The 57,671-nt window shown below is 43.7% G+C and carries 56 protein-coding genes, 1 riboswitch and 1 other annotated feature (2 of these 58 only partly in view); of the genes, 17 read left to right on the top strand and 39 right to left on the bottom strand.

Annotated elements, in window-relative coordinates:
- Together DK428_RS05655 and DK428_RS05650 are read left to right on the top strand one after the other, a co-directional pair.
- A protein-coding gene (locus tag DK428_RS05655; protein WP_109064850.1) for a metallophosphoesterase family protein crosses the window boundary here: on the top strand, nt 1-74 show its 3' portion. Its footprint begins 610 nt before the window's first position; the window shows 74 of its 684 coding nt (coding positions 611-684); its start codon lies beyond the left edge, outside the window; the stop codon is at nt 72-74.
- A 103-nt stretch (nt 75-177) separates the two neighbouring features.
- Entirely contained in the window at nt 178-1,407 is a 1,230-nt protein-coding gene (locus tag DK428_RS05650; protein ID WP_109064849.1) for an aromatic amino acid transporter, read from the top strand.
- Nucleotides 1,408-1,499: 92 nt separating this feature from the next.
- Here the strand turns inward: DK428_RS05650 and DK428_RS05645 are convergent, their stop codons facing one another.
- Nucleotides 1,500-2,123, bottom strand: a complete 624-nt coding sequence (locus DK428_RS05645; RefSeq protein ID WP_109064848.1) for a ComEA family DNA-binding protein — start codon at nt 2,121-2,123, stop codon at nt 1,500-1,502.
- A 232-nt stretch (nt 2,124-2,355) separates the two neighbouring features.
- Between DK428_RS05645 and clpB the strand changes: the two genes are divergently transcribed.
- Nucleotides 2,356-4,926 carry an ATP-dependent chaperone ClpB gene (clpB, locus tag DK428_RS05640; protein ID WP_109064847.1) on the top strand — a complete coding sequence of 857 codons (2,571 nt, stop codon included), beginning with the start codon at nt 2,356-2,358 and terminating at the stop codon, nt 4,924-4,926.
- 97 nt (nt 4,927-5,023) lie between these two features.
- Here the strand turns inward: clpB and DK428_RS05635 are convergent, their stop codons facing one another.
- Complete coding sequence (locus DK428_RS05635; RefSeq protein WP_109064846.1) at nt 5,024-5,521, bottom strand: surface-adhesin E family protein; 498 nt, start codon at nt 5,519-5,521, stop codon at nt 5,024-5,026.
- Nucleotides 5,522-5,703: 182 nt separating this feature from the next.
- Here DK428_RS05635 and purM point away from each other — a divergent pair, with 182 nt between their 5' ends.
- Nucleotides 5,704-6,744 (top strand): phosphoribosylformylglycinamidine cyclo-ligase, encoded by a 1,041-nt coding sequence (gene purM, locus DK428_RS05630; protein ID WP_050694154.1) that lies wholly within the window; start codon nt 5,704-5,706, stop codon nt 6,742-6,744.
- Nucleotides 6,744-7,382 carry a phosphoribosylglycinamide formyltransferase gene (gene purN / locus DK428_RS05625; RefSeq protein WP_109064845.1) on the top strand — a complete coding sequence of 213 codons (639 nt, stop codon included), beginning with the start codon at nt 6,744-6,746 and terminating at the stop codon, nt 7,380-7,382. Before purM ends, purN begins: the two co-directional genes overlap by 1 nt.
- A gap of 40 nt (nt 7,383-7,422) precedes the next feature.
- On the opposite strand, the gene DK428_RS05620 is transcribed toward purN, so the two are convergent.
- A complete protein-coding gene (locus tag DK428_RS05620; RefSeq protein ID WP_109064844.1) occupies nt 7,423-8,238 on the bottom strand; it encodes a Cof-type HAD-IIB family hydrolase in 816 nt (271 codons plus the stop codon).
- Nucleotides 8,239-8,397: 159 nt separating this feature from the next.
- On the opposite strand from DK428_RS05620, the gene DK428_RS05615 reads away from it, so the two are divergent.
- Together DK428_RS05615 and nfuA are read left to right on the top strand one after the other, a co-directional pair.
- Entirely contained in the window at nt 8,398-9,084 is a 687-nt protein-coding gene (locus DK428_RS05615; RefSeq protein ID WP_109064843.1) for a phosphoribosyltransferase family protein, read from the top strand.
- Between the two features lie 110 nt (nt 9,085-9,194).
- Nucleotides 9,195-9,779 (top strand): Fe-S biogenesis protein NfuA, encoded by a 585-nt coding sequence (nfuA, locus tag DK428_RS05610; protein WP_109064858.1) that lies wholly within the window; start codon nt 9,195-9,197, stop codon nt 9,777-9,779.
- Between the two features lie 50 nt (nt 9,780-9,829).
- On the opposite strand, the gene hisIE is transcribed toward nfuA, so the two are convergent.
- From hisIE to brnQ, 12 genes are all read right to left on the bottom strand, one after another.
- Nucleotides 9,830-10,438, bottom strand: coding sequence for a bifunctional phosphoribosyl-AMP cyclohydrolase/phosphoribosyl-ATP diphosphatase HisIE (hisIE, locus tag DK428_RS05605; protein ID WP_109064842.1), 609 nt, complete (start codon nt 10,436-10,438; stop codon nt 9,830-9,832).
- 13 nt (nt 10,439-10,451) lie between these two features.
- A complete protein-coding gene (locus tag DK428_RS05600) occupies nt 10,452-10,796 on the bottom strand; it encodes a hypothetical protein (RefSeq protein WP_109064841.1) in 345 nt (114 codons plus the stop codon).
- Nucleotides 10,797-10,909: 113 nt separating this feature from the next.
- Nucleotides 10,910-11,683 carry an imidazole glycerol phosphate synthase subunit HisF gene (gene hisF, locus DK428_RS05595; protein ID WP_109064840.1) on the bottom strand — a complete coding sequence of 258 codons (774 nt, stop codon included), beginning with the start codon at nt 11,681-11,683 and terminating at the stop codon, nt 10,910-10,912.
- A complete protein-coding gene (hisA, locus tag DK428_RS05590) occupies nt 11,665-12,411 on the bottom strand; it encodes a 1-(5-phosphoribosyl)-5-[(5-phosphoribosylamino)methylideneamino]imidazole-4-carboxamide isomerase (protein WP_109064839.1) in 747 nt (248 codons plus the stop codon). Before hisA ends, hisF begins: the two co-directional genes overlap by 19 nt.
- Before the next feature lie 78 nt (nt 12,412-12,489).
- On the bottom strand, nt 12,490-12,945 hold the full coding sequence (gene tnpA, locus DK428_RS05585) for an IS200/IS605 family transposase (RefSeq protein ID WP_109064838.1): 456 nt from the start codon (nt 12,943-12,945) through the stop codon (nt 12,490-12,492).
- A gap of 180 nt (nt 12,946-13,125) precedes the next feature.
- Entirely contained in the window at nt 13,126-13,722 is a 597-nt protein-coding gene (gene hisH, locus DK428_RS05580; protein WP_109064837.1) for an imidazole glycerol phosphate synthase subunit HisH, read from the bottom strand.
- A gap of 3 nt (nt 13,723-13,725) precedes the next feature.
- Nucleotides 13,726-14,538: a hypothetical protein gene (locus DK428_RS05575; RefSeq protein WP_109064836.1), complete on the bottom strand. Its 813-nt coding sequence runs from the start codon at nt 14,536-14,538 to the stop codon at nt 13,726-13,728.
- A 48-nt stretch (nt 14,539-14,586) separates the two neighbouring features.
- Nucleotides 14,587-15,675: a bifunctional histidinol-phosphatase/imidazoleglycerol-phosphate dehydratase HisB gene (gene hisB / locus DK428_RS05570; protein WP_065242980.1), complete on the bottom strand. Its 1,089-nt coding sequence runs from the start codon at nt 15,673-15,675 to the stop codon at nt 14,587-14,589.
- A 143-nt stretch (nt 15,676-15,818) separates the two neighbouring features.
- Nucleotides 15,819-16,874, bottom strand: coding sequence for a histidinol-phosphate transaminase (gene hisC, locus DK428_RS05565; protein ID WP_109064835.1), 1,056 nt, complete (start codon nt 16,872-16,874; stop codon nt 15,819-15,821).
- Nucleotides 16,875-16,886: 12 nt separating this feature from the next.
- Nucleotides 16,887-18,173 (bottom strand): histidinol dehydrogenase, encoded by a 1,287-nt coding sequence (hisD, locus tag DK428_RS05560; protein ID WP_109064834.1) that lies wholly within the window; start codon nt 18,171-18,173, stop codon nt 16,887-16,889.
- 75 nt (nt 18,174-18,248) lie between these two features.
- Entirely contained in the window at nt 18,249-19,148 is a 900-nt protein-coding gene (gene hisG / locus DK428_RS05555) for an ATP phosphoribosyltransferase (protein WP_109064833.1), read from the bottom strand.
- Between the two features lie 31 nt (nt 19,149-19,179).
- Nucleotides 19,180-19,319, bottom strand: a sequence feature (His leader region).
- Between the two features lie 126 nt (nt 19,320-19,445).
- Nucleotides 19,446-20,747 (bottom strand): branched-chain amino acid transport system II carrier protein, encoded by a 1,302-nt coding sequence (brnQ, locus tag DK428_RS05550; protein ID WP_109064857.1) that lies wholly within the window; start codon nt 20,745-20,747, stop codon nt 19,446-19,448.
- 236 nt (nt 20,748-20,983) lie between these two features.
- Here brnQ and pyrG point away from each other — a divergent pair, with 236 nt between their 5' ends.
- From pyrG to eno, 3 genes are all read left to right on the top strand, one after another.
- Nucleotides 20,984-22,618: a glutamine hydrolyzing CTP synthase gene (pyrG, locus tag DK428_RS05545; RefSeq protein WP_005702085.1), complete on the top strand. Its 1,635-nt coding sequence runs from the start codon at nt 20,984-20,986 to the stop codon at nt 22,616-22,618.
- A gap of 142 nt (nt 22,619-22,760) precedes the next feature.
- Nucleotides 22,761-22,859: riboswitch (TPP riboswitch) on the top strand.
- Nucleotides 22,860-22,928: 69 nt separating this feature from the next.
- Nucleotides 22,929-23,594 (top strand): thiamine phosphate synthase, encoded by a 666-nt coding sequence (thiE, locus tag DK428_RS05540; protein ID WP_109064832.1) that lies wholly within the window; start codon nt 22,929-22,931, stop codon nt 23,592-23,594.
- A 182-nt stretch (nt 23,595-23,776) separates the two neighbouring features.
- Entirely contained in the window at nt 23,777-25,087 is a 1,311-nt protein-coding gene (gene eno / locus DK428_RS05535) for a phosphopyruvate hydratase (RefSeq protein ID WP_109064831.1), read from the top strand.
- Nucleotides 25,088-25,187: 100 nt separating this feature from the next.
- Here eno and ruvX read toward each other — a convergent pair whose 3' ends face one another.
- From ruvX to uspA, 9 genes are all read right to left on the bottom strand, one after another.
- Nucleotides 25,188-25,607, bottom strand: coding sequence for a Holliday junction resolvase RuvX (ruvX, locus tag DK428_RS05530; RefSeq protein WP_050692688.1), 420 nt, complete (start codon nt 25,605-25,607; stop codon nt 25,188-25,190).
- Nucleotides 25,607-26,164, bottom strand: a complete 558-nt coding sequence (locus DK428_RS05525; RefSeq protein WP_165819770.1) for a YqgE/AlgH family protein — start codon at nt 26,162-26,164, stop codon at nt 25,607-25,609. Before DK428_RS05525 ends, ruvX begins: the two co-directional genes overlap by 1 nt.
- 7 nt (nt 26,165-26,171) lie before the next feature.
- Nucleotides 26,172-26,906, bottom strand: a complete 735-nt coding sequence (gene rsmE / locus DK428_RS05520) for a 16S rRNA (uracil(1498)-N(3))-methyltransferase (RefSeq protein WP_050692689.1) — start codon at nt 26,904-26,906, stop codon at nt 26,172-26,174.
- 71 nt (nt 26,907-26,977) lie between these two features.
- Nucleotides 26,978-27,295 carry a met regulon transcriptional regulator MetJ gene (gene metJ, locus DK428_RS05515; RefSeq protein ID WP_065295448.1) on the bottom strand — a complete coding sequence of 106 codons (318 nt, stop codon included), beginning with the start codon at nt 27,293-27,295 and terminating at the stop codon, nt 26,978-26,980.
- 151 nt (nt 27,296-27,446) lie between these two features.
- Nucleotides 27,447-28,334: a UTP--glucose-1-phosphate uridylyltransferase GalU gene (galU, locus tag DK428_RS05510; protein WP_109064829.1), complete on the bottom strand. Its 888-nt coding sequence runs from the start codon at nt 28,332-28,334 to the stop codon at nt 27,447-27,449.
- Nucleotides 28,335-28,406: 72 nt separating this feature from the next.
- Nucleotides 28,407-29,771: a phosphohexomutase domain-containing protein gene (locus DK428_RS05505; RefSeq protein ID WP_109064828.1), complete on the bottom strand. Its 1,365-nt coding sequence runs from the start codon at nt 29,769-29,771 to the stop codon at nt 28,407-28,409.
- A 35-nt stretch (nt 29,772-29,806) separates the two neighbouring features.
- A complete protein-coding gene (gene csrA / locus DK428_RS05500) occupies nt 29,807-29,989 on the bottom strand; it encodes a carbon storage regulator CsrA (RefSeq protein ID WP_005702075.1) in 183 nt (60 codons plus the stop codon).
- A 141-nt stretch (nt 29,990-30,130) separates the two neighbouring features.
- Complete coding sequence (alaS, locus tag DK428_RS05495; RefSeq protein ID WP_109064827.1) at nt 30,131-32,755, bottom strand: alanine--tRNA ligase; 2,625 nt, start codon at nt 32,753-32,755, stop codon at nt 30,131-30,133.
- A 211-nt stretch (nt 32,756-32,966) separates the two neighbouring features.
- Nucleotides 32,967-33,392: a universal stress protein UspA gene (gene uspA / locus DK428_RS05490; protein ID WP_109064826.1), complete on the bottom strand. Its 426-nt coding sequence runs from the start codon at nt 33,390-33,392 to the stop codon at nt 32,967-32,969.
- Nucleotides 33,393-33,585: 193 nt separating this feature from the next.
- Here uspA and mazG point away from each other — a divergent pair, with 193 nt between their 5' ends.
- Nucleotides 33,586-34,380, top strand: coding sequence for a nucleoside triphosphate pyrophosphohydrolase (gene mazG, locus DK428_RS05485; protein WP_109064825.1), 795 nt, complete (start codon nt 33,586-33,588; stop codon nt 34,378-34,380).
- Nucleotides 34,381-34,473: 93 nt separating this feature from the next.
- Here mazG and DK428_RS05480 read toward each other — a convergent pair whose 3' ends face one another.
- From DK428_RS05480 to DK428_RS05470, 3 genes are all read right to left on the bottom strand, one after another.
- Nucleotides 34,474-35,463: an amidohydrolase family protein gene (locus DK428_RS05480; protein WP_109064824.1), complete on the bottom strand. Its 990-nt coding sequence runs from the start codon at nt 35,461-35,463 to the stop codon at nt 34,474-34,476.
- A 255-nt stretch (nt 35,464-35,718) separates the two neighbouring features.
- Nucleotides 35,719-37,458 (bottom strand): DUF3413 domain-containing protein, encoded by a 1,740-nt coding sequence (locus tag DK428_RS05475; RefSeq protein WP_109064856.1) that lies wholly within the window; start codon nt 37,456-37,458, stop codon nt 35,719-35,721.
- 6 nt (nt 37,459-37,464) lie between these two features.
- Complete coding sequence (locus tag DK428_RS05470; RefSeq protein ID WP_005704386.1) at nt 37,465-37,686, bottom strand: YejL family protein; 222 nt, start codon at nt 37,684-37,686, stop codon at nt 37,465-37,467.
- Between the two features lie 125 nt (nt 37,687-37,811).
- Between DK428_RS05470 and yejK the strand changes: the two genes are divergently transcribed.
- From yejK to cpxA, 4 genes are all read left to right on the top strand, one after another.
- Nucleotides 37,812-38,834, top strand: coding sequence for a nucleoid-associated protein YejK (gene yejK, locus DK428_RS05465; RefSeq protein ID WP_109064823.1), 1,023 nt, complete (start codon nt 37,812-37,814; stop codon nt 38,832-38,834).
- A gap of 66 nt (nt 38,835-38,900) precedes the next feature.
- Complete coding sequence (gene bamE, locus DK428_RS05460) at nt 38,901-39,314, top strand: outer membrane protein assembly factor BamE (RefSeq protein WP_109064822.1); 414 nt, start codon at nt 38,901-38,903, stop codon at nt 39,312-39,314.
- 49 nt (nt 39,315-39,363) lie between these two features.
- On the top strand, nt 39,364-40,059 hold the full coding sequence (locus tag DK428_RS05455) for a response regulator (RefSeq protein ID WP_109064821.1): 696 nt from the start codon (nt 39,364-39,366) through the stop codon (nt 40,057-40,059).
- A 53-nt stretch (nt 40,060-40,112) separates the two neighbouring features.
- Entirely contained in the window at nt 40,113-41,501 is a 1,389-nt protein-coding gene (gene cpxA / locus DK428_RS05450; protein ID WP_109064820.1) for an envelope stress sensor histidine kinase CpxA, read from the top strand.
- Between the two features lie 76 nt (nt 41,502-41,577).
- On the opposite strand, the gene gltS is transcribed toward cpxA, so the two are convergent.
- The 5 genes from gltS to DK428_RS05425 form a co-directional block, all read right to left on the bottom strand.
- Entirely contained in the window at nt 41,578-42,786 is a 1,209-nt protein-coding gene (gene gltS / locus DK428_RS05445) for a sodium/glutamate symporter (protein WP_109064819.1), read from the bottom strand.
- Between the two features lie 171 nt (nt 42,787-42,957).
- Entirely contained in the window at nt 42,958-43,392 is a 435-nt protein-coding gene (gene dtd, locus DK428_RS05440; RefSeq protein ID WP_109064818.1) for a D-aminoacyl-tRNA deacylase, read from the bottom strand.
- Nucleotides 43,389-44,225 carry a virulence factor BrkB family protein gene (locus DK428_RS05435; RefSeq protein WP_109064817.1) on the bottom strand — a complete coding sequence of 279 codons (837 nt, stop codon included), beginning with the start codon at nt 44,223-44,225 and terminating at the stop codon, nt 43,389-43,391. The genes dtd and DK428_RS05435 overlap by 4 nt, the downstream gene beginning before the upstream one ends.
- On the bottom strand, nt 44,222-44,695 hold the full coding sequence (locus DK428_RS05430) for a YchJ family protein (protein ID WP_109064816.1): 474 nt from the start codon (nt 44,693-44,695) through the stop codon (nt 44,222-44,224). Before DK428_RS05430 ends, DK428_RS05435 begins: the two co-directional genes overlap by 4 nt.
- A gap of 2 nt (nt 44,696-44,697) precedes the next feature.
- The gene (locus DK428_RS05425; protein WP_109064815.1) at nt 44,698-45,366 is read right to left on the bottom strand and encodes an MOSC domain-containing protein; all 669 of its coding nucleotides are present in this window, start codon (nt 45,364-45,366) and stop codon (nt 44,698-44,700) included.
- Between the two features lie 125 nt (nt 45,367-45,491).
- Here DK428_RS05425 and DK428_RS05420 point away from each other — a divergent pair, with 125 nt between their 5' ends.
- Complete coding sequence (locus tag DK428_RS05420; protein WP_109064814.1) at nt 45,492-46,991, top strand: helicase HerA-like C-terminal domain-containing protein; 1,500 nt, start codon at nt 45,492-45,494, stop codon at nt 46,989-46,991.
- Between the two features lie 242 nt (nt 46,992-47,233).
- Complete coding sequence (locus DK428_RS05415; protein WP_109064813.1) at nt 47,234-48,049, top strand: class I SAM-dependent methyltransferase; 816 nt, start codon at nt 47,234-47,236, stop codon at nt 48,047-48,049.
- A gap of 75 nt (nt 48,050-48,124) precedes the next feature.
- Here DK428_RS05415 and glmS read toward each other — a convergent pair whose 3' ends face one another.
- The 7 genes from glmS to rpoC form a co-directional block, all read right to left on the bottom strand.
- A complete protein-coding gene (gene glmS, locus DK428_RS05410) occupies nt 48,125-49,957 on the bottom strand; it encodes a glutamine--fructose-6-phosphate transaminase (isomerizing) (protein WP_109064812.1) in 1,833 nt (610 codons plus the stop codon).
- Between the two features lie 49 nt (nt 49,958-50,006).
- Nucleotides 50,007-50,804 carry a DeoR/GlpR family DNA-binding transcription regulator gene (locus tag DK428_RS05405; protein ID WP_109064811.1) on the bottom strand — a complete coding sequence of 266 codons (798 nt, stop codon included), beginning with the start codon at nt 50,802-50,804 and terminating at the stop codon, nt 50,007-50,009.
- 116 nt (nt 50,805-50,920) lie between these two features.
- Nucleotides 50,921-51,193, bottom strand: a complete 273-nt coding sequence (locus DK428_RS05400; RefSeq protein WP_109064810.1) for an HU family DNA-binding protein — start codon at nt 51,191-51,193, stop codon at nt 50,921-50,923.
- Between the two features lie 166 nt (nt 51,194-51,359).
- Entirely contained in the window at nt 51,360-51,950 is a 591-nt protein-coding gene (locus tag DK428_RS05395) for a YjaG family protein (RefSeq protein WP_109064809.1), read from the bottom strand.
- Nucleotides 51,951-51,967: 17 nt separating this feature from the next.
- Complete coding sequence (gene hemE / locus DK428_RS05390; protein WP_109064808.1) at nt 51,968-53,032, bottom strand: uroporphyrinogen decarboxylase; 1,065 nt, start codon at nt 53,030-53,032, stop codon at nt 51,968-51,970.
- 7 nt (nt 53,033-53,039) lie between these two features.
- Complete coding sequence (nudC, locus tag DK428_RS05385) at nt 53,040-53,822, bottom strand: NAD(+) diphosphatase (RefSeq protein WP_109064807.1); 783 nt, start codon at nt 53,820-53,822, stop codon at nt 53,040-53,042.
- Nucleotides 53,823-54,138: 316 nt separating this feature from the next.
- Nucleotides 54,139-57,671, bottom strand: the 3' portion of a protein-coding gene (gene rpoC, locus DK428_RS05380; protein ID WP_109064806.1) for a DNA-directed RNA polymerase subunit beta'. The gene runs 736 nt beyond the window's last position; 3,533 of the gene's 4,269 nt are visible here — the last part of the coding sequence; the start codon falls outside the window, past its right edge — the gene reads right to left on this strand; it ends in the stop codon at nt 54,139-54,141.

Genomic DNA, 57,671 nt, shown 5'->3' with positions numbered 1-57,671 from the left:
ACGTCGGTTTTCGCAGTCTATGCGACGAAGCCGGTCGTTATCTTTATGTCGGCGTGGATGACAGAGCGTTATAAACGCTCAAAAACACCTAAAAATTCAACCGCACTTTCGTATAAAATCCTTAATCTCAGGTGATTTTATGCGATAATGCGCCTTCACTTTTTTTGGAATTAGCTTATGTTATTAAAAAATAAAACACTAGGTAGCGCCTTAATCATTGCCGGAACCGCCATTGGTGCCGGGATGTTAGCGATGCCGCTTACTTCGGCCGGGATCGGTTTCGGTTTCACCGCCGCATTATTAATCGGACTTTGGTTACTTCTTGCCTACAGCGGACTGCTTTTTGTTGAAGTGTACCAAACCGCCAAACGCAAAGATGACGGCGTAGCCACCTTAACAGAAAAATACTTCGGCATTCCGGGACGCATCATTTCAACGGTGTCTTTATTTATCTTACTTTATGCCTTATCTGCGGCCTACATGACCGGCGGTGGTGAAGTCTTAGCCAGTGCTTTACCGGAAAACTTCTTCGGCGAAGGCGATGCCAATTTAAAAGCCTCTATTTTGATTTTTACCATTCTTTTAGGCGCCTTTGTGGTTATCGGAACCAAAGGCGTGGACGGTATTACCCGCTTACTGTTTTCAGGCAAAATTTTGGTGTTCATTTTAGTGCTCGCCATGATGTTGCCGAAAATTGCACCGGCAAATCTCATGGAAATGCCTTTAGACTACGCCTTAATTTTGTCTGCCGGTCCGGTGTTTTTCACCTCTTACGGTTTCCACGTGGTCATGGGCAGCATTAATAATTACTTGGATGGCGATGTTAAACGCTTCAGAATGGCGATTATTATCGGTACCGCCATTCCGCTTTGCGCTTACCTATTATGGCAATTAGCCACTCACGGCATCTTCAGTCAAAATGAATTTATTGCCATTTTAAAAGAAAACCCAAGCATCACCGGTTTAATTAACGCCACTAAAACGTTAACCGGCAGTGATATGTTAAGCAGCATTCTTCCGGTGTTTTATTCGCTAGCCTTAATCACATCCTTTTTAGGCGTAGCGCTTGGCTTGTTTGAAGGCTTAAATGACTTATTCAAACGGACAAAAATCCCGGCGAATCGTCTTAGCCTCACCGCTACCACCTTTATTCCGCCGCTAATCTTCGCATTGTTTTACCCGAATGGGTTTATCGCTGCCCTAGGCTACGCCGGTTTATTGTGTGCCTTCTACTGTCTCATTTTACCTATCGGCTTGGCATGGCGAACCAGACAACAATACAAAGATCTGCCCTATCGCGTAGCCGGCGGTAATCTCATGTTGGTGCTTGCCTTGATCGTTGGCCTCTTAATTATCGCCATTCTTTTCCTGATGGAATCCGGCGTTCTACCAAAAGTGGTGGGGTAAATTTAACGAAAATTCCCACCGCACTTTTTGTTCTTACAGAGCATATAAAAACAAAGGGCTGTTCACACAGCCCTTTGTTTTTCTTGGTAATCTTAATTAAATCGAACATGCGGTTTAATTTTTTCTAAAGTGGAATCGCCTACACCCGGTACCTTGGATAACTCTTCCAAGTTTTTGATTTTGCCGTTTTTCTCACGATATTCAATAATCGCTTTGGCTTTTACCTCACCAATGCCGGACAGGCTTTGCAACGTTTCCGCATCGGCACTGTTAATATCTACTTTTTTGCTACGGGTTGCACTTGATTTGGCACCCTCTTTTACGGTCGATTTGTCTTCGACTTGCGCGGGCTGTTCATTTTTAAATTGACGTTTTACCGCTTTCTTGCCTTCAGAAAATTTCTCTTTGGTGGCATCTTTAGCTTCGGTGAATTTTTCTTTCGTGGCATCTTTGGCCTCCGTAAAGGTCTCTTTTGTTGCCTCTTTTGCCGATTTCATTTTATCGGCCACTTTGTCTTTAACTTCCACTGCCCCATCTTTCACTTTAATGGCGCCCTTTTTCACTTGACCGCCAACTTCCTTAGCTTCGGTCTTTACCGTTTGCCACGCAGTTTTGGCATTATTTTTCACATCCGATAACACACTTTCTTCAGCCAATACGGTAGTGGATACAGTCATAGCAGTGACCAATGCAAGCAGAGATTTTAATAGTTTCATTTGTTTTTCCTTTGATAAATTTAAAAACGACCGCACTTTAACGGCAAATTTTGTGATTAGAAAAAATTATGCGTCAAAAGTTCAGTAAAAGCAAAACCTATCAAAAAGAAAACATTAATAGAAAAAATTAAAAATTTATCTTTTCTTCCCTTGAAATCACTCAAAACGATCTTATTTAAATCTGGTGAACAAATGTTCAACAGAACATCAATGGAGCAAAAAAGGAAATACTATGAATATTGAAAAATTTACGACCAAATTCCAACAGGCCATTGCTGAAGCGCAATCTTTGGCAATTGGCAAAGATAATCAATTTATTGAACCGGTGCATTTATTGAGCGCGTTGTTAAATCAACAAGACGGCTCAGTGGCGCCGATTTTAACCGCAAGCGGCGTGAACGTTGCCGTGTTGCGTAACGAACTCAACAACGAACTTGCCAAACTTCCGCAAGTGTCCGGCAATGGCGGTGATGTACAACTTTCCCGTCAGTTGCTTAACATCTTGAATTTATGCGACAAATTGGCGCAACAACGGCAGGATAAATTTATTTCCTCCGAACTCTTTTTACTTGCCGCCTTAGAAGAAAAAGGCGCCGTCAGCGAAATACTGAAAAAGTGCGGTGCGAAAAAAGAACAAATTTTACAAGCCATCGATCATATTCGTGGAGGACAAAACGTGAATGATCAAAACGCGGAAGAAAGCCGCCAAGCCTTAGAAAAATATACTATCGACTTAACCGCCCGCGCGGAAAGTGGCAAATTGGATCCGGTGATTGGGCGTGATGAAGAAATCCGCCGCACCATTCAAGTGTTGCAACGCCGCACCAAAAACAACCCGGTGCTTATCGGTGAACCGGGCGTGGGTAAAACCGCTATTGTGGAAGGATTGGCACAGCGTATTGTGAACGGCGAAGTGCCGGAAGGCTTGAAAAATAAACGCGTACTTTCACTTGATATGGGCGCGTTAATCGCCGGGGCAAAATATCGCGGTGAATTTGAAGAACGCCTGAAAGCCGTATTGAAAGAATTAGCGCAAGAAGAAGGCCGTGTCATTTTATTTATTGATGAAATTCACACCATGGTGGGTGCGGGTAAAACCGACGGTGCAATGGATGCCGGCAACTTGTTAAAACCAAGTTTGGCACGTGGTGAATTGCATTGTGTGGGTGCAACCACGTTAGACGAATACCGCCAATACATTGAAAAAGACGCGGCTCTTGAACGTCGTTTCCAAAAAGTGTTTGTGGGCGAACCAAGCGTGGAAGATACCATTGCTATTTTGCGTGGCTTACAAGAACGTTATGAATTGCACCACCACGTTGAAATTACCGACCCTGCGATTGTCGCAGCGGCAACCCTGTCGAATCGTTATATTTCCGATCGCCAGTTGCCGGATAAAGCCATCGACTTGATCGATGAAGCAGCATCCAGCATTCGGATGGAAATCGATTCCAAACCGTTGCCATTGGATCGCTTGGAGCGCCGTATTATCCAGTTGAAGCTGGAACAGCAGGCATTGAAGAAAGAAGATGACGATGCCAGCCGCAAACGCTTGGAGATGTTAGAAAAAGAATTGGCGGAAAAAGAACGTGAATATGCCGAACTGGAAGAAGTGTGGAAATCCGAAAAAGCCGCCCTTTCCGGTACGCAGCACATTAAAGAAGAACTGGAAAATGCGCGCACCCAAATGGAACAAGCCCGTCGTGCAGGCGATTTAAATAAAATGTCCGAATTGCAATACGGTGTAATTCCATCGCTGGAAAAACAATTGGCGCAAGCAGAAACGAGCGAAGGCAAGGAAATGACCTTACTACGCTACCGCGTGACCGACGAGGAAATTGCCGAAGTGCTTTCCCGAGCCACCGGCATTCCGGTCTCCAAAATGATGGAAGGCGAAAAAGAAAAACTCTTGCGTATGGAAGAAGAATTGCATAAACGCGTTATCGGGCAAAACGAAGCCGTGGATGCCGTGGCAAACGCCATTCGTCGTAGCCGTGCCGGTCTTTCCGATCCGAATCGTCCGATTGGCTCCTTCTTGTTCTTAGGGCCAACCGGTGTGGGTAAAACCGAATTGTGTAAAACCTTGGCAAAATTCCTATTCGACAGCGAAGATGCCATGGTGCGTATCGACATGTCCGAATTCATGGAAAAACACAGCGTGTCCCGTTTGGTCGGCGCACCTCCGGGTTATGTGGGCTATGAAGAAGGCGGCTATTTAACCGAAGCCGTGCGTCGTCGCCCGTATTCCGTGATTTTGCTCGACGAAGTGGAAAAAGCGCACCACGATGTATTCAACATCTTGTTGCAAGTGTTGGATGACGGCCGCTTAACCGACGGACAAGGCAGAACCGTGGATTTCCGCAATACGGTGGTGATCATGACGTCTAACTTGGGCTCTGATTTGATTCAAGGCAACCAAGAAGAAAGCTACGATGACATGAAAGCGTTAGTGATGTCTGTGGTGAGTCAACATTTCCGTCCGGAATTTATTAACCGAATTGACGAAACCGTGGTGTTCCATCCGTTGAATAAAGACAACATTCGCGCCATTGCGGAAATTCAGTTAAAACGCTTAATCAACCGCATGGAAAGCCGTGGCTATGTGTTGACCTTTACGGATGCGACTCTCGATTTCATCAGCGAAATCGGCTATGACCCGATTTACGGCGCGCGCCCATTAAAACGTGCAATTCAGCAAGAAATTGAAAACCCGTTAGCGCAACAAATCCTTTCCGGCAGTTTGTTACCGGAAAAACCGATTAGCGTGGATTACGTTGACGGCAAAATTGTGGCTAAACAATAAAACATAAAAACAAAAGCCATTTAGTGAATGCTAAATGGCTTTTTTGTTATCTCAATGACAGAAAGTGCGGTCAAAATTCACCGCACTTTTTCTTTTCCTACTTCCGATGATAAACGTTAGCGCATATCACTTGACCAAGGATATACAACGAAGATTGCGGTTGTAGCGTAATGGTGTGCTGAGCTTGGCGTTTGGAGGTGGTGCGAATGCCATCGCCCCAGAAATCCGCATAGAAATCGCTCCGTGCGTGAGTAAACGCAAAATTCTCGCAATTTAAAGTTTTATATTGGCGGATAGATTTCGCGTAAAGTTCCGGGTGTTCTTTAAACACATACAGCCCTTTATCTAAATTAATCACCACATCAAAATGCACAAGGCGTTTATCTTTGTCATCAACCCAAATGGAATCCACGTCAACATAATAAAAAATACCGGGCATAAGTTGTAAGAAACCCGCTTTGGTTTTCTTCGGCGGCGTGATGGAGACTTCTTCCGGCGCTTTTGCATGAGTTTGCGCAGACGCAGGTTTAGTTGAAGGGGAGGAGGTGCAGGCAGCCAGTAAAAGTGCGGTTAAAATAGCGATCGTTTTTTTCATAGCAGACTCCTTTTTATTCCGAACTGTTCCTATGTGTTTCATTTTGTCACAATTTCCATCTAATAGCTAATTGAAAGCACGCCTTTGGAGAAAAATCCTCTTAGCACCTCGCAAACGATTGCGTAAGCGTGTACAATGGCGCCCTAATTCATTTTATTTTCATAAATCAACGGGAAACCATCGTGAGTACACCATCCTTAAGTTACAAAGACGCCGGTGTGGATATCAATGCCGGTAACGAGTTAGTCGAACGTATCAAACCTGAAGTCAAACGGACTACCCGCCCTGAAGTCATCGGCGGCTTAGGCGGATTTGGTGCCTTATGTGCGATTCCGGCTAAATATAAAGAGCCGATTTTGGTGTCCGGCACCGACGGCGTCGGCACAAAATTGCGTTTAGCCATTGATTTAAATCGTCACGACAGCATTGGTGTTGATCTTGTCGCCATGTGCGTAAACGACTTGGTGGTGCAAGGTGCCGAACCGTTGTTCTTCCTGGATTATTACGCCACAGGTAAATTAGACGTGGATGTCGCCGCCAGCGTAATTAAAGGCATTGCCAACGGCTGTGAACAATCAGGCTGTGCCTTGGTTGGCGGTGAAACGGCTGAAATGCCGGGTATGTATCACCAAGGCGATTACGACCTTGCCGGTTTCTGTGTAGGCGTGGTGGAAAAATCCGAAATCATTGATGGCAGCCAAGTCAAAGTCGGCGATGCGTTAATCGCCCTAGGGTCCAGCGGGCCGCATTCCAACGGTTATTCGTTAATTCGTAAAGTCATTGATGTTGCCGGCGTAAACCCTGCCGAGGCACAACTAGACGGTCGTTCTTTAGCGGATCACTTGCTGGCGCCAACGAAGATTTATGTGAAATCGATTTTACAACTGATCAAACACGTTGATGTTCACGCTATCGCCCACTTAACCGGCGGCGGTTTCTGGGAAAATATCCCGCGCGTATTGCCAAACAGCGTAAAAGCAGTCATTGATGAAAACAGTTGGCAATGGCCGGCAGCCTTCGATTGGTTACAACAACATGGCAACATCACCGACCACGAAATGTACCGCACGTTTAACTGCGGCGTAGGCATGATTGTGGCATTACCGAAAGCAGATGTGGAAACCGCCCTTGGCTTACTACAACAAGCGGGTGAGAAAGCCTGGGTTATTGGTGAAATCCAACATCTTACCCAAGACGATAAAGAACAAGTTGTTATTCGTTAATGAAGAAGATCGTTGTTCTTATTTCCGGCCATGGCATGAATTTACAGGCTCTTATTGATGCCTGTAAATCGAGTTATATCAACGCCGAAATCGTAGGCGTATTCAGCAATCAATCTGATGCCTTTGGGCTACAGCGGGCAAAAAGTGCGGGTATTTTTCACCGCACTTTTTTGCGTAGCGACTACGCCAACAACCTTGACATGGATCGCCATATTGGTGATGAAATCGACAATCTCGGCGCAGATTTAATTGTGCTTGCGGGCTACATGAAAATCCTTAGCGCAGAATTTACCCAACGCTTTGCGGGAAAAATTCTCAACATTCACCCTTCCTTATTGCCGAAATACTCAGGGTTGCATACTTATCAACGCGCCATGGAAGCTAGCGAGACGGAACACGGTATGACCATTCATTTTGTGAATGAAAAAGTGGATGGCGGCGCCATTGTGCTACAAGCCAAAGTACCGATTTTCCCCGAAGATAACATCACAGACATTGAAGATCGGGTGAAAGAGCAAGAAATTCGGTTTTACCCGTTGGTCATTAAGTGGTTTGTTGAAGGAAGGCTGAGGTTAATTGACAATCACGCCTATTTAGACGGAAACCGTTTACCGCCGCAAGGCTATGCCATTGATTAGCAACATAAAAAATAACGCGCTTTTCAGCGCGTTATTCATGTTATTCGTGAATTAATCCGGCTTTGAGTAAAAACCGATAAATGCCGTCTTGGTCAAGCGGTTCCGCCACATGATCGGCAATCGCTTTGAGTTTTTCATGGCCGTTGCCCATGGCGACACCCACCCCGACAGTGCTTAACATTTCCAAATCGTTTAATTGATCACCGAACGCCATCACATTGTCCATTTGCAGTCCTAAATGTTTCACCACGGCTTGAATACCTCGGGCTTTTGAGCCTTCCGCATCAAATAAATCCACGGAGTCTTCATGCCAACGCACCACGCGCAAACCATCCAATATGCCTGAATTTTGCACAAATTCATCACGCTCTGCGCGATAAAACGGCAACACTTGCCCAATATCGTTTCCTTCAAAAAAGGCTTTATCGACGATGTAATCTTTCAATATCGGATCCATGGCGAACTGCACCACTGAATTCCGCTCCGAAACCGCTACCGTATGATCCGACACAAACGCATAAGGCATATTATGTTGCTCAAAAAAATGCACTAAATGGCGAATTTTTTCCGTTGGAATCACGTGTTTCTCAATGACTTGACCACGATAACTTGCCATCTGCCCGTTCATGGTCACAAACAAATCAATGCCTTCCTGCTCAATCACCTGATTCAATTTATGCGGGAAAGCACAGCGGGTGCGCCCCGTGGCAATGGCAGGAATAATACCGTTCTCTTTCAACTTACGCATAAACACAGGCACCGTCGCCGGCAGGAAATCACGTTGTTTCATAAACAACGTGTCATCAATATCAAAAAAGACCACTTTGATTTGGTCGCGATAATTCGGGATTGTCATACTTTTTCTCTTCTCTTTAAATTCAACGTCCGGCAGAAATGTTGCCTAATTTTAACATTTTTGCGAGGCGGATCCCAAAATCGGGCTAAAAAAACAACGAAAAAAAGCACCGCACTTTATGATGAACCTGTTTTCTCTTCATAAAGTGCGGTCGTTTTCGTGAACGTTTTTCAATCCAACTGCGTGCATTGCCACGCCCCCCTTAAACTTGCCAAACATGGCTTATGTAGCCGTTGCAACCGAAGCATTCGGCGCTTTCCTTATTGCGGTTGTTGCGGTGCGGAACTGACGGAAAATGCCTTACACTGCGGCAACTGTTTACAGCAGGAACCGGCGTGGGATCGCATGGTGATTATCGGGCGTTACAACGAACCGCTTTCCACGCTGATTCATCGCTTTAAATTTCAAAAACAATTTTGGCTTGACCGCACGCTGGCTCGTTTATTGTATTTAGCCGTTCGTAACGCCCGCCGCACCCACTGGTTGATGATTCCGGACGTGATTATTCCGGTGCCGTTACATCATTTTCGTCAATGGCAACGGGGTTATAATCAGGCGGATTTATTGGCTCGCCAACTAGCAAAATGGTTGCGCATTCCCTATGCCAACGATGTGTTGCTCCGCACTAAACGTACGCCGACCCAACGTGGTTTAAGCGCAAAAGATCGGCGTCAAAACCTGAAAAATGCCTTTCAACTTACCCCAACAGGAAAACAGCGGCGCTATCGTCGTGTAGCGTTGGTGGATGATGTCATTACCACCGGTTCCACCCTCAACGAAATCGCCAAGCAATTACGCAAAATGCACGTGGAACACATTCAAGTATGGGGCTTGGCACGAACCTAAAAATACAGGCAAGAAAAACCGAATTTATTGCAGCAAAAGGTAGAAAAAAAAACGCACAAGGCGTATCATGCCCGACAAAATCAATCAAGTTTGTGGGGAGCTTTTTTTTCATGCAACAAATATCTATTTCAGAGGCTGCACAAGCCCATTTTCGTCGTCTCCTTGAGCAACAAGAAGAAGGAACCAATATTCGTATTTTCGTCGTCAACCCGGGCACCCCAAGTGCCGAATGTGGCGTATCTTACTGCCCGCCGAATTCTGTAGAAGCCAGCGACACGGAAATCAAATTTACTGGATTTTCCGCCTTTGTGGATGAAATCAGTTTACCGTTCTTGGAAGAGGCAGAAATCGACTATGTTACGGAAGAATTAGGCGCACAACTCACCTTAAAAGCGCCAAACGCTAAAATGCGCAAAGTAGCAGATGACGCGCCGTTAATCGAACGCGTGGAATACGTCATTCAAACCCAAATCAACCCGCAATTAGCAAGTCACGGCGGCAAAATCACGTTATTGGAAATCACCGATGACGGCTATGCGATTCTACAATTCGGCGGCGGTTGCAACGGTTGCTCCATGGTGGACGTCACCTTAAAAGACGGCGTAGAAAAACAATTAATCAGCCTCTTCCCGGATGAATTAAAAGGCGCAAAAGATGTGACGGAACACCAACGCGGCGAACATTCTTATTATTAAACCCAAATAAAAAAACCACCGAAAAGGTGGTTTTTTATTACCTACGAGCACTATTTTGCGTGACGCTCTTTCAATTTACCAATCACATCCGCCCAGCTTAAGTCCGCATCTTGCAATAACACCGTCAAGTGATATGCCAAATCCGCTGCTTCACAAATGGTTTCATTACGATCTTTCACGGTTGCCGCCAACGCCGTCTCCACGCCTTCCTCACCCACTTTCTGCGCAATGCGTTTCGTGCCACGCGCATATAATTGCGCCGTGTAAGAGGTTTCCGGATCTGCCCCTTTACGTGCCTTCAGCAGTTTTTCCAATTTACTGAAAAAGATCCAATTCGGTTCATTTTGCAACTGACTAAAACAGCTTTCCGTTCCCGTGTGGCAAGTCGGCCCAACAGGATCCGCCAAAATCAACAACGCGTCCTGATCGCAATCCAAACTCATATCCACCATATGTAAGAAATTACCCGAGGTTTCTCCTTTCCTCCACAGGCGATTCTTCGTACGGGAAAAGAACGTCACTTTCTTCTCCGCCAAGGTTTTCTCCAACGCCTCCGGATTCATATACCCAAGCATCAGCACTTCGCACGTCGTCGCGTGTTGTACGATAACGGGGAGGAGGTTGTTGATTTTTTGCCAATTGATTTCTTGTTTTTTCATTTATATTCCTACTCTAAATACCTAGCTCTTTTGCAATAGGAGCATAGTCCATAGAAAGATCTTGAATAACATTCTTCATACTTTTTAAATATGAATGGACTACAGAACGATATTGCTTATTCTCATGTAAATATTTAATAATACTCTTACAATTTAGTGACTCTGAAATACGTTTCAATCCCTCTTCCAATTCACTGTAATGAAATTCTTTTTGTTCAAGTCCATCAAGGAACTCAATAAGGTCCTTAATTTGGTTCTCATTTAAATCAAATTCTAGTGCTATTTTATCGAATACAGTACTATTCTCTAATGCAATTCGTTTTAGAATTTTAAAATGATATTTTTCTTTTTCATTCATGGAAATTGTCTCCTTAGTTTCTAACAAAAAACCAACTAGCAAGAAGTATATTAAAGACAAGAAAATAAAAATCAATATGAAAACACGTCCAAAAACGACCGCACTTTTTTGTGTTACTGCCGTACTTCCACGCCTTCCCGTGCCAAATAATCCTTCAATTCGCCGATATTAATAATCTGCTTATGGAACACGCTCGCGGCTAAAGCGCCGTCCACGTTGGCATCAATAAAAGCATCACGGAAATGCACCATTTCGCCCGCGCCGCCGGAGGCGATTAGCGGGACGTGGCAAGCTTGGCGCACCAGTTTAAGTTGCGCTAAATCATAGCCGTTGCGTACGCCGTCTTGGTTCATCATATTCAACACGATTTCGCCTGCGCCGCGTTGTTGTACTTCTGCCACCCAATCTAACAGCTGCCAATTGGTTTGTCGGGTGCGTTTTTCATCGCCGGTGTATTGGTTCACCCAATATTTACCCGTTTCCTGCTCGAACCAGCTGTCAATGCCCACCACGATAGCCTGTACGCCAAAACGTTCCGCCAAGCGTGAAATCAAATCAGGGTCAGCAAGAGCGGGAGAATTGATGGAGATTTTATCCGCGCCGAAAGCAAAAATCTGCTCCGCATCCGCGATGGTTTTAATGCCACCCGCTACACAGAATGGAATGTCGATGACTTGCGCCACGCGTTCCACCCAGCTTTTATCCACGGTGCGGCCGTCCGAAGAGGCGGTAATGTCATAGAACACCAGCTCATCCGCGCCTTCCTGCGCATAACGCTGCGCCAACGGCACGATGTCGCCGATGATTTCATGATTACGAAACTGCACGCCTTTCACTACCTGCCCGTCGCGTACGTCTAAACAAGGAATTATCCGTTTTGCCAACATTCGATTGCCTCCGCTACATTAAATTTGCCTTCTAACAACGCGCGACCCACAATCACGCCCGCCACGCCTGTGCCTTTGAGAGCTTCGATATCCGCCAACGAACCGATGCCGCCGGAAGACTGGAACTGTACATCCGGAAACTTGGCACACACTTCACGATAAAGCTGCACGTTAGAACCTGCTAGCGTGCCGTCACGGGAAATGTCGGTGCAAAGCACATGCTGCAAACCAAAAGTGCGGTAGTTTTCCACGATGTTTTCAAGGGTCAGCGCACTGGTTTCCTGCCAACCTTTAATCGCCACCAATTTCTGCCCGTTTTCAATGCGCACGTCTAACGCCAACACGAATTTCTCCGCACCATATTTGTTAAACCAGCCTTGCACCATATCGGGTTGTGTCACTGCCGTAGAACCAATCACCACGCGGTTCGCGCCCACCGCAAGCAAATCGGCAACATCCTGTTCGGTACGAATTCCACCGCCCACCTGAATATTGCTTTGCGTGGCGGCGATAATTTTGCCGATAAGTGCTGTCTGTCTTTTCGACGGATCTTTTGCGCCGGTTAAATCCACCAAATGCAACTGCTGCGCACCTTGCTGAATATAGCTTGCGAACTGCTCAATAGGATTGTCGCTGTAAGTGGTTTGCTGCGCATAATCGCCCTGATGCAGGCGGACAACGCGCCCATCGATAAGATCGAGGGCGGGGATGATGATGGCATTTTTCATGATGACTATCCTCTCCGGGTATGCCTAGGGTAGCAAAGCCACCCTAGGTTAAGCATAAACCTACCCCCACAGGGGTAGTTATAAATGTTTTTCAAAATAAGTTTCATCAAACTTTATTTCTTCTTCAAGAAAGAGTGTTTTAATTTCATCTATAAAATTTTGCGATTGATGATGTTGCTTCTGATTTTTAATGTAATTAATGATTTTTGCTTTATCTCGCTCACTATAACTTAGTGCACAATAACCAACTGACCATTCCGTAAAATCCGGAAATAAATCGGAATGACTTTCTAAAAATTGGTGCGTAGTGATTTTTAATTTACGAACAAATTCAGAAATCGGCAATGTTTGATGAATATCCACAAATAAATGAATATGATCAGGCATTCCGTTTACACGATATAAAATGCAATGATGAGCTTGCGTAAATTTCCAAATACAACGATATAGTTCCTTCTCGTATTGCTCATTAATACTCGGCACACCATACTTTGTCCGAAAAATAATATGATATAACAAACGCGTATAGCTCATTTTCTTTCCTAATTTCTACCCCAACGGGGTAGGTTTATGCTTAACCTAGGGTAACTTGTTACCCTAGGTGGAAAGAAATCGCAACAACACTATTTTATTTTTCGAGCTAGATCGCATTTTTAATCCGTGGGTAATAAATTACCCACGGTTAAGCATTATCGTTCCCCTTTGGGGAACGGGTTATTTCACCTTCTCCACAAAATTTCTCAACAATAATGCACCGTTTTTGCCCGAGCGTTCAGGGTGGAACTGTACGCCGTAGAAATTTTTATTGGCAATGGCAGCAGAGAAGTCCACGCCGTAACAGCTTGTCGCAATGGTGTTTTCGTTGGGTTGTACCGCGTAGCTGTGTACGAAATAAAAATGGCTGTCCTGTTCAATGCCGGCAAATAGCGGATGGTCTGGCGTGTAACGCACCTTATTCCAGCCCATGTGCGGCAACGGCAAGCCGCTGTCAGGGATGAGATCTGTCTGCCCGTTCATTAAGCCTAGCGTCGCCACGTTGCCTTCGGTGGAAAATTCGGTCATCAGCTGCATACCCAAGCAAATACCGAGCATCGGTTGGGTGGCGTTGCGGATGCAGTCAATCAGCTTGCGCTCCTGCAAATTCCGCATCGCAGCCATCGCCGTGCCCACACCGGGCAACAGCAATTTATCGGCAGACTCGATTTTATGAATATCCCGCGTAATTTCAGCGCGATAACCCAAGCGTTCAAAGGCAAATTTGACGGAGGAGAGGTTGGCGCAGGCGGTGTCGATGATGGTTAACTTAAGCATTTTCTAATCCTGTTGAGTTATGTTTTCAAAGTATTCATTTAATAGCTCTTTATTTGATATAAAACTGTCTAAAACTCTACAAATAAAAAATTCTCCATTGCACATGAAATTTATTGGAATTTTAGAATTATCTATTTTAAAAGTTTTTTCTTTTTTTCCTTTTATTCTTGGATTTTTAGTAGTTTCTTTCTTCTCAAATTCCTCAATAGAATAATATATCTTTTCATGATCAAGATGACTTATATAAAACTGACCATTTTCTTCAAAATAAATCATATGAACTAAATCTGTAATTACAGAATTATTATCAATATCTTTTATGCTTACCTCTTCAAACACTATGCTAGATTTTCTTTTATCATGAGTAATCCAGAATTGATCTGAATAGCAACGTTCTGAATATAATCTAGTTACTGTTGGTACTTCAGTTAAATTAAAAGATAATCTCTCTCCAACTTCAGTCCCTTCCATACTAATTGCTCGATCAGAAATTGATTCTATTTTAAAAGCAATATTAGAAATATAATTATCTTTTAATAGTTCTTTGATATGAAAGAGCAACCCTATCGGAGTGGCAATCCTAAAATGCTTGCCATTAAATTTTTCAAATATAATATAATAATTTTCATATCCCAAAGAAAGACAAGAGCTATCATCCATACTCAGAAGATTATTACTTATAAATTCATTATCTAAATCTAGACTTCTTTCTTTATGTAATTTTATGATTTCATTTCTTACATTTTCTTTACCTTCAATAATATTCATTTCTTTTAAAAATTCTTCAATAAATTTACTATCTTCCTCATCAAACATACCCTATCCTTAAAACATTTCAGATTAAAAAGTAACTATTTAAGTGCATTATAAAACACCCTTACTACTCGGCAACTCCTCCCCCTCAATTCTCACCGCCTGTCTCAAGGTCCGCCCAAACACCTTAAATAAACTCTCAATTTTGTGGTGGTCGTTGTCGCCGATGGCTTTTAAGTGCAGCGTGGCGAGTAGCGAGAAGGCAAGAGATTGGAAGAAATGTTCGGTGAGTTCGGTGCTGAAATCACCTACGTTGTCCCGTTTGAATTTTGCATTGAATTTGATCCACGGGCGACCGGATAAATCCAGCGCGCATTCCGCTTTGCATTCGTCCATCGGCAGCACGAAGCCGAAGCGGGCGATGCCACGTTTGTCGCCGATGGCTTGTTTTAAGGCGGCACCAAGGGCGAGGGCGGTGTCTTCCACGGTGTGGTGTTCGTCAATGTGTAAGTCGCCTTTACAGCTGACATTCATGCGGAAACCGCCGTGGGTGGCGATTTGATCGAGCATGTGGTCGAAGAAGCCCACGCCTGTGCTGATTTGGTTCACGCCCGTTTCATCCAGCCACACTTGCACTTTGATGTCCGTTTCTTTGGTTTTGCGGGCGACTTCTGCATAGCGTGGCGGGCGGTTGCCGATGTTGCTAACGGGTTCGCCGAGCAATTTTTCTGCGATCAGATCCCAGTTTAATTTTTCAGGGTGATATTGCAGTGCGCGAATGCCGAGATTTTCCGCCAACTGTACGTCAGTAGCTCGGTCACCGATCACAAAAGAGCGGTCAGGATCGAACAAGTTTTTTTGGATGTATTTTTTCAGCAACTTGGTTTTCGGCTTGCGGCAAGCGCAGTTATCTTCCGGTTTGTGTGGGCAAATCAGCACATCGTCAAATTCAATGCCCTGCGATTTAAACAGCGCCATCATGGCGTTGTGCGGCTTGTCGAAATCTTCTTGAGGGAAAGAATCCGTGCCTAGCCCGTCTTGGTTGGATACCATCACAAAACGGTACTTGCCTTTGAGCTTAAGCAAGGCGGGAATCACGTTCGGTTCAAATTTCAGTTTTTCCAAACTGTCGATCTGAAAATCGGTTTTCGGTTCGTCAATCAATGTGCCGTCGCGGTCGATGAAAAGGGTGGGTTGCATATATTCTTCCTCTGTCTGCCTAGGGCAGCCGAGCTACCCTAAGGTTACGTATCATTCTGCCCCTTTGGGGCAAGCTGGTTTGTACTCCAAAGGAGTACGGCTATAACTAACCTAGGGTAACTTGTTACCCTAGGCGTAGAGCGTTAGATTTGCCCAATCGACCCTACTACGCTCTCGCATTCTTCCTTCGTCCCCACGGTAATCCGAATGCAATTTTGTAAATTTAATGCTTTGTTTTGATCGCGCAGGATAATCCCTTGCTCCCACAACGCCTTGAAAACGCGCTCGCCATCTTGGCATTTTATGAGCAAATAATTGGCTTCGCTGTGGTACACGTTTTCCACTTGTGGCAAGTCTGCTAAGGCTTCAGCCAGCCATTGACGATTGGCTAAAATCTCCTGTGCGCGGGCTTGCACAAGGGCGATATTCTCCGCCTGCAAGGCTTGTTCCGCGATGTCGGCGCTTGGCACGGGGATGGGATAAGGGGCGATCACTTTGCTGAGAATTTGAATTAACGCCGTATTGGCTAACACAAAACCGCAGCGCAATCCTGCCAAGGCAAAGGCTTTGGAGAGGGTACGAATAATGGCTAAGTGCGGGTAATTTTTCAGCTCTTTTGTGAGTGTCGCTTCAGGGCAAAATTCGATGTAAGCTTCATCCACCACCACAATGGCTTTGCCGGCAGTGAGTTGCAAAAGCTCAAGCAAATCCGACCGTTTGAGCAAATTGCCTGTCGGGTTGTTTGGGCTACACACAAAGACGACTTTCACGCCCTCCAGTTGCGGTTTAATTTCGGCAAGATTTAGTTGAAAATCTGCCGTTAATGGCACGGTTTTGCACGCCACGCCTGCCGTTTCGGCACTCACAGCATACATGCCATACGTAGGTGGGCAGAACAAAATAGCGTCTTGATTTGGTTCGCAAAAAGCTCGAATAACCAACTCAATGCCTTCATCACCGCCACGGGTCACCAACACATTTTCAGGCGGCACACCCGCATAATTGGCATAACCTTGAACCACCGCTTGCGGTTGCGGTTCGGGGTAGCGGTTTAAATCTTTGCCCGAAAGTTGGAACGTTGGCGAAGTGGGATATTCGTTCGCATTTAGCCAAATCGTGCCGTTGCCACCCAGTTTGCGGGCGGATTGATAGGGCGTAAGCGCCTGCACGTTTTGTCGGGATAGGGTTGTGATTGTCATGTGGTTTTCCTCTTATTGCAACTTCGCTAATCTCAAACTCACTGCCATTTTGTGCGCATCCAGCTGTTCCGCCTGCGCCATCAATTCCACGGTTTCGGCTAAATCTTTGAAGCCTTGCGGGGTGAGTTCCTGCACGGTCATGCGTTTGCTGAAATCCGCCAAACCAAGGCTGGAATAGGTGCGCGTGTAGCCGTAGGTTGGCAGAACGTGATTGGTGCCGCTGGCGTAATCGCCCATGCTTTCCGGCGAATAAGCACCGAGGAAAATAGAACCGGCGTTATCCAGTTGAGGCAATAATTCACGGGCGTTTTGCGTTTGCACGATTAAGTGTTCCGGCGCATATTCATTGCTGATGGCGACACATTGCGCCAAATCCTTGGCGATGAGAATACGACTGTGGGACAACGCTTTGCGGGCGATTTCTGCACGAGGCAGTTGGGCAAGCTGTTGTTCCACACAAAGTGCGGTCTGTTTTGCCAGCGTTTCGCTCGGCGTCACCAAAATCACTTGCGAATCTGCACCGTGTTCTGCTTGGGAAAGCAAATCGGAGGCAACAAATTCAGAATCTGCCTGTTCATCAGCAATCACCAATACTTCCGATGGCCCCGCCGGCATGTCGATGTTGGCACCGTTAATCATTTGGCTGACTTGACGTTTGGCTTCCGTCACAAAGGCATTGCCTGGCCCGAAAATTTTATCCACTTTCGCCACGCTTTGCGTACCTAACGCCATCGCCACCACTGCTTGAGCACCGCCCACCGCATAAATGGTTTGCACGCCACACAGATTGGCGGCGTAAAGGATTTCATCCGCAATCGGTGGTGGCGAGCAAAGTACGATTTTCTTACAACCTGCGATTTTCGCCGGAATGGCAAGCATGAGCACCGTAGAAAATAACGGCGCGGAACCGCCCGGAATGTATAAGCCGACACTATTAATCGGGCGCGTCACCACCTGACAACGCACGCCGGGCTGGGTTTCGATATCCACCGCCTGTGGTTTCTGTGCTTCGTGAAAGGCAGTGATATTGCGCTTAGCATTCTGAATCGCCTTCTTCAACGGCTCAGGAATACGCGCTGTCGCCTCCGCAATTTGTTGTGGAGTGACAATCAAGCTGTCGAGTTTGGTTTTATCGAATTTCTCCGTGAGTTCAAACAACGCCTTATCACCTTCTTGTTGCACAAATTTAACGATATTTTCCACCGCACTTTTAATCTCATTTGAAGCGGAAATCGCAGGGCGGGTAAGGGCTTGTTGTTGCTCTGTTGCAGAAAGATTATTCCAATTTAGTGTTTCCATAATACAAAACCTTCCTTTTATTTAACGTTGTTTTTCTTTGGTTGCTTTCTTTGGCAACGCAAAGAAAATAACAAATCACTCCATCATCTTTTCAATCGGTAACACCAAAATCGAACTGGCGCCGATGTCTTTCAACTGCTCCATGGTTTCCCAAAACAGATTTTCCTGGCTGACCACATGCATGGCTACTTTAGAATCGTCATGCGCCAGCGGCAGAATTGTTGGGTTTTCCACACCGGGTAAAAGTGCGGTGATTTCTTCAAGTTTATTTTTCGGCGCGTGTAACATGATGTATTTGGATTCCGCGGCTTGTTGCACGCCTTGAATGCGGGTGAGCAGTCTATCTACCAGGATTTGTTTCTCACTGCTGAAAGGTTCGGCACATTGAATTAAACAGGCTTTGGAGCGGTAAATCACTTCCACTTCTTTCAATCCATTCGCTTCCAAGGTGGCGCCGGAGGACACTAAATCGCAAATGGCATCGGCAAGTCCGGCGCTAGGGGCAACTTCCACAGAGCCGTTCAACAACGTGCTTTTGAACGGCACGTTTTGCGCTTTCATGTAACGTTTGAGTAGATTCGGGTAGGAGGTGGCGATGCGGGCATTAGCGAAATCCTGCACGCCGTTGTATTGCTGATCGCGATCAATTGCCAAAGATAAACGGCAACCACCGAAATCTAACTGGCGCAGCTTTTTATAAGCGACCGTTTCTCCGGCAGCCAAGCGCCCTAATTCTTCTTCCTCCAGCACGTTTTCACCGATAATGCCGAGATCCGCCACGCCGTCAAAGATCAAGCCGGGAATGTCATCATCACGCACACGCAGAATCTCAATAGGCATATTTTCTGAATAAGCGATAAGGCGTTGCTCGTTCCAATTAATTTTTACGCCGCATTGACTCAGCAATTCCGCACAGTCTTTGCTTAAGCGCCCTTTCTTTTGCATAGCGATGCGTAAACGTTTTTTGTCAGTCATGTTGTTGCCCTCATTTTGTTAAAACCTAAAAACGCAAAACCCCTCGAAAGTTGCCTTCCGAGGGGTTGTTTAAACGGTGATTAATTATGTCTGCATTTCACTCGTACTCGGAAGTTATCTCCCGAACACGCCGAATGCCCGAAAGATTATTCAGGTAAACGGTGATGATGGTGTAATGCGTTAGTTAAGTACATAATGAATCCTTTTTAATCAAAAGATGGATAGAATATAACCAAGAAAATTTTGCGATGCAAGGGCTTTTTTGCAGAAATTTTCTTCAGTATAAAAATTCATCCATTATTTCTTCGCGCTTTTACCTACCAACATCGTTAAGAACATCACGCCTAATGCAGGGATTAACCACGCTAAGCCATTATCATATAAAGGGAAATTACCAAGGAATTGTTTCATGCCATCAGACAATAATCCTACGTTATTTAAGCTGTCGCACAGACTAAAACACACGGTGACAGCAATCGTGGCGTTATAAGTTAATTTTACGCATGGCAGTTTGGCGCGGACGAATTGCAATACCACCAACATAATCGCCACCGGATAGATCAATAACAATGCCGGAATGGTCACTTGCAATAATTTGGTTAAGCCATTTTCGGAAATAATGGTGGTCATGATGGTAAACAGCACCACCCAAAAGGCATAAGGCAAGCGGTGGGAAAATTTAGCGAAGTAGTATGCGCAAGCACTGGTCACGCCCACTAAGGTGGTTAAGCTTGCCAAGAAGATGATGCCGGACATGATCCAAGAACCTTCTTTACCGAATAACACGTTCACATAACGGGAGAAAATTTGACCGCCGTTGCTAGCGCCTTGTGCCACTTGGTTGCTAGTTGCCCCAAGATAGAAGAGGGAGAAGTAAAGTGCGGCTAATAAAACCACTGAAATGCAACCGGCAGAAACGGTGTAACGCATGATTTTCTGCGGTTCGGTGACGTTTTTCGCACTTAACGCTCGGGCAACAATGCCACCGAAAGCAATCGCCGCTAAAACGTCCATCGTTTGATAACCGCTGATTAAGCCGGTGGTCAACGCAGAACTATCCGCATAGCTTTTCGTTGGCGCGGCAATTTCTGACAAAGGGGAAATAAATACTGTGACGGTTACTACGACCAATAACACCAACAACGCTGGGGTCATAAATTTACCAACGCTGGAAATAATGGTATTTGGTTTAAGCATAAATAGCATAGCGATAATGTTAAAGACCACAGCAAAAATCAGGTGAGTTGCTGGTGTATCTGCTACAAGATCTAACGGCACTAATGCCATTTCGTATGCCACGTTGGTGATTCGTGGCATAGCGAAAGTGGAACCAATCACCAAATACAATGTAACCAAAAAAGTCACTTCTGCCCATTTTGGTAAATCGCGGGTAAGTTCTTCGCCGCGTCCTAAAATCGACACCACAACCAAAGTGATAAACGGCATCAATACGCCCGTTAAGATAAAACCTAATGAGGCGGTCGCCCAGTGCTGCCCTGCAGTATAGCCTTCCATTGGCGGAAAAATAATGTTTCCCGCCCCTAAAAATAGGGCGAAAATCATCATACCTAAAACAATAATATCTTTGCGTGAAAACATAATGAATTTCTCTTGTAATAAAAAGCCGCGGCATTCTACTACAAAAACCCTGCAATTCGTAATGAAACAGTACAAAACATACAAAAATGTTGCTTTATTTGACCGCACTTTCCCGTAATTCACCCGTGCGGCGATTGAGTTCATTCCGCCTTTGTTGTAAACTACGCTCCCGTCTTGATAAATTATCTTTATCCTAAATTTTCCATCCATCACAATAGCAACAATATAGGTTTCTTATGGCTACCAATTATATTTTCGTCACAGGCGGTGTGGTTTCTTCGCTTGGTAAAGGCATTGCTGCGGCATCACTTGCGGCAATCCTGGAAGCGCGCGGCTTGAACGTCACAATCATGAAACTCGACCCTTATATCAACGTCGATCCGGGCACGATGAGCCCGACCCAGCACGGCGAAGTATTCGTCACCCAAGACGGCGCAGAAACGGACTTGGACTTAGGTCACTACGAACGTTTCATTCGTACCAAAATGACCAAACGCAATAATTTCACTACAGGCAAAATCTATTCTGAAGTACTACGCAAAGAGCGTCGCGGCGACTACTTGGGCGCCACTATTCAAGTGATTCCGCACATTACCAACGAAATTAAAGCGCGCGTGATTGATGGTGCTGCGGGACATGATATCGCCATCGTGGAAGTGGGCGGTACCGTGGGTGATATCGAATCGCTCCCGTTCTTGGAAGCTTTGCGTCAGCTTGCCGTGCAAGTGGGACGTGAACGTACTATTTTCATGCATTTAACGCTCGTTCCATACATCCCGACCGCAGGCGAAGTCAAAACTAAACCGACGCAACATTCCGTAAAAGAATTACTCTCCATCGGGATTCAGCCGGATGTGCTCATTTGCCGTTCCGATCGTATGGTGCCACCAAACGAACGTGCCAAAATCGCTTTATTCTGTAATGTACCGGAACGCGCGGTCATTTCTCTGAAAGACGTGTCTTCCATTTACCAAATCCCGGCGCTATTGAAATCTCAAGGCTTGGATGATTTTATTTGTGATCGTTTCCACTTAACCTGCCCGGAAGCGGATTTATCCGAATGGGAACAAGTGTTATACCAACAAGCCAACCCGACAGGCGAAGTCACCATCGGCATGGTGGGCAAATACACCGAATTGCCGGATGCGTATAAATCCGTAAACGAAGCCTTAAAACACGCAGGCTTCAAAAATCGTTTAACCGTGAATATTAAATACATCGACTCACAAGATGTAGAAACCAAAGGCGTAGAGATCTTAAAAGGCTTAGACGGTATTTTAGTGCCGGGCGGCTTTGGCTATCGTGGCGTAGAAGGCAAAATCCTCACCGCCAAATATGCGCGTGAAAACAATATTCCGTATTTAGGCATTTGCTTAGGTATGCAAGTGGCGTTAATCGAATTTGCCCGCAATGTTGCCGGCATGAGCCACGCAAACTCTTCCGAATTCGACCGCACTTGTGAACAACCGGTGGTGGGCTTAATTACCGAATGGCAAGATGCCGACGGCAACACCGAAGTTCGCAGTGACAAATCCGACTTGGGCGGCACCATGCGTCTTGGCGCACAAAAATGTCATTTGGCAGAAGGTAGCCTGGCACGCCAATTATACGGCGCCGAAACTATCGAAGAACGTCACCGTCACCGTTATGAAGTAAACAACGTATTGCTTCCGCAAATTGAAAAAGCAGGCCTGAAAGTGACCGGTTTATCCGCCGATAAAAAATTGGTGGAAATCATCGAAGTACCAAACCATCCTTGGTTTATCGCTTGCCAATTCCATCCGGAATTTACGTCTACGCCACGTGACGGTCACCCGCTATTTGAAGGGTTTGTGAAAGCGGCAAAAGACAATCAGAAAAAATCCGACTAACGAATTTCTGAAAAATTGAAATGAAAGTGCGGTCAAAAAAACACTTGGATTTTTGACCGCACTTTTTGTTTTTTCACTGTGACCTGTCTCACAAAAAATCTGTTTTCTCCTTGTCCTTTCTTCCCCCGTTGATTATAGTAAAGTCCGCTTGTCGGAGTGCCGGAAGGCTGAGATCGCAACATTGCGGGATCCGTGAACCTGTTGGGGTAATCCCTGCGTAGGAAACAAGTTTTCCTTTTCTTATTGCGCTGTGAGCAAGCAATTTTTCATTCATTTTACATTCCATTAATTTCATTCATTGGAGCTTGCTATGCCAACATCAGTGTCTCACTTAGCCGAAATTGTTCCACCCAACGCCCCTTTTGCGCCCACCGAATTTAAATTGGGATTGTATGTTATTGTGGACAGTTACGAATGGATTGAACGGCTCATTCATGCCGGCGTGAAAACCTTACAAATTCGCATTAAAGATCGCTCGCCGGAACAAGCAGAAGAGGAAATCGCCCGCTGCATCGCCTTGGCCAAACAACATCAAGTGCGGTTATTTGTGGATGATTTTTGGCAGTTGGCAATTAAATATCAGGCTTACGGCGTACATTTGGGGCAGGAGGATTTGCTCACGGCGGATTTAAATGCAATTCAACAAGCCGGACTGCGTCTCGGTGTTTCCACCCACAATCAAGAAGAAGTCGATCTGGTGTTACCGTTACGTCCTTCTTATGTTGCTCTCGGGCATATTTTCCCCACGCAATCTAAAATCATGCCTTCCGCGCCACAGGGCATTGCTAATTTAGCCGCGCAAGTAAAAGATTTAGGCGATATACCGACTGTCGCCATTGGTGGCATTACAGCCTCGCATTTTGCCGATGTTCTGGCGACGGGCGTAGGCAGTATTGCGGTGATTAGTGCGGTCACTCAAGCCGAGGATTGGCAAAGTGCGGTCAAAAATTTACTTAACTACTTTAATGCCGCCTAAAGGCATCGATTCTATCGGGAACCATTTAAATCCATTAAAAAATCTCACCGCACTTCACCCGGTAAAATAGTGAGAAAAATCAAAGGAGATGCAATTTTACAAGACAAAATCGCAAAATAGCTTTATCATATCGAGCATTTTACAGTCTAACCCGTTTTGATTAACTTAATGAGGAAAATAAAATGGCAAAAATCGTTAAAGTCATTGGTCGCGAAATTATCGACTCTCGTGGTAACCCAACAGTTGAAGCCGAAGTTCATTTAGAAGGCGGTTTCGTTGGCCTTGCAGCCGCACCTTCAGGCGCATCTACCGGTTCTCGCGAAGCATTAGAATTACGTGACGGCGACAAATCTCGTTTCTTAGGTAAAGGCGTATTAAAAGCTGTTGCCGCAGTAAATGGCCCAATTGCTGAAGCAATTCTTGGCAAAGATGCCTCTAACCAAGCTGAAATCGACCAAATCATGATCGATTTAGACGGCACAGACAACAAATCTAACTTCGGTGCAAACGCAATCTTAGCGGTATCTTTAGCAAACGCAAAAGCTGCAGCAGCATCTAAAAGTTTACCACTTTACGCTTACATCGCTGAACTTAACGGCACGCCAGGCGTTTACTCTATGCCATTACCAATGATGAACATCATCAACGGTGGTGAGCACGCCGATAACAACGTTGATATCCAAGAGTTCATGATCCAACCGGTTGGTGCGAAAACATTACGTGAAGCACTTCGTATCGGTGCGGAAGTGTTCCACAACCTTGCGAAAGTATTAAAATCTAAAGGTATGAGCACAGCTGTAGGTGACGAAGGTGGTTTCGCACCAAACTTAGCCTCTAACGCTGACGCTTTAGCATGTATCAAAGAAGCAGTAGAAAAAGCAGGTTATGTGTTAGGTAAAGACGTGACTTTAGCCATGGACTGCGCATCTTCCGAGTTCTACAACAAAGAAACCGGCAAATACGAAATGAAAGGCGAAGGCCGTTCATTCACTTCTCAAGAATTCACACACTATCTTGAAGAATTAACCAAACAATACCCAATCGTGTCTATCGAAGACGGTCAAGATGAATCAGACTGGGAAGGTTTTGCATATCAAACTAAAGTGTTAGGCGACCGCGTTCAATTAGTGGGCGACGACTTATTCGTAACTAACACTAAAATTTTAAAAGAAGGTATCGAAAAAGGTATCGCAAACTCTATCTTAATCAAATTCAACCAAATCGGTTCTTTAACCGAAACCTTGGCTGCGATTAAAATGGCGAAAGATGCAGGCTATACCGCAGTAATCTCTCACCGTTCCGGTGAAACCGAAGATGCAACCATCGCAGATTTAGCGGTTGGTACAGCAGCAGGTCAAATCAAAACCGGTTCTATGAGCCGTTCTGACCGTATTGCGAAATACAACCAATTAATCCGTATCGAAGAAGCATTAGAACGCGCCGGCACCCCAGCTGCATTTCCTGGTTTAAAAGCGGTTAAAGGTCAAGCTTAATTAATAACCATCCGCGTGATTAAAACAAGCTAAAAAAATACCGCACTTTTTGTTGAAAGATAAAAAGTGCGGTGATTTTTTATGTGTTTTTTAAAGCAATTTACTCGCCGTATTGCTCAAACCAACTTTCCAATATTAAACAAGCAGAAATGCCGTCCACTTTGCTTTTATTTAAGGCACGATAACCGCCACGACTGAAAATTTCACTGCGTGCTTCTGTGGTCGTGAGGCGCTCATCTTGTAACTCCACCGGCAAGTTAAAGCGCCCATGTAGGCGATTGGCGAATTTTTTGGCGCGTAAGGTCAGCTCTTGTTCGGTGCCATCCATATTCAGTGGCAAACCAACGACAATTCGAGCCGGTTGCCATTCTTTAATGGTTTTGCCAATGGCGTCCCAATTGGGAATGCCATCTTGCGCTTTAAATGCCGGCAAAGACTGCGCCGTGCCGGTGATGCTTTGACCAACCGCACAGCCAATGCTTTTTGTACCGAAATCAAACGCCAAAACGGTAATGCCCATTAACAATGCCCAACTTGACCAACAAAGTTATGCCCATCAATGCCAAGCAACTGATTGGCTGCGAACCAACGCTGATCGTATGGCAAATCAAACAGAATTTGCTCCGTCGCCGGCACAACTAGCCAAGAATCGTGAACAATCTCTTGCTCTAACTGATTCGGCTCCCAACTAGCACAACCTAAGGTAACCAAATATTTCTCCGGTTCCCCCATGGTACCGAAGGTATCTACCACGTCAGCAGAAGTTGTCAAAACGAGATTGTCATTCACTTTATAACTATGATCAAAGGTATTTGGGGTGTTGGTGTGCAAAATAAAACCGCGATCGATATTCACCGGCCCACCGGCAAGCACCAGTTTGTCGTTATAAGTGCGGTCGGTTACCATCATAAAATTCATTTTGGCGCCTAGCTCCGCAATGCTCAAATCCGTTGGTTGGTTGATGACCAATCCCATAGACCCTTTTTCGTTATGCTCACAAATATAAATGACCGTCCGATAAAAATAACCGTCATCTAAATTTGGCATGGCAATTAATAGATGATCTTGTAAATCCATCATAATTTTACCCCAAATCACCAAAACAGACTTGTAATGCGGTTATTGCCGCCATTGCTGCCGTTTCAGTTCGTAATACACGTTTTCCTAATAAGACTTCCACAAACCCTTGTTGCTCGGTTTGTGCGATTTCTTGTGGCGATAAACCACCTTCAGAACCAATTAATAAGCGCACGCCGGCGGCCGGAATAGCCGGTAACGTACGAATGGAATGAGTTGCCCTCGGATGTAAATTCAATTTTAGTGTGTCATCCTGCTCAGCACACCATTGTTGTAACTTCATTAACGGGCGAATTTCCGGAATTTTATTTCGCCCACATTGCTCACAAGCGGCAATGGCGATTTTTTGCCATTGTTGGATTTTTTTCTCCATGCGATCGCTATCTAACTTCACACCACAGCGTTCCGACCACAGCGGTGTAATTACATTCACGCCTAATTCGACGGATTTTTGAATGGTAAATTCCATGCGCTCGCCGCGAGAAATAACTTGGCCAAGATGAATTGACAACGGGCTTTCTCTATCGTCAAACTGTTGGCTTAAAATCTCGACATCAACGGATTTTTTACCTACCTGAGTAATAACAGCTTGGTATATATGGTTACTACCGTCAAAAAGTTCAAGGTGTTCGCCAGGCTGCATACGTAAAACACGTCCCACATGGTTGGCACCGTCTTCGGACAAGGTGCAAAAAGTGAGGTGATTCAACGCAGTGGGATGATAAATTCTAGGTACTCGCATAATAGAACATTAACTAAAAATCATAGTCCTATCATAACAGAAAAGAAGAGGGCAAAGAGAGAAATGAGCAATTAATATTCCCATTTAGCCGGATCGATACCTAATTCACGCATGATCAGTTTCGCTTCTTCAGGGATTTCATCACTGCGCTCTTTTAGCAAATCCTCATCTGTCGGCAAAGGTTGACCGGTAAATGCATGCAAAAAGGCCTCACATAGCAATTCACTGTTAGTCGCGTGGCGTAAATTACGAATTTGACGACGGGTGCGTTCATTGGTCAAAATCTCAAGCACTTTAATCGGAATAGATACCGTAATTTTTTTCACTTGTTCGCTTTTTTTGCCATGTTCCGCATAAGGACTTATGTATTGTCCGTTCCAATTCGCCATAACTGATCCCTGAAATAACCTTATTAATTGTCTCAATATTCTAATAAAAAATAATAAAAATAACAATCTAGCCGTGAAGACTGCTAGATTTCTATTCTTAAAATTAGGGAAAAAGAAAGGCATCTCATCGATGCCTTTTTATTTAATAGAATTAAAACGTTTTTACTAAATCTTTTAAGTAAGATTTGAATTCACCGGAAAGTTTATTATGGTGCAAACCGTATTCAACAAAAGCTTTCATATAACCGATTTTATCGCCGCAATCGTAAGAAACACCCGTCATGTGGAATGCCTCCACGGTTTCCTTGTCAATAAGCATATCAATAGCATCAGTCAACTGAATTTCATCGCCCACACCAACCGGGGTTTTTTCCAATAAATCCCAAATCGCCGCAGAGAACACATAACGACCAACCACTGCCAAATTAGACGGCGCTTCGTCTATACTTGGTTTTTCGACAATGCTATCAATTTTAGCACTTTCACCCGGAGGAATTTCAACACCACCACAATCGGCAATACCATAACTGCTAACTTCTTCAGGTTTAACCGGACTCACCATGATTTGACTAGCCTGAGTCTGCTTAAAGCGTTTTAACATGGCTGATAAATTTTCTTTTTTCTGATTGGCAGAAAATTCGGCCAGTAACACATCCGGCAATACTACGGCAAAAGGTTCATTGCCTACCAACGGGCGACCACACAATACTGCGTGTCCCAAACCTTTCGCATTGCCTTGGCGAACATGCATAATCGTTACGTTTTTCGGCACAATAGAACGAACTTCTTCTAAGAGCTGACGCTTAACGCGTTTTTCTAACATGGTTTCCAACTCAAAAGAAGTATCAAAATGGTTTTCAATGGCATTTTTAGAAGAATGGGTCACCAACACAATTTCTTTAATGCCCGCTGCAACACATTCATTTACCACATATTGAATGAGCGGTTTATCCACTAACGTTAACATCTCTTTTGGAATTGCTTTAGTTGCAGGCAACATACGCGTACCTAAGCCCGCAACAGGAATAATCGCTTTCATTTATTTTTTCCTTATATAAAAAGACCGCACTTTTCAGACAAAGAAAAGTGCGGTTAGTTTCCGATGTGTTTTTTATTGACGAAGCAAAGCCAAAATTTCTTCGGTTTTCTCGGTCATGAGTTTTTTATCGCCGCGCGTTTCTAAATTTAAACGCACTACCGGCTCGGTATTAGAAGAACGCAAGTTAAAACGCCAATTCGGATATTCAATACTGATACCATCAATCTCATCCACGCTCACGGCATCTTTTTCATACGCGGCTCTTACTCGGGCAATGGCAGCCTTAGCATCGGATAACTTACTATTAATTTCTCCCGGTGATGGGAAAGTATTAACGCTATTGTTAACCAATTCACCTAAGGACTTACCGGTGGTAGAAACCAGTTCTACAATCAATAGCCACGGAATCATGCCGCTATCACAATAGAAGAAATCACGGAAATAATGGTGCGCACTCATTTCGCCACCATAGATGGCGTCCACTGCACGCATTTTTTCTTTAATAAAGGAATGACCGGATTTCGACATCACGGCCTCACCGCCATTTTCTTCCACTAATTTAATAGTGTTCCAGATCAAGCGCGGATCATAAATGATTTTGGCACCTTTATTCTTTTGCAAGAAGGCTTGGCTTAGTAATCCAACGATATAATACCCTTCAATGAAATTCGCGTGTTCATCAAACAAGAAACAGCGATCGAAATCACCATCAAAGGCAATCCCCATATCCGCTTTATTCGCGAGCACCGCATCAATAGTATCTTGACGATTCTCATGCAATAACGGATTAGGAATACCATGAGGGAAGGTACCATCCGGATTGTTATGTACTTTAATAAATTCAATCGGCACATGTTTTGCTTTGAACTGCGCTTCAATGGCATCAATGACATGCCCTGCCGCGCCATTGCCGGAATTAATCACCAATTTTAACGGTTTTAGTTGTTCAAGATTAATATAGGACAATAAATGCTCTACATAATCTCCCAAGACTGAAAGCTGTTTATATTCGCCACGCTGAGTGACCGGCGGAAAATTATTTTCTTCCGCCAACCGTTGAATATCCGCTAATCCGGTATCCGCGCTAATCGGGCGGGAATCTTCCCGAACCAACTTCAGTCCGTTATAGTCCATCGGATTATGGCTTGCAGTGACTTCAATACCACCATCAGCCTTCAAAAATGAAGTAGCAAAATAGACTTCCTCTGTCCCCGTTTCTCCTAAATCAATTACATTAACACCGGAATCCAATAGTCCATTTGTTACCGCGCTTTTTAGTTCTTTACTCGTTAAGCGAACATCGCCACCAACGACAATTGTTTTGGGCTTCAAAAATTGCCCAAATGCACGACCTATACGATAGACAATATCCACGTTTAACTCTTCGCCTAAACGGCCACGGATATCGTAAGCTTTAAAGCAAGTCAATTTACTCATAACTTCTCCATCTAATGATCATAAAATAAAATTTGCTACGCCTTCTGTTCATCCTTTGCTTGATGAATACGTTGGTAAATTTCTTCTCTATGAACAGAAACATCCTTGGGTGCTTGGACACCGATTTTAACTTGGTTGCCTCGTATATTCAGAATCGTGATAGAAACATCATCGCCAATGAGCAAGCTTTCGCCAACTTTACGGGTTAAGATCAGCATATAAACTCCTCACCTTGTAGTTTATTTATAAAACTTCCCTATTTTGCTTCCAACATCCCTATCAAACATTAAACAATACCTTCTACTTTTGCGCTTACGGAACCACAAGCGCAAAAACATTACATTTAACCAAAGACAGGATTATAAGTTTGCTTTCAACCAATCAGAGCAAACTGACAATGCCTTGCCTATATTTTCCGGTTGAGTACCGCCCGCCATCGCCATATCCGGACGGCCACCGCCTTTACCGCCAACTTGTTGTGCCATCAAATTCACCAGTTCACCGGCTTTGACTTTCGCGGTTAGATCATCGGTTACGCCAACAATTAAGTTAACTTTTTCATCTAACACGGAAGCAAACACCACAACGGCCGAACCTAATTGATTTTTCAAGCTATCTACCATTGAACGCAAAGACTTCGCTTCAATACCGTCAAGTTGTTGCATAATCACAGAAACACCATGAATTTTCACCGCACTTTGCGCCAAGTCGTTACCGGCTTGCAATGCGGCTTTTTCTTTTAATGTTTGTAACTCTTTTTCAACTTTCTTAAATTTATCTTGCAACAGAGAAATCTTATCCGTAATGGAATTCACATCGGATTTCAGTAAATCGGCGCTTTGATTTAATAAAGTTTGTTGGTGTTGTAGCCATTCAATCGCAGTTTCGCCGGTAATTGCTTCAATTCGACGAATACCTGCTGCCACAGCGGTTTCCGTAACAATTTTAAATAACCCGATATCCCCAGTGCGTTTCGCATGGATACCGCCGCATAACTCAACGGAAAAATCACCCATTGTTAAAACACGCACCTGCTCGGAATATTTCTCTCCGAATAATGCCATCGCGCCTTTTGCTTTTGCTGCATCTAGCGCCATAACCTCGGTTTGAATCGGATTATTTGCTCGCACTTGTTGGTTTACGATACGCTCAACTTCAGCCAACTGTTCTTCGCGAATTGCCTCATGGTGGGCAAAGTCAAAACGTAACAACGCATCGGAAACAAGGGAGCCTTTTTGTGCGACATGTTCACCTAATACCTGACGTAAAGCGGCGTGCAACAAATGGGTTGCAGAGTGATTTAAAGAAATTTGTTGACGGCGAACATCGTCAACCACTGCATTCACCGACTGCCCAACAGATAAACTCCCTTGTGTGAGTTCACCAATGTGGCCGAAAACCTGACCATATTTTTGGGTGTCTTTTACGTCAAAAATAAAACCATTACCTTCTAAGCGTCCAATATCGCCGATTTGACCACCGGATTCCGCATAGAATGGCGTATTTTCTAAAATAACCACTGCACTTTGACCGGCCGTAATAGACTCTACTGCTTTGTCATCATGGAAAAGTGCGGTCACTTTTGCCAACGATTCGGATTCGGTATAACCTTCAAATCGTGTCGTACCGTCAACACGAATCACATTATTGTAGTCCACACCGAACTGACTGGCAGATTGGGCACGCACGCGTTGTGCAGCCATTTCGCGTTCAAACCCGACCTCATCAATCGCAATGTCACGTTCACGACAGACATCGGCGGTTAAATCTAGCGGGAAACCATAAGTGTCGTACAACTTGAACGCAACCTCACCGGATAATACATTGTCTTTTACGTTAGCCAAAGCTTCGTCTAATAAGGTTAGACCGCGCTCTAACGTGCGAGCAAACTGCTCTTCTTCCAAGCGCAAGAATTTTTCCACTGTCGCTTGATGTTTTTTCACCTCTTCGCCGGCCTGTGCCATCACCTCAATTAACGTTGGTACTAATTTATAGAAGAAGGCTTCCGTTGCGCCGAGCAAGTGTCCGTGACGTACTGCACGACGAATAATACGACGAAGCACATAGCCACGACCTTCATTGGACGGCACCACACCATCGGCGATTAAATAAGCACAAGAGCGAATGTGGTCGGCAATAACACGCAAAGATTTATTGTTTAAATCTTTCTCACCGGTTAATTCTGCGGCTTTAACAATTAACGCTTTGAAAATATCAATGTCATAGTTGGAATTAACGTGTTGTAGCACTGCGCTAATTCGCTCCAATCCCATGCCTGTATCAACGGACGGTTTTGGTAATTTTTCCATTGTGCCGTCAGCATGGCGATTAAATTGCATGAATACAATATTCCAGATCTCAATATAACGATCGCCATCTTCTTCAGGTGATCCCGGCGGGCCACCCCAAATGTGATCGCCATGATCGTAGAAAATTTCGGTACAAGGTCCACATGGACCAGTGTCACCCATTTGCCAAAAGTTATCGGAAGCATAAGGCGCGCCTTTGTTATCACCGATACGAATAATACGTTCTGCCGGAATACCGATTTCCTCGTGCCAAATCTTGTAGGCTTCATCATCAGTTTCATATACGGTTACCCATAATTTTTCTTTTGGTAACCCTAACCATTGCGGAGATGTCAAAAACTCCCAACCATAATGAATGGCATCATGTTTAAAATAATCGCCGAAACTGAAGTTCCCCAACATTTCAAAGAAGGTGTGGTGTCTGGCCGTGTAACCCACATTTTCCAAATCGTTATGCTTTCCGCCTGCACGCACACAACGTTGTGCGGTGGTAGCACGGCTATAAGGGCGTTTTTCCAACCCTAAAAATACATCTTTAAACTGGTTCATTCCGGCATTGGTGAATAATAATGTCGGATCATTCTCCGGAACCAAAGAACTACTTGCTACAACTTGATGTCCCTTACTATGGAAAAAATCAAGATAAGATTGTCGAATTTGTGCTGTTGTTTTCATTTACAAGCCTTGCTTTCTTTTAACTATCTAAAATGACAAAATAAATTGAGTAATTCCGTATTGTTGCACATTTTTCTCATTTATAGAAAACCTTTTTATCTATAATGTTTTATTTCCCGAGCAATAGAAAAAAATAAAAAACCGCACTTACATTCAGAACTCGTGAAAGTGCGGTTGGTTTTTTGTCTTATTTTACGGCCGACTACCGTTTTTATTCATCACGAAGAGGAATAACCAACATATCAATCGTAATTGAATTCATCACTTGACGGGTAGAAGACATCAATTTACTCCAAAAATCTTGGTGATGACCGGTAACTAACAAATCCACATCGTATTGTTCGATAGCATCTATTAACACTTGCCCCAAATCCCCACTACCACTGAGTTTTTCGCTAATCGGGTAGCCGGCTTGTTCGGATAACTGCAACAAGGCCTGTTGCGTTTCGCTGGAAATACGATCTTGCATAGACACCATATTTACATCAATCAGTCCTGTATAAAGATCCGAAAAGTTAACGTCAACATGAATGATGGATAACTTCGCATCATGACGTTTGGCAACGCCGACCGCTTTTTTCAACAGGAATGGACTTTCTTCTGAAAGATCTACTGCAACTAATACGTGTTTGTACATAATCGACTCCTTACCATGAGCAGGGTTAATTTTCCTCGTGAGTATAGTAGCACTAGTGTGTAAGAAAAAATATGGACTGGATCACATTTTGAGAAAAACATTGATTTCTAATTAGAAAAAGATCCCAGCCGTTTTTTGTGCTATGATTTTATCTCCTTTCTCTCACTGTTTTTCTAAAAAAATCGAGCGCAATATGACTTATTCCATCCATGATTTTGTACAATTAATCGCACAATTACGAGATCCCGTGAACGGCTGCCCGTGGGATATCAAGCAAACTTATGTATCGATGATCCCTTGTTTAAAAGAAGAAACCTATGAAGTCATCGATGCCATTGAGCAAAACGATGTGAACAACCTGAAAGAAGAACTGGGTGACCTATTATTACAAGTGGTATTTCTCAGCCAGCTGGCGGCAGAAGAAAATAAATTTACGTTCGATGAGGTTGTACAGGACGTTGCAGAAAAAATCGTGCGCCGCCATCCTCATGTTTTCGGTGATAAGCAAGCGAATAATGAACAGGAAGCCTTGCAAAATTGGAATGCGATGAAGGCATTGGAGCATCAACATCAAGGTCATATCTCTATTTTACATAATATTCCGCGTGCTTTCCCGGCCTTAATGCGCGCGGAAAAACTACAAAAACGTTGTTCCAAAATCGGGTTTGATTGGCAGGATATTTCGCCGGTCTTTGCCAAAGTGGAAGAAGAACTGCGTGAAGTTAAACAGGAAATGGAACGTTGCCCACAAGATCAAACGAAAATTGAAGAAGAAGTAGGAGATGCATTGTTTGCGATGGTCAATTTAAGTCGCCATTTAAAATGTCAGGCCGAAGAGAGTTTACGCAAAGCCAATCAAAAATTTGAACAACGTTTCCGTAAAGTTGAAGACAAACTTAACGAACAAAACCGTACGCTTGCGGAAGCATCGTTAATGGAAATGGATGTATTGTGGGATGAAGTAAAACAGGAAGAAAAACGTCGTTAAAATCCACCGCACTTTTAGATAAAAAACATTTAAAAAAACAACCGCACTTTAAAAACAAAATACCGAGCATTATGGCTCGGTATTTTATTTCGATTAATCAATGCCTAATACTTTACGGCCGTTGATACTGGCGATATTCACCATGGCGTCTAAGTCCGGGAAACGACAACCGGCGGCCAATAAGCTCAACTCCTGCCACATATCCCCTTCGCACAACGGCACCATGTAGTCACAAATATTATCCGTACCAATCGCCACCGTAATCCCTTCCGGAATCATTTCATCAGCCGGTGTTAACGCATTATGGAACGGCATGAGTTCTTCCTTACGATTACTGTCAATCCATGCCATCGGGCAAGCAATCATCATCATTTGTGCTTGGCGCATTTTTTCATAGAGACGATAACGATATTCTTTGGAATGCGATCCAATGGAGATGCCGTGAATAGCGACCACGCGTCCTTGCATACCGTGTTCAATGGTTTTGTCACACAACTGCTCCGTTTCGATTTCTGTCGGTGAATTAAATTGATCCACGTGAACATGACACATAATGCCGCGTGATTTGGCGGTATCCAATAAAATATCCATGGCTTCCAAACCACGTCCATAATCCAACTCATCACGGTATGGTAAGCCACCAATCATATCCACCATCTCGGAACCAATGTCAAACCATTTACGCGCTGTTGGCTCAATCACGCCTTTTAAGGTTTGGTTAGCAAATTTCAATACGATGTCATGCTTATAGACTTCACGAGCCTTATGGGCGGCGATAATCGCTCGGTCTTCACACACCGGGTCAATGTCCACAAACGTACCGAAAGCCGTCACCCCTTGGGAAATCATCAATTCAATAGATTGGCAAAAACGGGCATAGTAGTCATCCACCGAAGAAGTACGCTTCACCTCATCCACCAAATCCCATTTTTGTTGCAAATTACAGTTTTGATAAATGCCGATTTTTTCCGGCGTCATGGTAAAGGCTCGATCCGCATGCGCATGCGCATTCACCCAGCCTCCTTTTTTAATAATTTCATCTCGAATAAAGGTTTTAAAACTACGAACGTGAGTTTTCGTCATAGTGACTCCATAAGTAAATTTAAAGGATAGGCAGGGAGCAAATAGAAAAAAATCCTCATAACAGAGGATTTCGTATTAATTGAAAATAGACGGGCGATCAATGGCTGTGCATTGAAATAACAGATAATGTTATAAAAAATTCGCAGATTTTTAATTAATAACATCGTATTTGTCCTAATGAAATTGTGCGCTAGTATAAAACTCACCGATGCAAAAATATAATTGATTTTGACTATTGGTCAGGCACATTTCTAATCATTTTTCTAAAAATGATCGCTCTTGATTGAACACTTCCAAGAATAAGCCTAACGGCGGTCTCTCCGATGAAATCTTCTGATAAGTGCGGTCATATTTTTGATAGTTTCCGCGCGTATCAATATGATATTGCGTGCCGTCCGGCTGAATAATCACATTCCAACGATAATTGGAGACTAAGACCCAATCCGTTGCCTGTTTCAAATCGAATAAATCACGCCCTTGCGCATAATCACCAATCGGATTTTTTACGTTGAAAACGTATTTCATCAATGCCGGCAATAAATCCACATGCGCAGTTAATTTAGTAATTTTTGTGGCCGGTAAACCTTGCCAACGAACAATCATCGGTACCTGCACTTCATCACGGGAGAAATCATTGATTTCTTCTTTTTCCGTCAATGTTTTGAAACTATACCCATGCTCTGCGGTAATCACCACAATCGTGTTCGGCAAATCTAATTCCGGCAAGAGTTGTCCGAAGAGTTCGTCTAGTTTAGCAAGCTGTTGCTGATATTTATCTTGCGTCAAATTTGGTTCAATATTTAAACTCAAATAACCCCAAAACGGTTTTTCCTGTTTTTTAGCGGAATCCAACCAGCGTTTAAAGGACTGCACCGCAGCTTGGTTGCTATTATCACCGCTTAATTTCGCTTTCGGATAAATAGCGCGACGGAAAATAGCGCTATCAAATTTCTTAGCGGAAAACAAGCCTTGCACATATTGTTGTTGTGCAAAACGTTCAACCAAAACGGAAGGGGTTTTATTGCTGAGCAGGCTATCTGTGTAGCTGGCATTCAATCCGTAAAATAACCCAACTAAGCCGGCATTATTATTATTTCCACTGCTGTAATGGTTGGTAAATTGAGTGGAACGTTGTGCAAATTCCGCTAAATTCAGCATTTTTTCCATATCAATGGCATCGTAACGTAAGCCGGAAACTGTAATAAGTAGCACATTGGTCTTTTCTTTTGGCGTCTCAAAGAGCAATGGGTTTTTCGGGTATTCAATGGCTAACGCATCCAAACGCCCTTCCTGCGCTAAGCGCTGAGCATACTCTTCCTTATCTAAGAAACCATGTTTTTCCAAGAAAGAACGAGCTGTCATCGGATGAGACAGAGGAAAATTAGAACGTTGCATTGTAATCGGACGATATAAATAAGCATCCGCCCATGCGTAAATCAAATGCGTTGCAATGAAGGTGCAAACAAAAAAGACACCAACCCCTCTTAACCATTTTTGCCGCTCCAAGCTACGTAACTTTTGCCAAGACCAACGGGAAAACAACATTTGCACTAATAAAATCAACGGCATCGGTGTAAAGAATGCTTGCCAGTTGCGTGACAATTCACCGTTTTCCGGGTTCACCAACAAATTCCAAACGAGAGAAGATAAATGCAGGTTAAAGCGCACAAAAACTTCCGTATCGACTAATAATAACGTGTTACCAATCGTAGCAAGAATGACAGTGAGCCCGCGAAAAGTGCGGTGGTTTTTAACGATAAAACTGAGGGGGAATATCACCAACAAATAAAAGGCGAATACAATAAAACTAAAGTGCCCTAATAAGCTGATAAAAAAGTAAATTTTGCCAAATAGCGTATCCGGCCAGTCAATAATAAACGCATAGCGGGCACCGATAAAAATCGCCCAAAGAATATTAAAAAAAGCAAACCAGTGCCCCCACGAAATCTTCTGTGAGGTTTCTTCACGATATTGTCTGCTGTTTAATTTCCACATTGCCAATTATTTCGCTGTATTAATGGAATTGAGTAACGCCTCTGAAAAGGCTTGAGCAAGCACCTTTTGCTGTTGTTTACCTAGATTACCGGTGAGCAAGTTGGTGGTCATATTACCTAAAACGATTAAGGATAAATCCAATGGTGCTTGGTGTTTTTCAAGCACTGCGATCATGTCGTTTAGAATTGCATCTATTTGTTTATCTTGATATTTTGATTGAATTGCCATGTTTGATTAGCCAACTAATGTAAAACGTCGCCTATATTAACCGATAATTGGGCTAATCCTAACATATTTTGTTAGTTCTGTTAAAAAGTGCGGTTATAATAGCGGAAATTTTTTAAGGTGGTTTTATGAGCATTACAGTCAAACAAATTATTCTCCATCAAATTATTAAAGCCGAGCCGGAAGGCGAAAATCCCCCACAATTAAGCTGCATACTACGCGAACAATTATTAACCATCACTCCTGAAGTGGAACAAATGATGTTGCAATTACATCAAGGCTATCAAAATAAAGCCAAAGCTTATGGCGTGTTTCAAGAATCTTCTGTATTTGCCCAAAATCTCAACCGTTTATTGGAAAATGAAGTGGATTTTTTGCCATTCAGCCACGAAGCAACTCACTTATTAATTGCCGAATTGAGTAAATATAACTTCGCCGACAACGGTACGTTAGTGTTATGCCAATATAATTTCTTGGCTACCGATTATTTGTTTATTGCGCTGTTAGACAGTCGTATCAGTATGTTAGTCAACGATCAGTTGGAAATTCAACGCACGGAATATTTGGATATTACCCAATTTGATGTGGCCGCCCGCATTAATCTGACCGATTTACAACTCAATGCCAATTCCAACCGTTATCTCACGTTTATTAAAGGTCGCGTGGGACGCAAGATCGCCGATTTTTTTATGGATTTCTTAGGCGCAGAAGAAGGGCTCAATCCACAAGTACAAAACCAATGCTTATTACAAGCAGTGAGTGATTACTGCGTACAAGGGGAACTTAATCCGGAACAAACTCAAGCAGTGAAAAAACAAGTGTTCGAATACTGTAAAGGCCAAATGAGCAGCGGTGAGGAAATTGAACTGGCTGAACTTTCCGAAGAGTTACCAACTCTAAACCAACAACCTTTTGTCGCGTTTACACAAGAGCAAAACTATGGGTTGGAAGATAGTATTCCACCAATTCGCACCGCACTTAAATCGTTAACCAAATTTTCCGGCTCAGGTAAAGGGGTAACAATCAGTTTTGACGCTGAATTACTAAATCAACGCATTCTTTGGGATGAAGCCGCCGATACCTTAACCATCAAAGGCTTGCCACCAAATCTACGTGACCAATTACAACGCCAACTAAAAGAAAAGAATTAATTTGGCAATTAATTAAACTTTCGGTATTATCATTTCCAATTATTTACAGAGGATAAAAGGCAAAAAATGCAATTCAAATCTGTTGTAACTACATTAATTTTTGCATTGAGCGTGAGCGCTTGTTCCAGCATCAACAAAGTGGTATATCGTATTGATGTACCACAAGGAAATTACTTACAAGCCTCCACCGTGGCACAACTAAAAACCGGTATGACCGCCCAACAAGTCCAATACCTACTAGGAACACCTGTTCTGGTTGATCCATACAGTAACAACACTTGGTACTATGTTTTCTTACAACAAAAAGCCTATGAAGCGCCTGAGCAACATACTTTAGTTGTAAACTTTGATCAAAAAGGCACAGTGAGTAACTTTGATTTAGATAAACCGTTACCAAATGAAGAACAGGTTGAAGTAAACAATACAATTATTAATGCACCGGACGCACCAACAAAAAGCTGGTGGCAATTCTGGAAATAGCTATTCCGTTTTCAATCTCATTGATTGTAACCCACATAAGGTTTAATTTATGGCTAAAATTTTACTTGTTGATGATGACGCAGAACTCACCGAGCTACTCGCCCAATTATTAGATTTAGAAGGCTTTGAAATTAATGTAGCAAACAATGGTAAGGAAGCATTAGCACTACTTGACCATAGTTACGACCTAATATTGTTAGATATCATGATGCCGGTATTGAATGGTATCGAAACCTTAAAACAAATCAGAAAGAATTTTTCTACACCGGTTATGATGCTTACCGCCCGCGGTGATGATATTGACCGTATTTTAGGATTGGAATTGGGGGCCGATGATTACTTGCCAAAACCATTTAATGATCGTGAATTAGTCGCCCGCATAAAAGCAATTCTGAGGCGTACCGCACAAACAAATAGCGTTAAAGATCCTGTCGATTTGGACAAAATTGAGTTTGCCGGCATTTTGCTTTATCCGGGACGCCAACAAGCCTTATTCGGCTCAAAAGATCTTGAATTAACCGGTACAGAATTTACCTTATTGCTCAAGCTCATTACAAACCCGGGCCTAATTCTTACCCGTGAAGAATTAAGCCAAGAGGTACTGGGCAAACCACTAACACCATTTGATCGTGCGATTGATATGCATATGTCAAACCTACGGAAAAAATTACCCAATCGGCCTGATGACTTACCATGGTTTAAAACACTCCGTGGTCGAGGCTATCTATTAATTGCTGAAAAATAATAAACTAACAACTTAAAGGCTATTCCATATAGCCTTTTTTATCCCTAAGAATCATGTTCAGAAAAGAATTTATTTTTAACTCATTAACCATCCGAATATTCACCTTCTTCTGGTTAACATTCTCTATTTTATTGATATTTATTTTCCTATTGCCCTATTTTGACGCACATATTTACTCCAACCTAAAAGAGTATGAAGTTGCAAAATATCAAAAAGAAATCGCTACCTCTATCCGCAATAACCAAATCTCACGCATTTTAGCCGGCGTGCCCGTACTCCCAAATGACCGATTTAGCGCACATCCGGTTTTAATCGCGCCAAATGGGCAAGTTCTAGGGGCTTTGCCGGAAGAAGAAAAATCGTTGCGTCAGTTTATTTTTAACAATGCGGTTTTAGACCAACCATTAAAGAAAATCTATTCTAACATTCAAATTGTTGGGCCGTTTTCACTTTATTTAAATCCGGAACATAATCAATCCTATAGTTTATATTTCGTTAATCAAATTAATGCTCAAAAAGAAATCTTAAATTATATTTTTGATCGTCCATTATTTCTGATTGTATTGGTAGTTTTAATTTCTACGCCATTGCTCTGGTGGCTATCGCGCAGTATCGGGCAACCAATTCGCAATTTACAGCTGGCGGCAAATGCCGTTGCCATTGGGAACTTGAAGATTAATAAAGATCTGGAAACAAAAGGATTACTGGAACTCCGCCAAGTAGGGCAAAGTTTCAATCGAATGATGCAGTCTCTCGAAGAGGTGTTGTTAAATCAGCAATCATTGCTATCCTCTATTTCGCATGAACTGAGAACTCCGCTTACCCGCTTGCAATTAGCCACGGCACTGCTACGCCGTAAATTAGGCGACAGTAGTGAAATCCAACGAATTGATACGGAAGCACAACGTTTAGATAAAATGATTCATGACCTATTACAACTCTCCCGTCAGCAATTACACAGTCATTTTGAAAAGGACATTTTCCCAATCCCGGTGTTATGGACTGAAATCTTACATGACGCGGAATTTGAAGCTGCACAACGATGCATTCACTTTACCGTTGACCAGTCCATTGTTCATCCTGAAACATATTACTTAAACGGCAATCACGGTTTGTTGGCAAGTGCGGTGGAAAATATCATTAGAAATGCGTTGAAATATACAAAATCAGCCATTGTTATGCATATTTATATTCATGAAAATGATCTTTTCGTACGCATTGAAGATAACGGTGCCGGCTTACCGGAAGAAGAATACGAAAAAATCTTCAAACCATTCTATCGTGTTGATGAAGCCCGTACTCGAGAAACCGGTGGCACCGGTTTAGGTTTATCTATCGTTGCAAATACGGCTAAAGATCATCATGGTGCAGTATGGGCCGGAAAAAGTAGTTTAGGCGGATTAGCCGTAACTTTACGCCTACCGCTTTGGATTGCCAAATAATCCATCTATTACAATAACGCTAACAAACAAAAAACCCTATTGAATCATCAATAGGGTTTCTTCTTATCCTATAAGGTTAATGTAAGAATTTTACAACTTCCATAAACACTTTAAGCAAGGCGGCATTGACTAAGTCGATAAAGAACGCCCCGACCATCGGTACAATCAAGAAGGCTTTATGGGACGGTCCGAAACGGCTGGTAATCGCCTGCATATTGGCAACCGCTGTCGGTGTCGCACCCAAACCGAAACCGCAGTGGCCGGCACTTAACACCACCGCATCATAATCGCTACCCATCATGCGATAAGTCACATAAATCGCAAAGGCGGCCATTAATGCCACTTGAACGGCTAGGATCACCATCACCGGCAATGCTAAACCTGCTAATTGCCATAATTTTAATGACATTAATGCGATAGCTAAGAACAGGGACAACGCCACGTTACCCAACACGTCAATCGCAGAATCGGCAACATTAAATTTGAAAAGATGAGTTAAGGAGTTACGAATCACTACACCGGTAAATAAACACCATACAAATGTAGGTAAAGTAAACACGGTACCTTTAGTTTGCGCATCTAAGAATTGTCCAATGAGTAAACAGCACGCCATCATTGTAATGGTTTCAAGTAAAGAGCGGGTTGTGATCTTACGTTGATAGGTAGGATGTTCAAAAGCCTCTTGTATATCATCCACATCGTCATTTTCCGGGTTTTCGCCACGCCCCATTTTCTTTAATAAATGACGGGCTACCGGGCCACCAATAATACCACCGGACACCAAACCGAAAGTTGCACAAGCCATTGCAAGCTCGGTTGCGCCTTCAATACCAAAGACCTCGGTTAAATCTTTAGCCCATGCCGCGCCAGTACCATGACCACCGGTCAACGTCACAGAACCGGCAATTAAACCATAGGCAGGGTCAATACCTAACAACAAGGATCCACCAATCCCCACACCATTTTGCAGGGCAATCAGAATACCCGCCGCAATAACAAAAATAATCAGAGGTTTGCCACCTTTTACTAAACGGGCAAAGTTAGCACTCAAACCAATAGATGAAAAGAACACTAACATCATAGAAGAACGCAAATTGTCATCGAATGTAAAAGAAACGCCCCAACCTTGATATAAAACGGTCAATAAAATTGCTACTAAGAAACCGCCCACAACCGGCTCGGGGATATTATAGTTTTTTAAGAAGGCAATACGTTTAACCAAGAAATAGCCCAAAAATAAAACAAAACCTGCTAGGGCGAGGGTTTCATAGGTATTAAAATTCATAGAATATCCTCTTTTTTGATGGTAATTTTTCCATGACTACTTGAAATATAAAGCACCAGGAAAAACTTATGCGAAGAATAAAAAATTTTTATTATTCACGGAAAGGTTTTCAATTTAGCAGAAAATAAAAGCCACTTCTACAAAAAAACACATAAAAATACAGGTCAAACCTTAATTATTTAACCAAAATGTGACAGGTCCGTCATTGGTTAAGCTTACTTGCATATCTGCAGCAAATCTTCCCGTTTCCACCTTAATTTTCTCACCGCACTTTTGTACAAAGTAATCATAAAGCGCATTGGCCAATGCAGGAGGTGCGCCTTTAGAAAAACTCGGACGTAGCCCTTTTTGCGTATCCGCAGCTAAGGTAAACTGCGACACCACCAACACTTCGCCGCCGATTTGTTGCACATTCAAATTCATTTTGTCATCTTCATCGCTGAAAATACGATAATTGAGTACCTTTTCCGCAAGCTTATCTGCCTTCTGGCAATCATCATCCTTTTCCACACCTAATAGCACCAACAAACCCTTACCGATTTGTCCGACAACCTCACCACCAACTTCTACTTTCGCACCGGAGACACGTTGAATTAATGCGATCATTTTGTTTCCTCTATTTGTTCTAAATTCATCATTTTTTCCGACCGCACTTCCGCCAACACTGCTGCTAATTGTGCGCCGAGTAGCACGAACGTCCAGCTTAACTGAATCCACAGCAACATAATCGGCAGAGTCGCCATCGCACCATAAATTAACTGATAAGACGGGAACGTCACGATATACCAAGCAAAGGCTTGCTTACCCAACGTGAAAAACACGGCAGCAATAAGCGCACCGGCAGCAGAATGTTTGATACTGACTTTTTTATTCGGCACCACCATATAAATCACAGTGAAGATAAACCACGTCGAAAGAAACGGCACAAAGCTCAATAATTTCAAGCCAAAAGAAAATCCCGATGCATTTTCAAACATGGTTTTTACATAGGCACTGGCGGCAATACTGGCGCCAACTAACAGCGGGCCTAAGGTAAGAATGAGCCAATAAATGGCGAAAGAAGTAAAAATCGGACGAGTGCTAGTGTCATGCCAAATGCTGTTTAGCGTACGGTCAATAGAATTAATCAACATTAATGCTACCACAATCAAACTGATAATCCCCACCGCGCTCATTTGCTTGGAATTATTCACAAACTCATCGATATATTGCCCCACTACATCACTCGCCGACGGGGCAAAATTGGTGAAAATGAACTCTTTCAACGCACCGGTCACTTCGTTAAACACCGGAAATGCCGAGAAAATGGAAAATACCACCATAATTAACGGCACAATGGCAAGCATGGTGCTGTAAGTTAAATAACCGGCGGCTTGGGTTAATTTATTCTGATTAAAACGCTGCCAAAAGATCGTACAAAACGTTTTCCACTCAATCATAAAAAGCCTCCGCAACAATACTTAAATTTTTTGCCGGAACCGCACACACAAGGTTGTTTCATCGTCGGCAACGGTACCGTTGGATCCACAAAATACCAACGCCCATCAATTTTTACAAAAATCGAACGTTCATGATGAGATTGTTCCCCCTCCTCACCTTGAAAAACGGCGTGAAATTCCACCGCACTTTGGAGCTTAGTCAACGTCTCTGTCTTTAAAATCTGCAAACCAAGCCATTGGGTATTTTCTGCCCAAGCTTGGATGGCTTGTACATTTAGTAACGCCTGTTGGCTCGGCACGGTAGTTTCCACAATATAAGGCACATTTTTCAGCACATAAGCGGCATAGCGGGAACGCATGAGTTGCTCAGCGGTTTCAGGGAATTGCGCATGTGTATGAAAACGCCCACAACAATCCTCATAAGATTTATTCGATTGACAAGGGCAATTTGAATCTAAAAGTGCAGTCATTTTTAACTCTGTTTTTCTTGTAATTTCATCAGTTGTGCATTTAACGAACGCTTGAATGCTGCTGCCAACACCTCAAGCGCCAGGGCCTGTTCAAGCTCGTCTGCATGATTGGGTGCCGACAATAAACGGTTCAAATGACGAATAGTAAATTCAGGATGCGGACGGCTTAACAATACGAGCTGATCGCCTTTATGAATGACGCCCGCTTGTACCACCCGCACATACCAGCCGGACCAACCGGAACGATATACGGTCTGTTGAGTGTTTTGATTTTCGGTATTTTTCGATAAACGTTCACAAGGCTTACGTGGCTGTGACACTTCCACCACGCTAGTACCAATTTGAAAACGGTCTCCCACACATACGGAATCTTCGTTCAACTCGGAAACCACAAAATTCTCACCATAAACCGCCGTGCCCTGATAAGAAAAATTTTCATTCAATAACGCATTTAACGCCGGGAAAGAATCTTCCGACATAAAAAAGAGCGCCTTATCCACGCCGCCATGATGGGCTTTTAATCCCACATCATTGCCTTCCGCCCCTAGCGCATGGATGTTCACCGTATCTACCGGTTGCTTGCGAATAGCACTTTCATATATTGAGCCGTCAGCAAAAGTCAGCTGTTGCACTTGCCCGACCTTAATGATCAAAATTTCCGCATTTGCCATCATTTTCCTCGTTATTATCTGAAATCTGCAGAATTATACCGTAAAAACAACTTATTTTTTGACCGCACTTCTATTTTTAAATATCATGCGGAAAATTCATTCGCAATCCATTAGGAACAATAACAATGCAATATTTATTAGCCCAAACCCCTCAAAACCAACAACTCGGCATTACCGCGAAAATGGCGAACCGCCACGGTTTAATTGCCGGCGCCACCGGCACGGGTAAAACCGTTACATTACGCAAAATGGCGGAAGCCTTTAGTGACGACGGCGTACCGGTATTTTTAGTGGATGTGAAAGGTGACCTTTCCGGCTTAGTGCAGCCGGGCGTGATGCAAGGTAAAATCGCCGAGCGTATCGAACAATTCAATTTAGGCGGCGAAAGCTATTTGAGCGGTTATCCTGTTTCCTTTTGGGACGTGTTCGGCGAAACAGGCATTCCGCTTCGTACCACCATTTCCGAAATGGGGCCGTTGTTGCTCTCCCGTTTATTAAATCTCAACGCGACGCAAGAAGGCTTGCTCAACCTCGTGTTCCGTGTGGCGGATGACAAAGGCTTATTGCTTATCGACCTAAAAGATCTGCGCGCTATGCTGAAATATGTGGCGGAAAATGCCAAGACCTTCCAAGTAGAATATGGCAACGTGTCTGCCGCCAGCGTAGGAGCCATTCAACGCGCCTTATTAACCTTAGAAAACGAAGGTGCAATAAATTTATTCGGCGAGCCTGCACTAAATTTAGATGATTGGCTACAAACCCGTGATGGTCGTGGCGTTATTAATGTACTCAATTCGGAAAAATTAATTAACTCCCCACGCATGTACAGTGCATTCTTGCTTTGGTTAATGGCGGAATTATTTGAACAGCTACCGGAAGTGGGCGACCCCGACAAACCGAAATTCGTCATGTTCTTTGACGAAGCGCATTTGCTGTTTGATGGCGCACCAAGCGTGTTGGTGGATAAAGTGGAGCAGGTCGTGCGTTTGATTCGTTCCAAAGGCGTGGGCATTTATTTCGTGACCCAAAACCCGTTGGATTTACCGGATACCGTGCTCGGTCAATTAGGCAACCGCGTGCAACACGCCTTGCGCGCCTTTACGCCACGCGATCAAAAGGCTGTGAAATCAGCCGCGGAAACCTTCCGTTCCAACCCGAACATAAACGTGGTTGAAACGATTTCAACACTCGGCGTAGGTCAGGCATTAGTCTCGTTCTTAGATGAAAAAGGCATGCCGACACCGGTGGAAATTGCTTACATTTTCCCACCGAAAAGCCAATTAGCGCCAATTACTGCCGAACAACGCACCGCTTGGGTGAAAGACGACGATTTATACGCTTTCTATAAAGATTATGTGGATAACGAATCTGCTTTTGAGGTGTTAAACCAACAAGCGGATTTAGCCGCTGTAGCGCAAAAACAAGCGGAACAAGCCAAGCAGGAAAAAGAAAACGGCATTATGGGTAGTCTCAGCCGCATGATTTTCGGCACCAAAAAACGTGGCGAGCAACTGACTGTGACGGAAGAATTGGTCAGTGGCGTAGCAAAATCCGTGGGACGCAACATCCGCAACCAAATCACCAAACAAATTATGCGGGGAATTTTAGGCGCATTTAAGAAGTAAAATTCCTCCGAAAAATGCACCGCACTTTTTGATATTCACTGACAATATTCTCTTAAAAAGTGCGGTCATTTTTTTTAATGTTTTTAACTCTTCATTATCCAGCCTTTAATTAAGAATAATTCTCATCTATAATCACATCTATTAATAACAGAAATCACTTTCCTACGACGGCAGTTTACGCCGTACTTCCCGCCATAGCTTTATTCCACTGCAGACAAGCTGGATAAACATAAGGAGTAACTATGTTTCAAATTCAAGATGCGGTCAGCGAAACCCTGCTTATTCCGCTATATATGCGTTATCGAGAATCATTAAAACCCAATCCGATTATTCATGATGAATCGGCGCTGCGCCTGATTCCGCAAATCGATTATGATTTCAGTAAATTTGATACCGCCGTACACAGTTCCGTAGGTTCGGCGATTCGCGCCGCATATTTGGATAACGTGACTAAAGACTTTATTCAACGCCATCAACAACCGATTATCGTGATGATCGGCTGCGGGTTGGACGCACGACACGAGCGTGTTGGTGATATCGGCAAAAACATTCCTTTCTATGAACTGGATTTGCCTGATGTCATTGCATTACGCAAGCAAATGATGCCGCCGGCGGAAAACGAAATTTTATTGCCTGCGTCAGCCTTTGAAACGGATTGGATGGACACATTACAAACGCAATACCCACACGCTTCGTTTTTATTTGTGATTGAAGGCGTGTTGATGTACTTCAATGAAGCGCAAGTGAAAAAACTGTTTAAAGACTTAGCCGCCCGTTTTAGCGGTGGTGAAATCACTTTTGATATCGGTAGCACTTGGATGAGCCGTAATTCGCAAAAACATCATGACGTAATAAAACACATGCGGGCAAAATTTGATTACGGCTGCGATGACGATCATGAAATGGAGCATTGGGCAAATAATCTGCAACTGATTTCGGCAAAATATATGTTCGATTTTCCGGCTTGGAAAGGTATCGGCTTATTGAAAGCTGCCATCATGTGGATATTCCCCACAGTCCGCAAATCTTATCGTTTCTTACGGTATCGTATTATTTAAAATTTGAGGTAAAAAAAGACCGCACTTTGCTTTTCTCATTCAAAGTACGGTCAGAATTTCAAACGTTTTTAGAGATTATTCCACTGTTACCGCTTTCGCCAAGTTACGAGGCTGATCCACATCGGTGCCTTTGATTAAGGCAATGTGGTAGGCCAATAATTGCATCGGCACGGTATAATAAATCGGCGCGGTGATCTCGCTCACCGTCGGCATGGTGATAATTTTCATGCCATCGGCTTCGGTAAATCCGGCTTCTTTATCGGCGAAAACATACAACTGACCGCCACGGGCACGTACTTCTTCAATGTTGGATTTGATTTTTTCCAACAATTCATTGTTTGGCGCCACCACAATCACCGGCATATCGGCATCGATTAATGCTAACGGGCCGTGTTTCAATTCACCGGCAGCATAGGCTTCTGCGTGAATGTAAGAAATTTCTTTTAACTTCAATGAGGCTTCCATCGCAATCGGATAGAATTCACCACGCCCTAAGAATAAGGCATGATGTTTCTCTGCAAAATCTTCCGCTAAATCTTCAATATGCTGATCGAATGCCAAGGCTTTTTCAATTTCTGCCGGCAAGGCTTCTAAGGCTTTCACGATTTCCTGCTCTTTTTTGGCAGAAAGTGTGCCTTTCACTTTGCCTACGGCAACCACTAACATTAACAACGCTGCCAACTGTGTGGTAAAGGCTTTGGTGGATGCCACGCCGATTTCCACGCCTGCGCGGGTCATGAAGGCTAAATCCGATTCACGCACCAAAGAGGAGCTGGCAACGTTACAAATCGTCATGGCCGCCATGTAGCCTTTTTGTTTTGCCAAGCGTAACGCCGCCAAGGTATCGGCGGTTTCACCGGATTGGGAAATCGTAATCAACAAACTGTTCGGGCGGGTTACAAATTTGCGATAACGGAATTCGGAAGCGATTTCCACATCACAACTGATACCGGCCAAACTTTCAAACCAGTAGCGCGACACCATGCCGGAATTGTAAGAGGTTCCACAAGCGACAATTTGAATGTGTTCCACTTTCTCTAAAATGTCTTTTGCACCGTTGCCAATGGATTGAATGACTAAATTATCGTGAGTCAAACGGCCTTGCATGGTATTCACTAGTGCAGTCGGTTGTTCGTAAATTTCTTTCTGCATGTAATGGCGGAATTTTCCTTTCTCCGCAGCATCATTTTCAGCGTTTGAATCATGCATGCTACGCTCTACTTTATTACCGTCACGATCGTAAATATCCACGGATCGACGAGTAATTTCTGCAATATCGCCTTCTTCCAAATAAATAAAACGACGAGTTACGCTTAATAACGCAAGTTGGTCAGAAGCAAGGAAATTCTCACCGATACCCAAACCAATCACCAGCGGACTACCGGAACGAGCAGCAACCAAATGTTCGGGATGCATACGATCCATCACGACCATACCATAGGCGCCGATAAGCTGTTTCACTACTTTTTGTACTGCGTCCAACAGGCTGTCGGTACTACGCATTTCCCATTCCACCAAATGTGCGATCACCTCGGTGTCGGTTTGAGAGGTAAACACATAACCGCGTTCTTTTAACAGGGTACGTAATTCTTCGTAATTTTCGATAATGCCGTTATGCACCACCGCGAAATTGCCGGAAACATGCGGATGCGCGTTATCTTCTGAAGGCGCACCGTGGGTTGCCCAGCGGGTGTGTGCAATACCGGTACCGCCACTAATAGGGGATTTTTCCACCGCATCATCTAATTCTTTCACTTTCCCTAAACAACGCACACGTTGTAACTCGTGTTGCGCATCCACAACCGCCAAACCTGCCGAGTCATAACCCCGATATTCAAGACGATGTAATCCGTTAATTAAGATTTCTGCTACATCACGTTGCGCTACCGCACCGACAATTCCACACATAATATTTCCTTTATAAGACTAAAAAAACACTGAAAAAAACCACCGCACTTTATGCACAAATGACATCCACGCCATGCGCCTCAATACGGCGTTTATTCTCTTCCGACAGCAGATTGTCGGTAATCAACACGTCAATCTGCTGCCACGTTAATTCCACATTCGGCATTTTGCGACCGATTTTTTGTGATTCCACCATTACAATCACTTCACGCGCCACATCCGCCATCACTTGGCTCAGCCCGACTAACTCGTTAAACGTTGTCGTTCCACGTTCAAAATCAATACCATCGGCACCAATGAATAACTGGTCAAAGTTATAAGAACGCAATACTTGTTCCGCCACTTTGCCTTGAAAAGACTCTGAAGCCTTATCCCATGTACCGCCGGTCATTAATAGGGTCGGCTCGTTTTCTAGGGAACGAAGTTCATTCGCCACGTACATGGAATTAGTCATCACCACTAGGCCTTGTTTATGATTCAGCTGCTTAATCAAAGCAGCTGTTGTGGTACCACTATCGATAATAATACGGTTGTGATCCAAAATACGTTCCGCCGCTCGTTTTGCAATCGCCAACTTTCGTTCCGAAAGAAAATCTTCTTGTTCATCCTCAATCAGTTCTTGTGGCATTAAGATTGCTCCACCATAACGACGCAACAAAAAACCGTTCCGTTCTAATACGGATAAGTCCTTACGAATGGTGACTTCTGATGTATCAAACAACTGTACAAGTTGTTCTACGCTAATTTCTCCGCGTTCCAACAATAATTGCATAATGCCATGACGGCGCTGTTGCGTATTGCGGGGTCGAATATTACGCTTAGTCATTTTTTCCAATAAATAGTTCATATTAAATTTCGGTTCGAAATTTTATAGGGATTTAGAGGGGATGTAAACAGAAAGCAGGGCAACAAAAAACCCTGTTTATTGTAAACAGGGTTTATATCATTAAATATAAGGGCTAATTATTTAACAGCGTCTTTTAATGCTTTACCGGAAACGAATGCCGGAACTTTAGAGGCAGCGATTTTGATTTCTGCGCCGGTTTGTGGGTTACGACCGGTACGTGCTTTACGCTCGTTCACTTTAAATGTACCGAAGCCGATTAATTGCACAGCTTCACCTTTTTTCAAACTACCGGTGATAGCGTCTAAGGTTGCTTCTAAAGCCGCTTTAGCTTGTTTTTTATTTAATTCAGCTGAGCTTGCGATCGCATCAATTAAATCTGTTTTGTTCATAGATTAGTACCTTCTATTTTTTAATAAAATTTAACAGTAGAGGAATAAATAATTGTGAAATTATCTATTCAATGACCATAATCACTGTAATCAGTGCAGTGCCAAGATTAATCTAAGTTTGGATTAAAGCAAAGCGGGAATTGCAAAAATTGCTGAAAATACCGCGTTACTGGTCAATTTTTATACAAATATTTGAGATTTTCTCCTCACGTAACTCGTTTTTTAAGTCCTGAATCAGCGCCACATCATGTTTTTCCGCGTCTTTCAGCACGCGATACAACTGCCATTGCAGATCTAACTCCTGCTGAATCAAATCCGATTCTTTCAATTCGGCTTCGGATAATTCCCGTTCCTGTTCCATTTCCAGATAACCCGCAATCGTATTGAAAGAAAGTTGGCTGACTTTTATGGCTTGCTCCAGTGACGCCCCCGCAATGATGGTGTGTAACACTTCTGAAAGCCCTTCACACGCATCTAAAGCAGGAATAACACCATAACACCGATAATCATTAACATCGGGAATAATATCTTCGAGTTTTTCCAGTTGGTTTTCAAAATTGATTTTGGTGTCTTTCACAGTTAAGTATTCCCACACCAAATTCAAAATATTGTGATATACCTTAGCATGTTGCGGTTGTTCGCTAATTTGACAGAACAAATGATAATTGGGATACATCCGCTCACATAGGCATGCCATAAAAGTCAAATGCTGCCAAGTAGCAAGATTTTCTAAACGTTTATGAATCAGATTTCGCATAATATTTTTACCGCACTTTAGAGATGATAAGGCTTGGATAGCTGGTGTACCGCATCCACCAACACTTTCGGACTTTCCGTCGGTACATCCTGATGAATACCATGACCAAGATTAAATACATGCCCGCTACCTTCACCAAATGCCGCCAAAATCGACCGCACTTCGTCTTCAATTCGGCCGGCCGACGCATATAACACGCTCGGATCCATGTTGCCTTGCAATGCCACTTTATGCCCGATACGGCGACGTGCCTCAGCGACATCCACCGTCCAATCCAAGCCCACTGCATCACAACCAGTATCGGCAATGGCTTCTAACCATAACCCACCGCCTTTGGTAAACAAAGTTACCGGCACGCGACAACCATCATGCTCACGAATCAAACCGTCCACGATTTTGTGCATATAACGCAAGGAAAACTCCGGATATTCACGATGCGCCAACACGCCGCCCCACGTATCAAACACCATGACCGCCTGGGCGCCAGCTTTAATTTGCGCATTCAAGTAAAGAATAACGCTGTCTGCCAGTTTATCTAACAAGGCGTGTAATAAGTGCGGTTCGCTATACAGCATTTTTTTAATTTTCGTAAAGGCTTTAGAAGAACCGCCTTCCACCATATAAGTGGCCAATGTCCACGGGCTACCGGAAAAGCCGATAAGTGGCACTTCACCATTTAGTTCACGACGAATAGTACGGACCGCGTTCATCACATATTGTAGCTCCTGCTCCGGATCTGGAACGGGCAAATTTTCCACCGCACTTTTACTGTCAATGACCCGTTCAAATTTCGGTCCTTCACCTGCACCAAAACTCAAGCCTAAGCCCATGGCATCGGGAATCGTTAAAATATCGGAAAATAAAATAGCGGCATCCAAATCATAACGACGCAACGGTTGTAATGTCACCTCACAGGCCAAATCCGCATTTCGGCATAAAGACATAAAATCACCGGCTTGCGCACGAGTGGCTTTGTATTCCGGCAAATATCGACCCGCCTGACGCATCATCCAAATAGGCGTCATATCTACAGGTTGGCGTAAAAGGGCTTTTAAATAGCGTTCATTTTTTAATGTGGTCATAAAACCTCTAGTTATCATGATGTTGTTGACACAATTCCAGTGTCGCTTCAATTAGTTTACGTGCAATAGTGCCATGTGGTGGCAACTCGGGCAGAGGCTTGTCATAATCAAACCATTGCGCGTCATGAATTTCTTCAGGCTGAATTTGAATCTCACCGCCTGCGTAATCTGCTAAAAAACCAACCATTTGTGAATTGGGAAACGCCCAAGGTTGGCTACCAAGGTAACGCAAATTTTGCACGTGAATATGCGTTTCTTCGTAAACCTCCCGCCGCACCGTCTCTTCAAAGGTTTCACCGGCTTCCACAAAACCTGCTAGGGTGGTGTATATGCCGCCTTTATGCCGCATATGATTTGCCAATAAAATCTGTCTTCCACGGCGCACGGCAACAATGATCGATGGACAAATCACAGGATAAGTACGAAAGCCACAAGCATGACATTTCACCGCCCACTCATCTGACATTTGTTCGTTTTTTCCACCGCACTTGCCACAAAATTGATGGGTTTGATAGAAATGGTTGAGTTCCACGCCTCGGCACAATAAATTGAAATAGTCATGCGGTTCGCCTAGCTGGTCACGTAAGGAAAAGTAATCGCGAGTATCTTCTGTTTGGGTTTCAACCAAATAAAACGACTGTTCTTGCCACTCACCAATTTTTAGCGCATTTAGGCCGTTTAAACCTAAACCAGCCGCTTTGCCGAAGGGTAATTTACCATGGTTTAAATGAATGGCAGAGCCTTGTGTAAATAACCAGAACCCCGTATCTTCAGGTTTTATCGGTTGCATATGAACACCTGCTTAGTTAATTGAAAAACGCTGCAAAAAACGACCGCACTTTTGCTCTTAGGCGACGACATAAGAGACTTAGTAAACTTATCAAACCTCTAGTCTTATGTCGTTAATCGCTGAAATTACTTATATTTCGACAAACGCCATAATCGTAATTTCAGCAGTGTTTGACTATGTTATCTCATTGCATGAAAAGTGCGGTCATTATAGAGGGTATTTTTCAATTTAGCGAATAAAACACTACGCAAAATCAGATTATTGCGTATAAACAAAAACCCGAGCATGAGCCCGGGTTTTAAGTGACGAGAATAAATTATTCTGCGTGATCGTCGTCTTCTACCATATTCAGCATTTCTGCCAAATTTGCTGACGCTTCATCAGAAGTCACCACGAATTCGGAAGCAATCTCTTCCTCATCTGCTGCCGATAATCTTACCGGCACATCGTCTTCAGAAATCACGGTTGGATTTTTATGACGATTTTGGTGATACGCAAAACCGGTACCCGCCGGGATCAAACGACCCACGATGACGTTTTCTTTCAAGCCGCGTAATTCATCACGTTTTCCTGCTACTGCAGCTTCCGTTAACACACGAGTGGTTTCTTGGAAGGAGGCCGCAGAGATGAAAGACTCGGTTGCTAAGGACGCTTTAGTGATACCTAACAATTCGCGTTCAAATTCAACCGGTGGCTTGCCTTCCGCTTCACGTTTACGGTTAACGATTTTCACGCGAGCCACTTCTACTTGTTCCCCTTCAAGGAATTCGGAGTCATAGGCTTTGGTGACAATCGCTTTACGCAACATTTGACGGACGATAACTTCGATGTGTTTATCGTTAATTTTTACCCCTTGTAAGCGGTAAACTTCTTGGACTTCATTAACGATATATTCGGTTACCGCGTGTACACCGCGTAAACGTAAGATGTCATGTGGTGTTTCCGCACCGTCGGAGATTAAATCACCGCGTTCTACCATTTCACCTTCGAATACGTTTAATTGACGCCATTTCGGAATCATTTCTTCGTACACTTCGCCTTCCGCCGGCGTAATTAACAAGCGGCGTTTACCTTTGGTTTCTTTACCGAAGGACACGATACCGGAGATTTCCGCTAAAATCGCAGGCTCTTTCGGTTTACGCGCTTCAAACAAGTCTGCCACGCGTGGAAGACCACCGGTAATATCTTTTGTTCCCACGGATTCTTGCGGAATACGTGCTAACGGATCACCGATATGCACTTCTGCGCCGTCATCTAGGGTCACGATAGCTTTACTTGGTAAGAAGTATTGCGCTACAACATCAGTGCCCGGAACAACAATATCGTTACCTTTGTCATCAACCAGTTTAATCGCCGGACGTAAGTCTTTACCTGCTGTCGCACGTTCACCCACGTCTTGTACTACGATAGAAGAAAGACCGGTTAATTCATCGGTTTGACGGGTAACGGTTAGGCCGTCCACGATATCCACGAATTTCACGAAACCGCCCACTTCAGAAATAACCGGCATGGTATGCGGATCCCAGTTAGCGATAGTTTCGCCGGCATTCACATCTTGCTGATCGCCTTTGTTTAAAATCGCACCGTAAGGTACTTTATAGTGTTCTTTGGTACGACCGAATGCATCCACAACGGTTAATTCCGTGTTACGAGAAGTTAATACTAATTTACCTTCGTTATTGGTAACGAATTTCGCATTAGCTAAACGTAACGTACCGTTGTTTTTCACTTGTACGCTAGACTCTTTGGCTGCTGCGGATGCCGCACCACCAATGTGGAACGTACGCATGGTTAACTGTGTACCCGGCTCACCGATAGATTGTGCCGCAATAACACCCACGGCTTCACCTTGGTTGATCAAGTGGCCACGTGCTAAGTCACGACCGTAACATTTCGCACACACTCCGAAATCGGTGTTACAGGTTACAACAGAACGTACTTTCACGCTGTCTACAGAGTTTTCGTCTAATACGTCACACAATTTTTCATCTAATAATGTATTGCGTGGAATTAATACTTCTTCTGTACCCGGTTTTAAGATATCTTCAGCGACGACACGACCTAAAACTTGTTCGCGTAGAGGCACTTTTTCATCGCCACCCTCAATTAACGGGGTCATCACGATACCTTCGTGTGTGCCACAGTCATCTTCTACAATCACTAAGTCTTGCGCCACGTCAACTAAACGACGGGTTAAATAACCAGAGTTCGCTGTTTTCAACGCGGTATCCGCCAAACCTTTACGCGCACCGTGGGTAGAAATAAAGTATTGTAAAACGTTCAGGCCTTCACGGAAGTTTGCGGTAATCGGGGTTTCGATAATCGAACCGTCCGGACGTGCCATCAAACCACGCATACCCGCTAACTGACGAATCTGTGCTGCAGAACCACGCGCACCAGAATCCGCCATCATAAAGATGCTGTTGAAAGATGCTTGTTTTTCCGGTTTACCTTCACGATTCATCACTTCTTCCGTTGAAAGGTTTTCCATCATGGCTTTAGCAACACGTTCATTGGCTGCAGCCCAAATATCGATCACTTTATTATAGCGCTCGCCTGCAGTCACAAGACCGGATTGGAATTGTTCCTGGATTTCAGCCACTTCTTCTTCCGCTGCAGAAATAATTTCGTATTTTTTCGCCGGAATGACCATATCGTCGATACCAACGGAAGAACCGGAACGTGCAGCATAAGCAAAACCGGTATACATAATGTGGTCAGCAAACATGACGCTGGCTTTTAAACCTAAACGACGATAGCTTTCATTAATTAACTTAGAAATCGCCTTTTTGCCAAGTGTTTGGTTAAACAAGCTAAACGGCATACCTTTCGGCGCGATCATCCATAAAATGGCACGACCAATAGTGGTATCTGTTAATGTGGTTTTTGATTCAAACTCACCCGCTTCGTTTTTCACATATTCGGTAATACGCACTTTCACGCGAGAATGCAATTCCGCCTGACCGGTACGATAGGCTTTTTCTGCTTCGCGCGGGTCTTGCAATAACATGCCTTCACCTTTACCGTTCACTTTTTCGCGGGTCATGTAGTAAAGACCTAACACCACATCTTGTGACGGAACGATAATCGGATCACCGTTTGCTGGAGAAAGAATGTTGTTCGTAGACATCATTAACGCACGCGCTTCTAATTGCGCTTCCAAGGTTAACGGTACGTGTACCGCCATTTGGTCACCGTCGAAGTCCGCATTGAACGCCGCACAAACAAGTGGGTGTAATTGAATCGCTTTACCTTCGATTAAGATCGGTTCAAACGCTTGAATACCCAAACGGTGCAATGTTGGCGCACGGTTCAACAGAATCGGATGTTCGCGAATGACTTCAGCCAAGATATCCCAAACGATCGCATCTTCACGCTCCACCATTTTCTTCGCAGCTTTAATCGTCGTTGCATAACCACGGCTTTCTAATTTTGCATAGATAAACGGACGGAATAATTCCAACGCCATTTTCTTCGGCAAACCGCATTGATGTAAGTGTAAGTATGGGCCTACTGTGATTACGGAACGACCTGAGTAGTCAACACGTTTACCCAACAAGTTTTGACGGAAACGACCTTGTTTACCTTTAATCATATCCGCCAATGATTTTAACGGACGACGGTTAGAACCGGTAATTGCACGACCTCGACGACCGTTGTCTAACAACGCATCAACGGATTCTTGTAACATACGTTTTTCGTTACGCACGATAATATCCGGTGCGATTAAATCTAATAAACGTTTTAAGCGGTTGTTACGGTTGATTACACGACGGTATAAATCGTTCAAGTCAGAAGTCGCAAAACGACCACCGTCTAACGGCACTAACGGACGTAAATCCGGTGGAA

The organism is Aggregatibacter kilianii (genome assembly GCF_003130255.1).
In the GTDB taxonomy this organism is placed as follows: Bacteria; Pseudomonadota; Gammaproteobacteria; order Enterobacterales; family Pasteurellaceae; genus Aggregatibacter; species Aggregatibacter kilianii.
This window is presented reverse-complemented; position numbering and strand designations above follow the sequence as displayed.

Coding starts and splice junctions, on each gene's coding strand:
- DK428_RS05650 (WP_109064849.1), top strand. CDS start 178: ATGTTATTAAAAAATAAAACACTAGGTAGCGCCTTAATCATTGCCGGA.
- DK428_RS05475 (WP_109064856.1), bottom strand. CDS start 37,458: ATGTGGAAATTAAACAGCAGACAATATCGTGAAGAAACCTCACAGAAG.
- pyrG (WP_005702085.1), top strand. CDS start 20,984: ATGGCTACCAATTATATTTTCGTCACAGGCGGTGTGGTTTCTTCGCTT.
- nudC (WP_109064807.1), bottom strand. CDS start 53,822: ATGCAACCGATAAAACCTGAAGATACGGGGTTCTGGTTATTTACACAA.
- DK428_RS05425 (WP_109064815.1), bottom strand. CDS start 45,366: ATGGCAAATGCGGAAATTTTGATCATTAAGGTCGGGCAAGTGCAACAG.
- DK428_RS05600 (WP_109064841.1), bottom strand. CDS start 10,796: ATGAATGAAAAAGAAAAATATCATTTTAAAATTCTAAAACGAATTGCA.
- purN (WP_109064845.1), top strand. CDS start 6,744: ATGAAGAAGATCGTTGTTCTTATTTCCGGCCATGGCATGAATTTACAG.
- hisC (WP_109064835.1), bottom strand. CDS start 16,874: ATGACAATCACAACCCTATCCCGACAAAACGTGCAGGCGCTTACGCCC.
- clpB (WP_109064847.1), top strand. CDS start 2,356: ATGAATATTGAAAAATTTACGACCAAATTCCAACAGGCCATTGCTGAA.
- thiE (WP_109064832.1), top strand. CDS start 22,929: ATGCCAACATCAGTGTCTCACTTAGCCGAAATTGTTCCACCCAACGCC.
- DK428_RS05395 (WP_109064809.1), bottom strand. CDS start 51,950: ATGCGAAATCTGATTCATAAACGTTTAGAAAATCTTGCTACTTGGCAG.
- rsmE (WP_050692689.1), bottom strand. CDS start 26,906: ATGCGAGTACCTAGAATTTATCATCCCACTGCGTTGAATCACCTCACT.
- DK428_RS05575 (WP_109064836.1), bottom strand. CDS start 14,538: ATGTTTGATGAGGAAGATAGTAAATTTATTGAAGAATTTTTAAAAGAA.
- DK428_RS05470 (WP_005704386.1), bottom strand. CDS start 37,686: ATGGCAATTCAATCAAAATATCAAGATAAACAAATAGATGCAATTCTA.
- metJ (WP_065295448.1), bottom strand. CDS start 27,295: ATGGCGAATTGGAACGGACAATACATAAGTCCTTATGCGGAACATGGC.
- hisF (WP_109064840.1), bottom strand. CDS start 11,683: ATGTTGGCAAAACGGATAATTCCTTGTTTAGACGTACGCGACGGGCAG.
- csrA (WP_005702075.1), bottom strand. CDS start 29,989: ATGCTGATCTTAACCCGTAAAGTTGGCGAAAGCTTGCTCATTGGCGAT.
- DK428_RS05420 (WP_109064814.1), top strand. CDS start 45,492: ATGCAATATTTATTAGCCCAAACCCCTCAAAACCAACAACTCGGCATT.
- nfuA (WP_109064858.1), top strand. CDS start 9,195: ATGCAACAAATATCTATTTCAGAGGCTGCACAAGCCCATTTTCGTCGT.
- galU (WP_109064829.1), bottom strand. CDS start 28,334: ATGAAAGCGATTATTCCTGTTGCGGGCTTAGGTACGCGTATGTTGCCT.
- alaS (WP_109064827.1), bottom strand. CDS start 32,755: ATGAAAACAACAGCACAAATTCGACAATCTTATCTTGATTTTTTCCAT.
- mazG (WP_109064825.1), top strand. CDS start 33,586: ATGACTTATTCCATCCATGATTTTGTACAATTAATCGCACAATTACGA.
- DK428_RS05620 (WP_109064844.1), bottom strand. CDS start 8,238: ATGACAATCCCGAATTATCGCGACCAAATCAAAGTGGTCTTTTTTGAT.
- eno (WP_109064831.1), top strand. CDS start 23,777: ATGGCAAAAATCGTTAAAGTCATTGGTCGCGAAATTATCGACTCTCGT.
- uspA (WP_109064826.1), bottom strand. CDS start 33,392: ATGTACAAACACGTATTAGTTGCAGTAGATCTTTCAGAAGAAAGTCCA.
- DK428_RS05430 (WP_109064816.1), bottom strand. CDS start 44,695: ATGACTGCACTTTTAGATTCAAATTGCCCTTGTCAATCGAATAAATCT.
- DK428_RS05645 (WP_109064848.1), bottom strand. CDS start 2,123: ATGAAACTATTAAAATCTCTGCTTGCATTGGTCACTGCTATGACTGTA.
- DK428_RS05525 (WP_165819770.1), bottom strand. CDS start 26,164: ATGGATTTACAAGATCATCTATTAATTGCCATGCCAAATTTAGATGAC.
- brnQ (WP_109064857.1), bottom strand. CDS start 20,747: ATGTTTTCACGCAAAGATATTATTGTTTTAGGTATGATGATTTTCGCC.
- yejK (WP_109064823.1), top strand. CDS start 37,812: ATGAGCATTACAGTCAAACAAATTATTCTCCATCAAATTATTAAAGCC.
- glmS (WP_109064812.1), bottom strand. CDS start 49,957: ATGTGTGGAATTGTCGGTGCGGTAGCGCAACGTGATGTAGCAGAAATC.
- dtd (WP_109064818.1), bottom strand. CDS start 43,392: ATGATCGCATTAATTCAACGTGTCTCCGGTGCGAAAGTAGAAGTTGGT.
- DK428_RS05480 (WP_109064824.1), bottom strand. CDS start 35,463: ATGACGAAAACTCACGTTCGTAGTTTTAAAACCTTTATTCGAGATGAA.
- cpxA (WP_109064820.1), top strand. CDS start 40,113: ATGTTCAGAAAAGAATTTATTTTTAACTCATTAACCATCCGAATATTC.
- DK428_RS05415 (WP_109064813.1), top strand. CDS start 47,234: ATGTTTCAAATTCAAGATGCGGTCAGCGAAACCCTGCTTATTCCGCTA.
- hisIE (WP_109064842.1), bottom strand. CDS start 10,438: ATGAAAAAACAAGAAATCAATTGGCAAAAAATCAACAACCTCCTCCCC.
- DK428_RS05405 (WP_109064811.1), bottom strand. CDS start 50,804: ATGAACTATTTATTGGAAAAAATGACTAAGCGTAATATTCGACCCCGC.
- DK428_RS05505 (WP_109064828.1), bottom strand. CDS start 29,771: ATGAGTAAATTGACTTGCTTTAAAGCTTACGATATCCGTGGCCGTTTA.
- bamE (WP_109064822.1), top strand. CDS start 38,901: ATGCAATTCAAATCTGTTGTAACTACATTAATTTTTGCATTGAGCGTG.
- gltS (WP_109064819.1), bottom strand. CDS start 42,786: ATGAATTTTAATACCTATGAAACCCTCGCCCTAGCAGGTTTTGTTTTA.
- DK428_RS05400 (WP_109064810.1), bottom strand. CDS start 51,193: ATGAACAAAACAGATTTAATTGATGCGATCGCAAGCTCAGCTGAATTA.
- hisH (WP_109064837.1), bottom strand. CDS start 13,722: ATGCTTAAGTTAACCATCATCGACACCGCCTGCGCCAACCTCTCCTCC.
- ruvX (WP_050692688.1), bottom strand. CDS start 25,607: ATGGGCATTACCGTTTTGGCGTTTGATTTCGGTACAAAAAGCATTGGC.
- DK428_RS05435 (WP_109064817.1), bottom strand. CDS start 44,225: ATGATTGAGTGGAAAACGTTTTGTACGATCTTTTGGCAGCGTTTTAAT.
- hisB (WP_065242980.1), bottom strand. CDS start 15,675: ATGCAACCCACCCTTTTCATCGACCGCGACGGCACATTGATTGACGAA.
- hisD (WP_109064834.1), bottom strand. CDS start 18,173: ATGGAAACACTAAATTGGAATAATCTTTCTGCAACAGAGCAACAACAA.
- hemE (WP_109064808.1), bottom strand. CDS start 53,032: ATGACCACATTAAAAAATGAACGCTATTTAAAAGCCCTTTTACGCCAA.
- DK428_RS05455 (WP_109064821.1), top strand. CDS start 39,364: ATGGCTAAAATTTTACTTGTTGATGATGACGCAGAACTCACCGAGCTA.
- hisG (WP_109064833.1), bottom strand. CDS start 19,148: ATGACTGACAAAAAACGTTTACGCATCGCTATGCAAAAGAAAGGGCGC.
- tnpA (WP_109064838.1), bottom strand. CDS start 12,945: ATGAGCTATACGCGTTTGTTATATCATATTATTTTTCGGACAAAGTAT.
- hisA (WP_109064839.1), bottom strand. CDS start 12,411: ATGAAAAATGCCATCATCATCCCCGCCCTCGATCTTATCGATGGGCGC.
- DK428_RS05635 (WP_109064846.1), bottom strand. CDS start 5,521: ATGAAAAAAACGATCGCTATTTTAACCGCACTTTTACTGGCTGCCTGC.